We start from the raw sequence: 52,380 nt of genomic DNA, 5'->3' as shown, positions 1-52,380 counted from the left end.
ATCTGCTTAAGAATATTTGTCTCCATAAAATCAAAATACCATGAACACTGGGCTCATGGCATCAAAAATTATATACTTTCTTATCTTTTAAAAAAACCACTCAACTTATTGTTGAGCGGCTTGCTGCTTCCGAGCTTTGCGTCGTTCTTCACGCTTCGCAAGGTCAATTTCAGATTGTTTGTTGTACTTCGGTAACGCCAGAAGTTGAAATGCGTTGACCGCCAATATTGGGAATAACAATAATGTCACCCAGCTATCCACACCTTCAGCGCGTACCATGAGCACTGGCAACCATTCTAATGTAGAAATAACAATCATGAAGAACATCGCAGAAATCAATGCGTGTTTCTTTGTCAGACGTGCTTTGATCATGGCAACGGTCACACCAGTTCCAATCAGGACAAGAAGTAGTCCAAGATATAGTAGTAACTGTTCAGTGGATGCTGATCCTGGTCGGAATCGGAAGATGATTAAATCTCCGATGACAATGATGATAAGTAAAACCTGAACCCAGTTCCAAAGTGTAAGGCTCTTAAAAATATTGACGCCCATCTGATGAATTGTTAAATACGCAAAAAATCCCATCTGAGCAATAACACTTACAGTGAACCCCATAACAACCATAAAGACAAAAGCCGCTGTGAATTCTCCCCACTCACCCGCTTGGAAGTATTGGGCGAATGCATCGTCCCATCGTATAAATAAGCCGAGCACACCTGTGATAAGTCCACCGATGAGCATCGCGCGTACAAAAAATTTAAACCAATTTCGTATAGTCACGAAAAATCCTCCATCTCTTTCTAGTTCTTCTCGATTGTATCAAATTATTTAGATAAAAATCTATGAATCACGCCAGTTCTTGCATAATTCCCTATCAATTGTGAACACTAATTGAAAAAGAGGTGAGGATGATGCGCGTTTGGCTGCTACTACTATCGATTTTGATTCTAGGTGCCTGTTCTCCATTTGAGCAAAAGTCGACATACGATGAAACGAAAAAGATGGTAATTGATGTGCAGAAAACAGAGGATGGCAAAGCTTTTTGGGAACATTCGATGCAAGACCCGAAATTTATGGACTCGATGGCAAAGAGTATGACGGCTCAGCAGAAAGAATTGATGAAGCAATTGATGACAGACCCCGCGTATATGAAAGAGTGGGAAGAGTTTTGGAAACAACCGACACAGCAGCAAGAACTGGAGAAGCTGTTGAAGTCGAGCAGTTTGTGAGAAGAGATGAAAAAAGTTGTAGAAGAAACGATTCAAAATCCTGTTTGGACAGCGTATTGGCAAGATCTTGTGATGAAAGCGGCGGAAGCTGGAAAAGGTACCGGTGGATCTGAAGGCGGTCCTTCTCGTGGAGGAGATCGTGCAGGTGGCTCGTCAGGCGATGGTGGCGCTGGTGGTGGCGGTTCTGGCGGTGGTCAAGCTGGTGGTGGGGGCCAGTAACAAGAAAAGGCAGTATTCTCGACTGATGAGAATACTGCCTTTTGATTATGCGCGTTCGATAACTTGTTGTGCGATTTCGTTGTAAAGTTTGCCCGTCGGATGTGACTCTTCATAAACAGAAGGCGCAAAATCTTCGTTGTTCCAATCCGGTTGGCCTAGTGGAATCTGACCCAATAACTCTGTGCGAAGTTCTTCCGCAAGTTTCGGTCCTCCACCTTTTCCGAACACCATCTCACGTTCACCCGTTGACTTCGATTCATACCATGCCATATTTTCGATGACGCCGATAACTTCGTGGTCGGTTTGTAGAGCCATTGCCCCAGCTCGTGCTGCTACGAAAGCGGCTGTTGGGTGTGGTGTTGTGACGACGATTTCTTTTGAAGCCGGAAGCATCTGATGAATATCTAAAGCGACATCACCTGTTCCGGGTGGTAAGTCTAATAGAAGGAAGTCGAGTTCTCCCCACTCCACATCTTTGAAGAATTGATCAAGAACTTTTCCAAGCATCGGTCCGCGCCAAACGACTGGTGCATTGTTCTCTACGAAGAAGCCCATAGAAATGACTTTGACACCTTTACGTTCCACTGGAATGATTCGGTCTTCTTTAATTTGTGGGTTCTCACGAATACCCATCATGTCTGGCACGCTGAATCCATAGATGTCTGCGTCGACAAGGCCTACTTTTTTTCCTAGGCGTGCAAGTGCAACTGCTAAGTTTACAGAAACAGTTGATTTCCCTACGCCACCTTTACCAGAAGCGATTGAAATGATCTTCACGCTTGTTGCAGGAGATGTGAGGCTTTCTGCTGCTGCGCCAAGTTGGCCACGGAATTGCTCAAGTGCTTCTTGTGGAAGTTCTTCGAAACGGATTCCGACTGTAGCCACACCCGCACTCTTTAGTGTATCGACAACTTTTGTTTGAAGTTGCATTTGTTCTGCTGTATTTGTTTTTGCGATTGCGACTTTGACGCTTACGTAATTCTTTTCTTCTTTGATTTTAACGGACAGAATTCCGTTTGTTTCTTCAAGTATTTTATGTAGAAACGGATCTTCGAGTTTTCCAAGAAGAGCCCGTACCTCTTGTTCGGTTAGCATGCTCAAAACCCCTTTTTTTCCTAGTCGTCTATTAGTATAGCATACCCTTGTGGAGTAGGGGTTGCTTGTGCTTGCGACTGAAAAAATTGTTCGAGGCCAGTGACAATGCCGTGTGCTATTTTTTGCTGATATTCTGATGTTTGCAAGAGTGCGCGTTCTTCTTCATTGCTGATAAACCCTGTTTCAATTAACGCGGAAGGGGCATTGGCTTTTTTGAGGAGATAAATTTGACGAATTCCCATCGCTTCCCGCTCTGTATTTTGCAAGGTTTCGCGAAGAGTCGCTTGAATGGCTTTTGCGAGGGGCTCCCCGTTCACTTCCCCTTCTTCATGGAAGAATACTTGTGCCCCGACTCCTTTTTGATGCAGTGTATGCGGGGAGGGTTTTGGGTATGACGTGGGATGGCAGAATCCGAGAGGTTCGGTTATTGTGTCGGGAGTTTCACCAATTGTGTCCGAGAGATTCGAGGTCTAACGGCTGAGATTCGACGTCTAAATCTTCCTGTTCACCACTTCCTTATATTATGGAAACTAATCTCCTCCCTCAATTTTCTTTCTATAAACTCTTGCATTAGTATTTCCTTCAGCAGCATAACCAGCTTGTAATAATACTTTGCGTATAGCATCCGCCCCTATCTCTGGTAGCTGCTTACGAATTTCAGAAATACTTAAAACCGGCCCATGAATTGCAAATTGACTGAGAATATTTAGCGCAATCAGTTCATGCGCTTTCACATTGCAGACTTTGCATACCCAGGTTCTAACGAATCTTTTTAGAGCAGAATGACATGTTGGACAGAATAATCCTTCAAGTAGTTCAGCTCGCTCAATCCTATACCTTTTAGAGAATGGTACTTCTTGAAAAAATTGAGTTTTAGTTATTATTTTTTGTAGTAACTTTTGGACTTCATTATCAGGTAGAACTAGTGGAAGTTGCTCGAGCTGTTGAACGAATAGAGGTAACCTCTTAAGTGTTATAAAAGTGTGAGGAGGTTGGGATGAAAAATCAAATGTAGCAGAAGCGTTTGCCCAAACAAGAGCAGTATAAATAGGTAATTGTAAATCTGGAAAAAGTGTAGAGAAGCCATTTAAATTTCGATCTAGCTGAGTGAATGGACAATCAAAAGCTTGCGGAGGTGTTTCTGGTAATGTACGAATTAGTTGAGCAGGTACTGAATTGAACTTAATATGCCCTGCAATATTTTTCACTTCAATTAAAAGAATGTATCTTCGCGTGATGATCACTAAGTCGATCTGAATCACTCGTCGCGTATGAACCTGTGTTATAAAATTACGAAGAATTATCGGGGGCTCTTTAAAACTCACTTCTTCCAAATAACGAAAAACTTTAGATTCGCCTCTCTCACCCGTTTTAATATTTTTTAGTTGAGATTCTATATAACTTTTTTGAGGGTGATAGTGCGGGAGTTGAGCGTAGAAGATTTCAAGAGCAGAGATGAACGAGGTAGTGTGGTGAATGTAAATAGCAATCACTCCTTTTTAGTAGAATATCACCTTATGAAATAGGTGTACATTCATTTCTTCCTTTAATTGGTTTAAGAAACTGAGACTATGTCTGATGGTTCGGTTATTGTGTCGGGAGTTTCACCAATTGTGTCCGAGATGTTCGAGGTCTAAGGGGCGAGATTCGCCGTCTAAATCATCCTGTTCACCACTTCCTCATATTATGGAAACTAATCCAGCGAATCCCCCAAAATGTTTAAGCCCTTTCTAGTAAGCCCTTAGCTACTTAAGCCCTTTCTAGCAAGATCTTAAGCATCAAAAGCCCTTTCTAGTAAGCCCTTAGCTACTCAAAGCCCTTTCTAACAAAACAAAAAACCCACCCTCGCGATAAGCGAAGATGGGTTTGAATCGGCTCCAACAATTAACGTTTTGAGAACTGAGGTGCACGACGAGCGCCTTTAAGACCTGGCTTTTTACGCTCTTTCATACGTGGGTCACGTGTTAAGAATCCAGCAGATTTTAATTTACCGCGGAAGTCTGGGTCTACAGTTAGTAGAGCACGTGCGATACCGTGACGGATAGCACCAGCTTGACCAGTGAATCCTCCACCGTTTACGTTTACGTGTACATCGTAGCTACCTAGAGTTTCAGTAGTTACTAGTGGTTGTTTGATGATTTGCTCAAGCGTTTCGTATGGAACGTAGTCCGCTACTTCACGTTTGTTGATGATGATTTTTCCTTCGCCTGGTACTAAACGTACGCGAGCGACTGAGCTTTTACGACGGCCTGTGCCGATATATTGAACTTGTGCCAAGGGTATGTCCTCCTCTTAATGATTATCCGCGAAGCTCGTATGCTTCTGGTGTTTGTGCTGCATGTGGGTGTTCTGCTCCAGCGTAAACGTGAAGCTTACGGAACATTTGACGACCTAAAGAGTTTTTAGGAAGCATGCCTTTGATTGCTAGTTCTAACATTTGAGTTGGGTACTTCGTACGCATCTCAAGTGCAGTACGTTGCTTAAGACCACCAGTGAATTGTGTGTGGCGGTAGTAAATTTTGTCTTGCAATTTGTTACCAGTTAATTCGATTTTGTCAGCGTTGATGATGATCACGTTGTCACCAGTGTCAACGTTTGGTGTGAATGTTGGTTTGTTTTTCCCACGTAAGATTGAAGCTACTTCTGAAGCTAGACGACCAAGAGTTTGGCCTTCCGCGTCAACAACTAACCACTTACGCTCTACTTCGTGACCTTTAGCCATGAATGTTGTACGCATGTATATTGTCCTCCTAATAACGATCTTATTCGTTCTTGAATTTTCTATTTAACCTAACAATTAAGTTTCGGGGCTTATTTGTGGGGTTTTGAAAATACCATACATCATCGTATAACAGATACGACATTCTGTCAAGCGATTTTCAAAAAACACCTGGAAAAGTTGCTACAGCTCTTCGTAACCTACTTTTTCTAAATATAAGCCCTGTGGTGGCGCGGTTTTTCCGGCCTTGCCCCTGTCTTTTGCAGCGATGATTCCTGCCAAGTCTTCTGGCTGCTTCTTGCCGATTCCGATTTCCCACAAAGTGCCCGCTAAAATCCGGACCATATTGTATAAAAAGCCGTTGCCGGTCACAACAAGATGCAACTGATTGCCATGGGACTCCAGACGCACATCATAAATCTTCCGTACGAAATCTTGAATGCTTGTGTTCGCTGCACTAAAGCTTCGGAAGTCATGTTCTCCTAGTAGAGCCTGGGCAGCCTGTTGCATGCGTGAGACGTCCGGCTGCTTTCCAGGAACGTGAGAGAGCATATGACGCTCGAATGGCATAGGGATGGCCTCTAACGTCCACTTGTAGCGATAGGTCTTCCAACAGACATGGTAGCGAGCATGAAAATCGTCCGCGACCTGCTCGACCGCAAGTACACGGATATCTGCAGGGAGTTGAGCATTTAAGCCTTTCACCCACCCTGGAGGCGGAATTGTGAGAGGACTGTCAAAATGGATGACCTGACCGGTTGCGTGAACGCCCGTGTCCGTTCGTCCACTCGCCGTGATACGTGTAAATGTTCCTTGATGCATCTTGGTCAGCACTTTCTCTACTTCTTCTTGCACGGTCCGTCCATTCGGTTGAACTTGATAGCCAGAGAAGCCACTGCCATCGTAACTAATTGTTGCACGTAATCGCATGTCGCTCCTCCTAACTACGCAACAAGACAAGAGCGACCGCTAGACCTAGCAACACAATAATTGCTCCTGTGTCGCGCATCTTCCAGTCAAGCTGGCGGAACCGTGTTCGGCCTTCCCCGCCCTTGTAACCGCGTACTTCCATCGCAGTCGCCAAGTCTTCTGCTCGTTTAAACGCACTGACAAACAACGGAATCAGTAAGGGAACGACGGCCTTTAAACGTTCTTTGAAAGGTCCGGTCGTCATATCCGATCCACGTGCCATTTGCGCTTTCATGATCTTGTCCGTCTCATCCATCAATGTCGGAATAAAGCGTAATGAAATCGACATCATCAATGCCAGCTCATGGACGGGCATTTTGATTTTCTTCAATGGGTTCATTAACAGTTCTAATGCATCCGTGATCGAAATCGGCGTTGTCGTCAGCGTCAAAATCGTTGTCATCACGACGAGGACAAAGAAACGAATGGCGATGAAAACCCCTTGGATAACTCCACCTGTGTAGATTTCTGTAAACCCAAGGTCAAGTAGCACGGTTCCTTCTTTTGTGAAGAATGTATGCAATAAGAACGTGAAAATGAGCAGGAAGAGGACCGGCTTGAGCCCCATCACAATGAAGTAAAAACGGATGCCCGAAAGACGCACAATGAATAACGTAAACAGAATCAACAAACCATACGTGATCCAGCTATTGGCTAAAAATACGATGGCGATGAACAGGAACACAAAAATCAATTTTGCACGTGCATCAATGCGATGCACAATCGAGTCGCCAGGGATGTAGCGACCAAAAATCATTTTTTCTAACATCAGCGCGTTCCCTCACTTTCTTGCTCAAAATGCGAGGCAATCGCTTCAGCCAGGGTCTCTTCTGTCAAATAAAGCACCGGAAATGCCTGACCTGTAATCGTTTCAAATTCACGTTGGAGTTTTACAGACTGAGGAAGCTCCAAGCGGAAGTCGCGCAACAACTCGTCTTGCGCAAACACCTCTTGCGGCGTCCCCTCCACTACGCATCGCCCACTGTGCATGATGGCCACACGGTCCGCGTAGCGTGCAGCATCTTCCATACTGTGTGTCACGAGAATCGTCGTCAAGTTCTTCTCTTCGTGTAGACGGGCGAACAGGTTCATGATTTCTTTCCGACCGCGTGGATCAAGTCCAGCTGTCGGTTCATCGAGTACAAGGACGTCTGGATCCATCGCAAGAACGCCAGCAATCGCTACTCGGCGCATCTGGCCACCAGATAGGTCAAACGGCGACTTCTGTAATGTTCCCTCTGGCAAACCCAGTAGCCCGACTAATTCGTGGGCACGTCGACGCGCTTCTTCTTCTGGCACGCCAAAGTTCATCGGACCAAACATGATGTCTTTTTCTACTGTCTCTTCGAACAATTGATGCTCTGGAAACTGGAATACAATGCCGACACGACTGCGCACAGACTTTAATTCTTTCGGTTTGACCCCTGCCTCGAGCACTTTCTCACCAATCGTCACAGTTCCGGCAGTCGGTTTTAAAATGGCATTCAAATGCTGTAAGACAGTCGACTTCCCGGAGCCTGTGTGACCAATGATGGCTTGGTAACTGCCCGTTGGAATGGTAAGATCCACCTCATGAAGTGCACGTTTTTCAAAAGGTGTCCCCGCCGCATAGGCATAGCTTACTTGTCGGAGTGTAATGTCCATAATGCTTCCACCAATTCTTTCTCTGACATGATTGTAGCTGGCACATCGACTCCGCGTGCACGAAGAAGATTCGCAACGTTTGCTGCAAATGGTAAATCAAGGCCGAGCTTCGTAATTTGTTCCCGATTCGCAAATACTTCTTCAGGACGACCTTCAAGGAACTTTTCGCCGCCGTTCATGACAATGACCCGGTCCGCAAGCATCGCTTCTTCTAGGTCATGTGTAATCGATAATACGGTCACTTCAGACGACTCACGCAGCATTTGAAGTGTTTGAATCACTTCTCGGCGCCCTTGTGGATCGAGCATCGACGTCGCTTCGTCTAAAATGAGTAATTTAGGTCGCATGGCAATAGCTCCGGCGATGGCCACTCGTTGCTTCTGTCCACCTGATAAGTGATGGGGCTCTTGATTTAAAAAGTCCGCCATCTGCACTTGTTGCAAAGCAGAGTGCACACGCTCCACCATATCTTCATAGACAATGCCGTTATTTTCTAATGCGAAGGCTACGTCATCTTGAACAGTAGCTCCGACAAATTGGTTATCCGGGTTCTGGAACACCATTCCAAGTTGCGAACGGCTCTCCCATAACGTGTCCTCATTCAAAGGCTGGCCAAATAACTCGACGACCCCTTCACTCGGAAACAATAATCCGTTGATCAATTTTGCCATTGTTGATTTACCCGACCCGTTATGGCCGACAATCGCAATCCATTCTCCTTGCTCAACCGAATAGGAGACGTGGGAAACAGCTGGTTTCACGACTTCATCTGAAGGATACGTATATGATACGTCTTGAAGTTTTACAACGGTTGTCATGTCCTATTCCTCCTCTACTCAACTAATCTCGACTTTTTGTAATAAGTCCGAAGCAATGCACCGGGAATGCATTCCTTCCGAACTACTACCATTATTTTTAGGTAATAAAAAAGCGCGCACCTCATCAGTGCGCTCTTCAGGGTTTAACAGGCCGCTTGCTCAAGGCAGTCTGCTCGATGAGGTGCGTAGAGCTAGACGAGACGCCGCCCCGGAGGACCCGCTCATCGTAACGCTCAGCCTTTTTAATTGTCGTATAAATCTTTTGAAAAAGAGAGAGTCTGGGTGAACCCTAAACCCTCTCTCATTGTCTTACACTAATTCGATCACTACTACTGGTGCGCCGTCTCCACGACGTGGACCAACTTTCATGATACGTGTGTAACCACCTTGACGATCTGCGTAGCGTGGTGCTACATCATCAAATAGTTTAGATAAAGCGTATACTGATGTTTCATTGCCTTCTTCATCTGTTTTCACAGCTGTTTCGTTGCGAATGTAAGCAGCAGCTTGACGGCGAGCATGAAGATCGCCACGCTTTCCTAATGTGATCATTTTTTCAACTACAGAACGTAATTCCTTCGCACGTGCTTCAGTTGTCTGAATACGCTCGTTGATGATTAGGTCCGTAGTTAAGTCACGTAACATCGCTTTACGCTGAGAACTTGTACGTCCAAGTTTGCGGTAACCCATGGATGTTTCCCTCCTTTAGTTCAATAATTATCTAGCTGAATCAAATTTAGCGCTTAGTCTTCTTTACGTAATCCTAAGCCAAGCTCATCTAACTTCGCTTTTACTTCTTCAAGTGACTTACGTCCAAGGTTACGTACTTTCATCATGTCGTCTTCTGACTTGTTCGCAAGTTCTAGAACCGTGTTGATTCCAGCGCGCTTCAAGCAGTTGTAAGAACGTACAGAAAGATCAAGCTCTTCAATTGTCATTTCCAAGACTTTTTCTTTTTGATCTTCTTCTTTTTCGACCATGATTTCAGCAGTTTTTGCCTCATCTGTCATGCCAACAAAGATGTTCAAGTGCTCCGTTAAGATTTTAGCTCCAAGCGAAATCGCCTCTTTTGGACCGGTGCTACCATCTGTCCACACATCAAGCGATAACTTATCGTAGTTCGTCGATTGACCAACACGAGTATTTTCTACTTGAAAATTAACGCGTGAAACTGGAGTGTAAATAGAGTCGATCGGGATTACGCCGATAGGAAGATCCTCACGTTTGTTTTGATCAGCAGGAGTATAGCCACGGCCTCGGTTTGCATAAAGACGCATACGAAGGTGTCCGTTTTTGCCGATTGTTGCGATATAGAGTTCAGGGTTCAAAATTTCAACATCACTGTCATGCGTAATATCCGCAGCAGTTACTGACCCTTCACCTTTGACATCAATTTCGATGACTTTTTCTTCATCGGAATAGATTTTAAGTGCAAGTTTTTTCACGTTCATAATGATAGATGCAACATCTTCTACAACGCCCTCAATAGTTGAGAACTCGTGAAGTACACCATCAATTTGAATAGAAGTCACTGCAGCTCCTGGTAAAGAAGACAGAAGAATGCGGCGTAGTGAATTCCCCAAAGTATTTCCATACCCACGTTCTAGCGGCTCAACAACAAATTTGCCATATTTCGCATCTTCGCTGATTTCTATCGTTTCAATCTTTGGTTTTTCGATTTCCAGCATACTACTTTACCCTCCCTCAAAACATCGAATGTATAGGACTTGCCATCATGAATTCGATCGTTGCTGATTTTCATCAGTCCAATAAATGATGCAGTTTCACCTATTACACGCGACGGCGTTTTGGTGGACGGCAACCGTTATGTGGAACTGGAGTTACGTCTTTAATAGCAGTTACGTCTAGACCAGCAGCTTGAAGTGCACGAATTGCAGCTTCACGACCAGCACCAGGACCTTTTACTGTTACTTCTAACGTTTTCAAACCGTGTTCCATAGAACCCTTTGCAGCTGTTTCAGCAGCCATTTGTGCAGCGAATGGAGTAGATTTACGTGAACCACGGAATCCTAGTGCTCCAGCGCTTGACCATGAAAGGGCATTTCCTTGCATGTCAGTAATCGTAACGATTGTATTGTTAAATGTAGAACGGATGTGAGCAATACCAGACTCGATATTCTTTTTCACACGACGTTTACGAGTTTGTTGTTTACGTGCCATGTTGAGAAGAAACCTCCTTTACCGATTATTTTTTCTTGTTCGCTACAGTTTTACGAGGACCTTTACGCGTACGCGCATTGTTCTTCGTATTTTGTCCACGAACTGGTAGACCACGACGGTGACGGATACCACGGAATGAACCGATTTCCATTAGACGTTTGATGTTTAGAGAGATTTCACGACGAAGATCTCCTTCTACTTTAAACGCACCGACTGATTCACGAATTTTGTTTAGCTCATCTTCAGTTAGATCGCGTACACGAGTATCTTGAGATACGCCAGCAGCTTCTAAAACTTTCTGAGCTGTGTTTTTACCAATACCATAAATGTATGTTAATGAAATTACAACGCGCTTATCGCGAGGAATATCAACACCAGCAATACGTGCCATGAGTGCACCTCCTTCAAATTAACCTTGTCTTTGTTTGTGTTTAGGGTTTTCACAGATTACCATTACTTTACCGCGTCGGCGAATAATCTTACATTTTTCGCAGATCGGTTTTACAGATGGTCTCACTTTCATCTAACCTAACCTCCTTAATAGTCCGGAGTGCAAAAGATTATTTAAAACGGTACGTAATACGACCGCGAGTTAAATCATAAGGAGATAGTTCAATTGTGACTTTGTCTCCAGGAAGAATTCGAATAAAGTGCATCCGGATCTTTCCAGAAACGTGTGCCAAAATTGTGTGGCCATTTTCAAGTTCTACCTTGAACATAGCATTTGGCAAAGTCTCAATTACTGTTCCTTCGACTTCAATTACATCATCTTTCGCCATCAACCCAGTCTCCCTTCTTATACAAATCAAGCCGAAGCCCCATTCGATGTTGTCGTTGCTTCATACAGGTACGATCGTCTGCTGAGAGCATATGTCTGGAAAGCATGAGAGATGATCGAAAGACACTCGTAAGGCTTCGCATAAAGCAATCGATGCTTCCACGAAACCCATTATACCCCTTCCGATGGGCAGTTGTACACTTTCCCACCATCCGTTCGTATACCGGGCGCAATATGCTTTTGCAGCTCTCGAGAAAAACAATTTCTTGTTGCATACCACCCGGGCGTCCGAAGACTAGAACCGGGGTTACTTGCGGTGGTTTGTTAATAGAGCATCGATATCAGCAAACACCTTTGTAATATGCTGCTGACCATCAATATTTGTCAACACGCCTTTGTCGCTATAAAAATCGAGCAATGGCTGTGTTTGCTTCATATTTACTTCCAGACGGTTGGTGACCGTTTCTGGATTATCATCCGCACGTTGATACAATTCGCCACCATCTTTATCACATTTGCCTTCCTCTTGTGGAGGATTAAAGACTAAGTGATAAGCAGTGCCACACTCTTTACAAATGCGACGACCAGTTAAACGTTTAATCAACTCTTCTTGCTCCACTTGAATGTTGATGACATGTTCCACTGATTTGTTCAAATCAGCAAGTGTCGCATCCAAAGCTTCTGCTTGAGGAACTGTGCGTGGGAAACCATCTAACAAGAATCCTTTTTCACAATCCGGTTGGCTTAAGCGTTCACGAACGATACCAATCGTTACTTCATCAGGTACCAAAGCACCTTGATCCATAAACGATTTTGCTTCAAGACCTAATGCCGTTTGGTTTTTAATAGCCGCACGGAACATATCGCCTGTAGAAATATGAGGGATTTCGTACTTCTCAACAATTTTATCTGCTTGCGTACCTTTACCGGCACCTGGCAAACCCATTAAAACGATATTCATACGTTTTTTCCTCCCTCTCATCAATAGGTCGAAAGAGGAACACATTGTCCCCATTTCAACCTCTTACTTCATAAACCCTTTATAGTGACGCTTCACAAGTTGTGACTCTAGCTGTTTCATTGTCTCTAGTGCAACCCCTACAACGATGATCAAGCTTGTTCCACCGATTTGCGCTGCTTGTGGCAGACCTGCAAATTCAATGAATAACAAAGGCATGATTGAAATCACTGCTAAGAAAATTGCCCCAACAAATGTTAAGCGGTAAAGCACACTTGTTAAATAATCTTGCGTTTGGCTCCCTGGACGAATCCCCGGAATGTACGCTCCTTGCTTTTTCAAGTTGTCTGCCACGTTCTCTGGATTCACCTGAATGAATGCATAGAAGTATGTGAAGGCAACAATCAAACCAACGAACAATACCATACCGATCGGCTGTGTGTAATCAAGTACACGTGTCATCGTTTCAGTGAACGAGTTCGTTCCGAAGAACAGTGTAAGTGATTGCGGCGCCATTAAGAAAGCAGATGCGAAGATTACCGGGATAACTCCCGCCGCGTTAACTTTTAATGGTAAGTGTGTTTGCTGACCGCCAGTGGATGACGAGCCGGCTACACGTTTTGCATATTGAATTGGAATCTTACGAAGTGCTTGTTGGATGTAGATAACACCAACAGTTACAGCGATGATTGCCAATAAAATTAATGCGAGAATTGCAAGATTGATGAATAAGGCATCGCCCGCTCCTTCAATTTGCGTAGCGTAGATTTGGTTTACTGCTGTTGGGATGGCAGCTACGATACCCGCGAAGATGATAATAGAAATTCCATTACCCACTCCATGAGCTGTAATTTGCTCACCTAACCATAGCAAGAATGCTGTTCCAGCAGTCAATACGATTGCGATAACAACATATGTCATTACGCCGTCGTCTTGAATCAATTGGCCACTATACATTTGGTTGAACCCGTATGACATAGCGATTGCTTGAATAAACGCAAGTACGATTGTGAAATAACGAGTGAATTGTGCAAGTTTCCGTCTTCCGACTTCTCCTTGTTTTGCCCACTCTGTAAATTTCGGGACAACATCCATCTGTAGCAATTGCACAATGATAGATGCGGTGATGTATGGCATAATTCCCATCGCTAGGATAGAGAAGTTGACCAACGCGCCCCCACCGAAAATGTTTAGGAATCCAATAATCCCTAACTCATCAGAAGCACGCAGCACGTCTGCATCAACGTTTGGTACTGGTACGAACGTTCCCAAACGGAAGATGACGAGCATTGCTAACGTGAAAAGAATTTTATTTCGAATATCTCGCACACGCATAAAGTTAGAGATTGTTTGAAACATTAAATCACCTCGACGGATCCGCCTGCGTTCTCGATTGCTTCTTTAGCGGAAGCAGAGAACTTGTGAGCTTGAACAGAAAGCTTTTTATCAAGAGTTCCGTTACCAAGGATCTTGATTCCAGATCTTTCTTTGCTCACTACACCTGTTTCAATAAGAAGAGCAGGTGTAACTTCTGTGCCCTCTTCGAAACGGTTAAGCGCATCTAGGTTGACTACAGCATATTCTTTACGGTTAATGTTTGTAAATCCACGTTTTGGTAAACGACGGAACAATGGGTTTTGTCCACCCTCGAATCCTGGGCGTACTCCACCGCCAGAACGAGCGTTTTGCCCTTTGTGACCTTTACCTGATGTCTTACCGTTACCAGAACCTGTACCACGACCTACGCGGTTGCGTTCTTTACGTGAACCTTCAGCTGGTTTTAACTCATGTAGTTTCAACTGGTGGCACCTCCTTAATTGTAAAATCAGAGAATTACTTCTCGTTAACTGTGACTAGGTGAGCTACTTTCGTGATCATTCCACGAATTGCAGCATTGTCTTGATGTTCAACTGTTTGGTGCATCTTACGAAGACCAAGTGCCTCAGCAACTTTACGTTGGTTAGGCTTTGAACCAATCAAACTTTTAGTTAGGGTGATTTCTAATTTGTTTGTCATTGTCAATTCCCCCCTTATCCTAATAGTTCTTCCACTGATTTACCACGAAGCTTAGCAACATCTTCAGCACGCTTCAGTTGTGTTAAACCTTCAACAGTAGCGCGAACCATGTTGATTGGTGTGTTAGAACCTAGTGATTTAGAAAGAATGTCAGTGATACCAGCTAGCTCAAGTACAGCACGAACCGGTCCACCAGCGATAACTCCTGTACCAGGTGCAGCAGGTTTGATTAGGATCGAACCAGCGCCAAAGTGGCCAAGCACTTGGTGAGGTGTAGTTCCATCTACCATTGGTACTTCGATTAAGTTTTTCTTCGCGTCTTCAACAGCCTTGCGGATTGCGTCTGGCACTTCTTGTGCTTTACCAGTACCGAATCCAACATGTCCGTTTTTGTCACCAACAACGACTAATGCTGTAAAGCGGAAACGACGTCCACCTTTTACAACTTTAGCAACACGGTTGATTGTTACTACGCGTTCTTCGAATTCAAATTTGTTTGGGTCAATAGCACGCATGATGTATTTCCCTCCTTCTTCTTAAAATTCTAAGCCATTTTCACGTGCAGCATCAGCTAATGCTTTCACGCGTCCATGATATAAGTAACCTCCACGGTCAAATACAACAGAAGTAACGTTCTTTTCTACTGCGCGTTTAGCGATTGCTTCGCCAACTTTCGCTGCAGCTTCTACATTACCTGTAGCACCGTCAAAGTCTTTTTCCATTGTTGAAGCGCTAGCTAGTGTTACACCAGAAGCATCATCAATCAATTGTGCATAAATGTGTTGATTAGAACGGTATACGTTTAAGCGTGGACGCTCAGCAGTTCCCGTGATTTTTGTACGAACACGTGCATGACGTTTCTTACGAACTTGATTCTTATCTTGTTTCGTAATCACAGTGGTCACTCCTTTCTAATGCTTACGAGCATTATTTACCTGTTTTACCTTCTTTACGACGAACGGCTTCGCCTTCATAACGAATTCCTTTACCTTTATACGGCTCTGGAGGACGTACTTGACGGATGTTAGAAGCTAATGCTCCAACGCGTTCTTTGTTGATCCCTTTAACGATTACCTTCGTGTTAGAAGGAACTTCGATTTCAAGACCATCTTCAGGTGTGAATTCAACTGGGTGAGAGTAACCTACGTTAAGTACAAGTTTCTTACCTTGTAATTGTGCACGGTAACCTACCCCAACTAATTCAAGACTGCGTGTAAATCCTTCAGAAACACCAGTGACCATGTTAGCTAGTAACGCACGTGTTGTTCCGTGGACTGTACGATGTTCTTTCGACTCAGACGGACGCACTACTGAAAGTGTGTTGCCTTCTTGTTCGATTTTCATATCTTGGTTGAACGTACGAGTTAACTCACCTTTAGGACCTTTTACAGTGACAGTGTTGTCATCTGCAATTGTCAGGGTAACGTTAGCTGGTACTTCAATAACTTTTTTACCTACGCGAGACATGCTGTTGCACCTCCATTCATTTGTTACGGATTACCAAACGTAAGCGACGACTTCTCCGCCAACTTGTTTAGCACGAGCTTCTTTATCAGTTACAAGACCTTGTGAAGTTGAAATTAATGCGATCCCAAGACCGTTAAGTACTTTAGGAACATCGCTAGTTTTCGCGTAAACGCGAAGACCTGGTTTAGAAATACGTTTTAAGCCAGTGATAACACGTTCGTTATTTTGACCGTATTTCAAGAAGATACGGATGATACCTTGTTTGCTATCTTCTACATACTCTACATCACGGACGAAACCTTCACGCTTTAGGATTTCGGCGATTTCCTTCTTCAAGTTTGAAGCAGGCACTTCTAGTTTCTCGTGACGAACCATATTCGCATTACGAATGCGAGTCAGCATATCTGCAATTGGATCTGACATTGTCATTACATTTACCTCCTTCCCAGTTTAGGGGATTACCAGCTTGCTTTTTTAACGCCTGGAATTTGTCCTTTGTAAGCTAACTCACGGAAACAAATACGGCAAAGCTTGAATTTACGATATACAGAGTGCGGACGTCCACAACGCTCACAGCGTGTGTAGGCTTGCACTGGATGTTTTGGCGTACGTTTTTGTTTAGCGATCATTGATTTTTTAGCCACGATTTCGCCTCCCTATTATTTACTTTTGGAATGGCATACCGAATTGTGTCAATAACTCGCGAGCTTCTTCATCAGAGTTCGCAGTTGTTACAATTACGATGTCCATACCGCGGACTTTAGATACTTTATCATAATCGATTTCAGGGAAGATTAATTGCTCTTTAACACCTAAAGTGTAGTTACCGCGACCGTCGAATGCTTTTTTAGAAACACCGCGGAAGTCACGTACACGTGGAAGTGAGATTGAGATTAATTTATCCAAGAAGTCATACATACGCTCACCGCGTAATGTAACTTTCGCACCGATTGGCATACCTTCACGAAGGCGGAAGCCGGCGATAGATTTTTTAGCTTTAGTGATAACTGGCTTTTGACCAGCGATTGTTTGCAACTCTTCAACAGCAGCATCAAGTGATTTAGTGTTTTGGACAGCGTCGCCCACACCCATGTTGATCACGATTTTATCTACTTTTGGTACTTGCATAACAGATGTATATTCGAACTTGCTCATAAGAGCAGGAGTAACTTCGTTAACAAACTTTTCTTTTAGGCGGTTCATGTGTGTACCTCCCTTCTTCATTTTGCTTATTTAAGAATTTCACCAGATTTTTTGGCAACACGAACTTTTTTACCGTCTTCCACTTTGTACCCTACGCGAGTTGGTTCCCCTGTTTTAGGGTCAATCAACATAACATTCGATACGTGAATGGCAGCTTCTTGTTCTACAATTCCACCTTGTGGATTTGCTTGGTTTGGCTTAGTGTGCTTTTTGACGATGTTTACACCTTCAACTAGCACGCGGTCTTTCTTAGGAAACGCTGAAAGGATAACACCTGTTTTCCCTTTATCTTTCCCTGAGATTACCATGACTTTATCGCCTTTTTTTACATGCATTCTGTCGCACCTCCTTGATTGGCACTATCTCGTAATTAAAGAACTTCTGGAGCTAAAGATACGATTTTCATGAAATTGCTGTCACGTAGTTCACGTGCAACTGGTCCGAAAATACGAGTTCCACGAGGTCCTTTGTCGTCTTTGATGATGACACAAGCGTTCTCATCAAATTTGATGTACGTACCGTCTTTACGGCGAACTCCGCTTTTCGTGCGAACGATTACCGCTCTAACTACGTCACCCTTCTTAACAACGCCACCTGGTGTTGCTTTCTTAACTGTACACACGACGATATCGCCGATGTTAGCAGTCTTACGTCCAGTACCACCTAGAACTTTAATAGTTAAAACTTCACGTGCTCCTGAGTTGTCAGCAACTTTCATACGACTCTCTTGTTGGATCATTTAGGTTACCTCCTTCCGGAAATAAATAGTTCCGAATTATGATTAGATAATAACCGCTTTTTCTACAACTTCCAGTAAACGGAAACGTTTTGTAGCTGACAGCGGGCGAGTTTCCATGATGCGTACGATATCTCCTACTTGAGCTTCGTTCATTTCATCATGTGCTTTAAATTTCTTAGAATATTTTACACGCTTGCCGTATAGTTTGTGTGTCTTGTAAGTTTCAACTAAAACAGTTACAGTTTTGTCCATTTTGTCTGAAACAACACGGCCTGTATATACTTTGCGTTGGTTACGCTCAGTCATGCTTGAAAACCTCCTTTATCAGTTGTTTGCACTGATTTCTCTTTCGCGAATCACAGTTTTCATACGTGCAATCGCTTTGCGGACTTCACGAATGCGAGCTGTGTTTTCTAATTGACCAGTCGCCAATTGGAAGCGAAGGTTGAAAAGCTCTTCTTTCAGTGATTTTACCTTTTGTTCGATCTCAGCTGTAGTAAGTTCACGGATGTCATTAGCTTTCATTAGATTCACCACCAATTTCTTGACGTTTAACTACTTTACATTTTACAGGCAACTTGTGAGATGCAAGACGAAGTGCTTCGCGTGCTACCTCTTCAGATACTCCTGCAATTTCAAACATGATTTTTCCTGGCTTAACGACAGCAACCCAGCCTTCAGGTGCTCCCTTACCAGAACCCATACGTACCTCAAGAGGCTTTTTCGTATATGGTTTGTGCGGGAAAATTTTAATCCAAACTTTACCGCCACGTTTCATGTAACGTGTCATTGCAATACGTGCAGACTCAATCTGACGGCTTGTGATCCAGCTTGCTTCAGTTGACTGAAGGCCAAATTCACCAAATGTTACTTCTGTACCGCCTTTTGCTTGTCCGCGCATTTTTCCACGGTGTTGACGACGGTATTTAACGCGTTTAGGCATTAACATATTAGTTGCCTCCTTCCTCAGAGTTCTTCTTAGTCGGAAGGACTTCTCCACGATAGATCCATACTTTAACGCCTAGCTTCCCGTAAGTTGTGTCAGCTTCAGCGTGTGCGTAGTCGATATCTGCACGAAGTGTATGAAGTGGAACAGTACCTTCGCTGTAATGTTCAGCACGTGCGATGTCAGCTCCACCAAGACGACCAGAAACTTGTGTTTTGATCCCTTTAGCGCCAGAACGCATTGTGCGTTGAATAGCTTGTTTTTGTGCACGACGGAAAGATACACGGCCTTCAAGTTGGCGTGCAATTCCTTCAGCTACTAATTTCGCATCCAGATCCGCGCGTTTGATTTCAACGATGTTGATGTGTACACGCTTGCCAGTTAAGTCGTTTAAAGATTTACGTACAGCTTCAACTTCTGTACCACCTTTACCGATTACCATACCTGGTTTCGCAGTGTGAATTGTAATGTTAACACGTTTTGCAGCACGCTCGATTTCTACTTTAGAAACTGACGCGTCTTTTAGACGTGTGTCGATGAATTGACGAATTTTTAAATCTTCGTGTAAGAGTGTAGCGTAATCCTTCTCTGCGAACCATTTTGATTCCCAGTCACGAATGATACCTACGCGTAACCCTATTGGATGTACTTTTTGACCCACGAATTATCCCTCCTTCTTCTCAGATACCACTAAAGTGATGTGGCTAGTACGTTTGTTAATCGCACTCGCACGACCTTGTGCACGTGGACGGAAACGTTTTAATGTTGGACCTTCATCAACGAAGACCTCAGATACTACTAAGCTGTTAATATCTAAATCATAGTTGTGCTCAGCGTTTGCGATAGCTGATTTCAATAGCTTTTCAACAACCGGTGAAGCAGAACGTGGTGTGTGGTTTAAAATTGCAACAGCTTCGCCAACTTGCTTGCCTCGGATCAAATCAACGACTAATCGTACTTTACGAGGAGCAATGCGCACTGTTCTAGCAATAGCTTTAGCTTGTGCCATGTGGTGTTACCTCCTCTCAATTAGCGTCTTGTTTTCTTATCGTCAGCACCGTGACCTTTATAAGCACGTGTTGGTGCGAACTCGCCTAATTTGTGTCCAACCATATCTTCAGTTACGTATACAGGCACGTGTTTACGACCATCGTAGACTGCAATCGTTTGACCGATAAATGTTGGGAAAATTGTAGAGCGACGAGACCAAGTTTTGATGACAGACTTTTTCTCATTGTCCTTTTGAGCTTCCACTTTTTTCATTAAGTGATCGTCTACAAAAGGTCCTTTTTTCAAGCTACGACCCATTTTGGAACCTCCCTTAGTGATTCCACTACGGCTCCTACGAACCGCAGTTTAACCACTTTATTTTTTACGACGACGAATGATCATTTTGTCGGATTTGTTTTTCTTCTTACGTGTCTTCGCTCCTAGAGTTGGTTTACCCCATGGAGACATTGGAGACTTACGTCCGATTGGTGTACGACCTTCACCACCACCGTGTGGGTGATCGTTCGGGTTCATTACAGATCCACGTACAGTTGGGCGTTTACCTAACCAGCGTGAACGACCTGCTTTACCGATGTTTACTAGTTCGTGTTGTTCGTTTCCTACTTCACCGATTGTTGCACGGCAAACACCTAGGATAAGGCGAACTTCACCAGATTGAAGACGTACGATTACGTACTTACCTTCACGACCTAAAACTTGTGCAGATGTACCAGCAGAACGTACTAGCTGTCCACCTTTACCAGGTTTCATTTCGATGTTGTGGATTGTAGAACCCATTGGGATGTTTTCAAGTGGTAACGCGTTACCTACTTTAATATCCGATTCTGGTCCAGATACGATTTCCATACCTACTACTAATCCTTTTGGTGCTAAGATGTAACGTTTTTCTCCATCAACATAGTTGATTAAAGCGATATTCGCTGAGCGGTTTGGATCATACTCGATTGTAGCAACGCGGCCTGGAATGCCATCTTTGTTGCGTTTGAAATCGATGATACGGTATTGACGCTTGTGACCGCCACCGTGATGACGAACAGTAATTTTACCTTGGTTGTTACGGCCGCCTTTACGCTTCACAGGAGCAAGCAATGATTTCTCAGGCTTGTTAGTTGTGATTTCAGCATAATCAAGACTAGTCATGTTACGACGTCCGTTTGTGGTCGGTTTATACTTTCTAATCGCCATGTTTTTCCCTCCTTCATGGTTTTAACTCTTCTATAAGATTAGATCTCGAATAATTCGATTTCTTTGCTATCGACTGTTAAAGTAACGATTGCTTTACGACGTTTGTTTGTGAATCCGCCGAAACGGCCAACGCGCTTGAATTTACCTTTGTAGTTCATGATGTTTACTTTCGCAACTTCAACACCAAAGATTTCTTCTACTGCGCTTTTCACGTTTGTTTTTGTAGCGCGAGTGTCCACTTCGAAAGTGTACTTTTTCTCGCCCATTAGTTCAGAAGAACGCTCGGTAATGACCGGACGTTTAATAATATCACGTGCTTCCATTATCCAAGCACCTCCTCCACTTTTTCTACAGCTGCTTTTGTCATGATTAACTGATCGTGACCCACTAGGTCAAGAACGTTAATTCCAGAAGCAGAAACAACTGTGATGCCTGCGATGTTACGTGCAGATAATGCAACGTTCTCATCTAGGTCAGCTGTTACAACAAGAGCTTTTTTCGCGATTGAAAGATCTTTCAATACTTGAACGAAGTCTTTTGTTTTTGGTGCATCAAATGATAATGCATCCACTACTAGCAAGCTTTCTTCGCGAACCTTAGAAGATAACGCTGAAAGAAGAGCTAAGCGACGAACTTTCTTCGGTAGTTTGTAGCTGTAGCTACGTGGAACTGGACCGAATACGATACCACCACCACGCCATTGTGGAGAGCGGATAGAACCTTGACGAGCACGGCCTGTACCTTTTTGGCGCCATGGCTTACGTCCACCACCTGCAACCTCAGAGCGACCTTTCACTTTGTGGTTACCTTGGCGTAGAGAAGCACGTTGTGCAATGATAGCTTCAAAAAGTACCGCTTCGTTTGGTTCGATTCCGAACACGCTATCGTTTAATTCGATCTCGCCTACTTCAGAACCTGTTACGTTTAAAACTTTAACTTTTGCCATTCCTGTTTCCTCCTTTCTTCAAAGATTATTTCGATTTAATAGCCGCTTTCACAACTACTAATGATTTACGAGAACCAGGAACATTACCTTTTACTAATAGTAGGTTACGCTCAGCATCAATCTTAACCACTTCTAGGTTTTGGATTGTTACTGTGTGTCCACCCATTTGACCAGGTAATTTCTTTTGTTTGAATACACGGTTCGGAGCAACTGGACCCATTGAACCCGGACGACGGTGGTAACGAGAACCGTGAGACATTGGGCCGCGAGATTGTCCGTGGCGTTTAATTACACCTTGGAAACCTTTACCTTTTGAAACACCTGTTACATCGATTACATCGCCTTCAGCGAAACTTTCTACATTGACTACTTGACCAATCTCGTAATCAGCAGTATTAAGTCCGCGGAATTCGCGGATGAAGCGCTTAGGAGCAGTGTCCGCTTTCGCTACGTGTCCTTTAGCTGGTTTGTTAGAAAGCTTTTCACGCTTATCTTCAAAACCTAACTGAATTGATTCGTAGCCATCCGTATCAACAGTTTTCTTTTGAAGCACTACGTTTGGTGTTGCTTCGATAACTGTTACTGGGATAAGATCACCGTTCTCAGCAAATACTTGCGTCATACCGATTTTTCTACCTAAGATTCCTTTGGTCATTCGTCACACCTCCTGTTAATTGTTTGTTAGTTTATTTTTTACCTATTAAAGTTTGATTTCGATATCAACGCCAGATGGTAAATCAAGCTTCATTAACGCGTCAACAGTTTGTGGTGTTGGGTTAACGATATCGATCAGACGTTTATGCGTACGCATTTCGAATTGCTCACGAGAATCTTTGTACTTGTGAACAGCACGCAAGATTGTGTACGTCGACTTCTCAGTTGGAAGTGGGATCGGACCTGATACACTAGCACCTGAACGTTTCGCAGTTTCTACGATTTTCTCAGCTGACTGATCTAGAATTCTGTGATCATACGCTTTTAAACGGATACGAATTTTTTGTTTTGCCATTACTTTCCCTCCTTTTCGCCTATTTACTAGACATTCTCCACGAAAATTTTCCAACGCACGCGCCATGGCAAAGCGGCCGGGTGTGTCGGTAACCTCTCGCTTCATCGCAGTCAAAGACCAACATTCAACATTATAACGAAAAAAAAAAGAATCCGCAAGTGTTTTAGCGAATTCTTTTTTAAATTCTTTTTGTTATAAAATCATTGCTGCAATCCACCCAAAAATTATGAGGGGAATGTTGTAGTGAATGAACGTCGGCACCGTCGTATCCCAGATATGATTGTGCTGACCGTCCGCATTCAAACCAGCAGTCGGGCCAAGTGTCGAATCAGATGCTGGCGAGCCGGCATCTCCAAGTGCACCCGCTGTTCCGATCAGTGCGATGATTGCCATCGGACTAAATCCAACTTGCATCGCAAACGGAACAAACAATGTGGCGATGATTGGGATCGTTGCAAACGATGAACCAATTCCAAGTGTCACTAGCAGACCAACGACAAGCATTAGTAAGGCAGCGAGTCCTTGATTGTTGCCAATGACGTTTGTTGTCCCTTCTACTAATGTTTCCACATCTCCTGTAGCTTTCATGACTTCCGCAAAGCCATTAGCTGCTAACATGACGAATCCGATGAACGCCATCATCTGCATTCCTTCTATTAGAACACGATCTGATTCAGACCAACGAACGGCACGTGTAGCAAACAGTACAGCAATACCTGCGAGCGCTCCGATAATCATGCTTTCTGTGAGTAGCTGACCTGCGAGTGCTGCAGCGAGCGCTAAAATTGTAAACACAATCGTAAGTGGCGTCACATTGGCACGTGCTACTTCAATCTCAGCAGACTGGTGATATGCCCGTTCTTTTCGGTACGTAACGAATACTGCGATGAACAATCCAACGATAAGTCCTGCTGTCGGGATCAACATCGCAGTCGGAATATCTGACTGATCAATTGCCATTCCAGCGAGCTCCATCTGTTCCGCAATGATTCCGTGGAAGATGGCTCCGAATCCGTATGGTAATAAGATATACGGTGCCGTTAAACCAAATGTCAAAATAGCTGCAACTAAACGACGATCCAAATTCATTTTGTTAAAAAGGGGGAGTAATGGTGGAATCAACAATGGAATAAACGCGATATGAATCGGGATGACGTTTTGCGAAGCGATGGACATGAGTAAAATCGCTGCAAGTAAAAACCATTTGATTGAAGCAAAGCTTCCTGACTTTGATTGTTTAGTTGACTCTATCAATTTGTCGACGAGCCAGAGTGGCAACCCCGTGCGCGAGATAGCAACTGCAAATCCTCCCAGTAACGCATAACTCAGTGCAATCGTCGCACCGTTTCCAAGACCTTCTGTAATTGCTGTTAGTGTAGCTTCTATAGAAAGACCTGTAATCAGGCCTCCAGACAATGCTCCTATTAATAAAGCGACGACTACATTCACGCGTAGTAAACTTAGTACTAGCATGATGAGTACCGCTATCAGTACTGCATTCATTCAAATTCCTCATTTCTAAATTCATTGTTTCTGCGTGAATACTTTACTCTGCTAAACAAGTAGAGCGTTAAAGTTAACAAATGTTATAATAGCATGCGCTTTTTGGAGTGTCAACATGTGTGATCAAGGCCAGAAGGTGTTTCATGATTGCTAGTGGGAGCGATTTAGTTTCCATAATATGAGGAACCGGTGAATCAGTGAAACTAGGCTTTGAAACTCCCGACACAATTGCCAAACAACCGCGAATAACCTTCGAATCTCCCGACACAATTGCCGAACTCGGCTATCTCCCCCACTTGAATTGAATAGAAAAACCGCCTGATTCGGCGGCTCATTCATTTTCTAGCTTTTTAATTTCCTTTTTCAAGCGTTTTAAATCTTCACCTGTATATGTTGGGTATTTCGGATCTAACTTTTCCATCAGTTCAATCATGATTTCTGTTACCAGACGGCGACTATGCCACTCGTCATCTGCTGGCAAGACGTACCATGGGCAATAACTCGTCGACGTATGATTTAACATTTCTTCAAACACCTTTTGGTAGTCATCCCAGTATTCTCGTTCTTCAATATCTGAGAACGAAAACTCCCAGTGCTTTTCCCGATTTTTCATGCGCTCAAGTAATCTGTCTTTTTGTTCATCTTTCGACATATGAAAGAAGAACTTCACAATGTGGATCCCATTTTCATAGAGATATTTTTCATAATCATTGATTTGGCGATAGCGCAGTTTCCAAATAGAACGTTTGTCTGCATGATCTGGAATATTCCCGTCTTCCAGCGTGTTATGAATCCGCGGTGCGATTACTTCCTCATAGTGTGAGCGATTTAGGATCCCGATTTGTCCCCGATCCGGCAGTCCCACTTGGATGCGTCTTAAATAATCTTGTTTCATCTCTTCATCTGTTGGTTTACTAAGTGTCGTCGTTTTCAGGCCTTGAGCACTCAAGTTAGAAAAGATATAGCTAATTGCTTCATCTTTCCCTGCTGCATCCATTGCTTGCAAAACAACCAAGATCCCGTGTTTCTCTTCGGCATGAAGTCTGTGATGCAGATCTTTCATTTGTGTTACCAGGTCTGGAATGATGTGCTCACGTATATGATCGTTCTCTTCTTTCTTCCCTTCAGAAGTTGGATAGTCTTTGAGGCGAATGGATTTTGTGCTCGGCACTTTATATGTACTAACTTTCATGGATGTGGCCTCCTCTTTATACATAGGAAACTTTACCCGCGGTTGAAATTGCGCAAACCTAATGAGGGGAAGGGCTTGCTAGGAAGGGCTTTTGATACTTAAGGGCTTACTAGTAAGAACTTGAGTAATTTAGAGGTTTTGATGAGAAGAGAGTTGAAGTTAGTTTCCATAATTCGAGGAACGTCAGAATAAACTCCGCTAACGTCAGAATGATACGACTTAATGTCTTAATTGCGAGCGCTAACGTCACAATCAGCCGAGTTAACGTAATAATCAACTTAATAGTGTGATAAAGTCAGCGGCGATTTTTGAATTTCACTAAAGTTGAGTGGAATGGAGGGGTTGACTCCAGTGGGATTACAGTCTGCCGTGAGATCCCGCAGGAGTATGCGACGAGGAAGCTCACGCAGCGCCCGCGGAAAGCAACCCCGCAGTGGAACTCAACGTCTTAAATGGTTTTTTGACTCCGGATGAAATCAAGTTGCGCCTCCTAGAAATCCCGCGAAAGTTGAAATCTAGTTTCGACTTCGAATCAAATCGGGTTCCAGAGGTTATTTTGAAGTGGATTTCGACTCTGAATTGAATCGAGTTGCGCCTCCTAGAAATCCCGCAAAAGCTGAAATCTAGTTTCGACTTCGAATCAAATCGGGTTCCATGCGTTAGAAATACATTCGAAAATCAATCGCACCCCTAGAGACAAAGAGAGTCTCTAGGGGCACGATTGATTCCCGAAGCATTTCTGGACGAACGCCTTCCACACCTACAAATAAAACCCTCCCCAGCGTCCCGGGGAGGGTTCAAAATCAGCAAAAGCTGAAATTATTTAGTGATAGTCGCAACTACACCAGCACCAACAGTACGTCCACCCTCACGGATAGAGAACTTAGTACCTTCTTCAAGCGCGATTGGAGCGATTAGAGAAACAGTCATTTCGATGTTGTCTCCAGGCATAACCATTTCAACGCCTTCTGGTAAGTTACATACGCCAGTTACGTCAGTTGTACGGAAGTAGAACTGTGGGCGGTAGTTTGAGAAGAATGGCGTGTGACGTCCACCCTCTTCTTTTGATAATACATAAACTTCAGCTTTGAACTCAGTGTGTGGAGTGATTGAGCCTGGTTTAGCTAATACTTGTCCACGTTGGATATCTTCACGAGAAACCCCACGAAGAAGTGCACCGATGTTGTCTCCAGCTTCTGCATAGTCAAGAAGTTTACGGAACATTTCTACACCAGTTACAGTAGTAGATTTTGGCTCTTCAACGATACCGATGATGTCTACAACGTCACCGACTTTAACTTGTCCACGCTCAACACGGCCAGTAGCAACTGTTCCACGACCAGTGATTGAGAATACGTCCTCAACTGGCATCATGAAAGGCTTGTCAGTTTGGCGCTCAGGTGTTGGGATGTAAGAATCTACAGCGTCCATAAGTTCGATGATTTTTTCTTCCCACTCAGCTTCGCCTTCTAGAGCTTTAAGAGCAGAACCTTTGATTACTGGAATGTCATCGCCTGGGAAGTCGTATTCTGATAATAGATCACGAATTTCCATTTCAACTAATTCTAGTAACTCTTCGTCATCAACCATGTCACATTTGTTCATGAATACAACTAGGTAAGGAACACCTACTTGACGTGAAAGAAGAATGTGCTCACGAGTTTGTGGCATTGGGCCATCAGCAGCAGATACTACTAAGATACCGCCGTCCATTTGTGCAGCACCAGTGATCATGTTTTTAACATAGTCAGCGTGACCTGGGCAGTCAACGTGTGCATAGTGGCGAGCTTCAGTTTCGTACTCAACGTGAGATGTGTTGATTGTGATACCGCGCTCTTTTTCTTCTGGAGCGTTGTCGATTTGATCGTATGAACGAGCCTCACCGCCAAGACGCTTAGAAAGAACTGTAGCGATAGCAGCTGTTAAAGTAGTTTTACCGTGGTCAACGTGACCGATAGTACCGATGTTAGCATGTGTTTTGGAACGATCGAATTTTTCTTTAGCCATTAGAGTAAATCCTCCTCAGTAATTGTTTGTTTTATGATAAAAGCAGAAGGGGCAAGCCCCTTTGCTTTCATACACTACAAGATAGTTATACTTGAAACGAAGGTGAATTTCAATTATTCACCTTTATTTTTTTTGATGATTTCTTCAGCGATTGACTTAGGAACTTCTTCATAGTGATCAAATGTCATTGAGAATGTTCCGCGTCCCTGTGTATTAGAACGTAGTGATGTTGCATATCCAAACATTTCAGCAAGTGGAACCATTGCACGAACTACTTGTGCGTTTCCGCGAGCTTCCATACCTTCAACGCGTCCACGACGTGACGTGATGTCACCCATGATATCGCCTAGGTATTCTTCTGGAATTACAACTTCTACTTTCATAACAGGCTCTAGAAGAGCTGGGTTAACTTTAGATACTGCGTTTTTAAGAGCCATTGAAGCAGCAATTTTGAACGCCATCTCATTCGAGTCAACATCGTGGTATGAACCATCGAATAATTTTGCTTTTAAGTCGATGATTGGGTAACCCGCTAACATACCATTGTCTAGAGAGTCACGTAGACCCGCTTCGATTGCTGGAATGTATTCACGTGGTACAACACCACCAACGATAGCGTTAACGAATTCAAAGCCTTTACCTTCTTCATTTGGAGAGAACTCGATCCAAACGTGACCGAATTGACCACGACCACCAGATTGGCGGACGAATTTACCTTCTACTTCAGCAGTAGCACGGATTGTCTCACGGTAAGATACTTGAGGAGCACCTACGTTAGCTTCAACTTTGAATTCACGTTTCATACGGTCAACTAGGATATCAAGGTGAAGTTCACCCATACCTGAGATGATCGTTTGGCCAGTTTCCTGGTCCGTGTGTGCACGGAACGTTGGATCCTCATCTTGAAGTTTTTGTAGAGCTTGACCCATTTTATCTTGGTCAGCTTTTGATTTTGGTTCTACAGATAATGAGATAACTGGCTCTGGGAAGTCCATAGACTCAAGGATAACTAGGCTCTTTTCATCACATAGTGTATCTCCAGTTGTTGTATCTTTAAGACCAACAGCCGCAGCGATATCTCCTGCATATACTTTTGAAATCTCTTCACGAGAGTTGGCGTGCATTTGTAGGATACGACCTACGCGCTCACGCTTCCCTTTAGTAGAGTTCTGAACGTATGATCCAGAATCTAATGTACCTGAGTACACACGGAAGAATGTTAATTTACCAACGTAAGGATCTGTCATAACTTTGAATGCAAGTGCTGAGAACGGAGCTTCATCAGAAGGTTCACGTACTAGCTCTTCTTCAGAGTCTGGGTCGATTCCTTTCATTGGCGCTACATCAAGTGGTGATGGTAGGTATGCGATAACCGCATCCAACATCTTTTGAACACCTTTGTTTTTGAACGCAGTACCACAAACTACTGGGTAGAATTCTACGTTTACAGTACCTTTACGGATACCTTCAACTAATTCTTCGTTTGTGATTTCTTCGCCGCCAAGGTATTTTTCCATTAGCTCTTCGTCAAGCTCAGCTACTGCTTCGATTAACTTTTCGCGGTACTCTTCAGCTTGCGCTTTGTACTCTTCTGGAATTTCCACTTCTTGAATATCCGTACCAAGGTCGTTTCCGTACATTGTAGCAGTCATTGTCACTAGGTCAATGATGCCAGTGAAGTCGTCTTCTGCACCGATTGGTAATTGGATTGGGTGAGCGTTTGCTTCCAAACGATCGTGTAATGTTTTAACAGAGTACAAGAAATCTGCACCTGTTTTGTCCATTTTGTTGATGAAAACGATACGTGGTACGCCGTAAGTTGTAGCTTGACGCCATACTGTTTCCGTTTGTGGTTCTACACCTGATTGTGCATCAAGTACAGTTACCGCACCATCAAGTACACGTAATGAACGTTCAACTTCAACAGTGAAGTCTACGTGTCCTGGTGTATCGATGATGTTTACGCGGTGCTCTTTCCATGCAGCTGTTGTAGCAGCTGATGTAATTGTAATTCCGCGCTCTTGCTCTTGCTCCATCCAGTCCATCTGTGAAGCACCTTCGTGCGTTTCACCAATTTTGTGGATACGGCCAGTGTAATAAAGGATACGCTCAGTCGTTGTTGTTTTACCAGCATCGATGTGCGCCATGATTCCGATATTACGAGTTTTCTGTAATGAAAATTCGCGAGCCATTTAAGTTGTCTCCTTCCACTTCGGATTAGAGTGTATAGATTCGGGTGAATCCTACCAGCGATAGTGAGCGAATGCTTTGTTCGCTTCCGCCATTTTGTGCATATCTTCGCGCTTCTTAACTGAAGCACCAGTGTTGTTAGATGCATCTAGGATTTCATTCGCTAAACGCTCTTCCATAGTTTTCTCTCCACGTAGGCGAGAGTAGTTTACAAGGTAACGAAGACCAAGAGTAGAACGACGGTCTGGGCGAACCTCAACCGGTACTTGGTAGTTCGCTCCACCAACACGGCGTGCGCGTACTTCTAGTACTGGCATTACGTTGTTAAGTGCAGCTTCGAATACTTCTAGTGGATCTTTACCAGAACGCTCTTTTACTAATTCGAACGCTCCATAAAGGATCTTTTGAGAAGTACCTCTTTTACCATCAATCATCATTTTGTTAATTAAGCGTGTTACTAGCTTTGAATTGTAAATTGGATCTGGTAACACGTCACGTTTGGAAACAGGACCTTTACGAGGCATGTGTTTTCCTCCTTTCAAAGATTGGTACGATTTGAATTAAATTATTTTTTTTCTTTTGGACGCTTAGTACCGTAAAGTGAACGGCTTTGCATACGACCATTAACACCAGCAGTATCAAGTGCACCACGAACGATGTGGTAGCGTACCCCTGGTAAATCTTTTACTCGTCCGCCACGGATAAGTACAACACTGTGCTCTTGAAGGTTGTGACCTTCACCTGGAATGTAAGCAGTTACTTCCAGTGTGTTTGTTAAACGCACACGAGCATATTTACGAAGAGCCGAGTTCGGTTTCTTCGGTGTCATCGTACCAACACGCGTACAAACTCCACGCTTTTGAGGCGAGTTTAAGTTTGTCGTTGATTTTTTAAAGCTGTTGTAGCCTTTTCCTAGTGCTGGTGATTTTGACTTAGTGACGTTGGATTTACGAGGCTTACGGACCAATTGGTTAATTGTAGGCATCGATTTGTCCTCCCTTCATTTCTAGTTAATTTAAGACCACACATCCAGGTGGTTCATTTTTAGGTAAAAAACAAAGGCTTTGTGAATTTCACAAAAACCGTGAGTCAGCAATTGCTACGACAGAAGCGTGAACCCGAAGGTCAGCCACTTTACCAAGCTGTTGTTTTGACGGAACATTCGTTACCGGAATGTTGAACTCTCGCGCAACTTCCAGAACGGGTGCAATCACATGGTGATCAACATCCATCGCGACAATAATTTCGGACAAGTGTCCATTTCGCGCAGCTTTTACTGCTTGCTTTGTACCGATGATCGTTTTCTGTGCTTGCTTCACTTTTTCATAAGACATTTGCATATCCTCCAAAGCGGTCAAGTCATGGAACTATCAACCTTAAACATATTATCATCTCTACAGATTCATGTCAACACGAATCCATAAAAATATCACGGACTCTCTCCACTTCGGAGGAGCCCGCGATTTATCGACTAGAACTTATTCAGCGCCAATCGTTTCTAAATCTTCTTCAAGTTCGTCTTTAGCTAAGCGCAATTGACGGTAACGTTGCATACCTGTACCAGCTGGGACAAGCTTCCCGATAATAACGTTCTCTTTAAGACCCAGCAACTCGTCACGTTTCCCTTTGATTGCTGCATCTGTAAGGACACGAGTTGTCTCCTGGAACGATGCTGCAGATAAGAAGGATTCTGTTTCAAGTGATGCTTTTGTGATCCCCAGGATGACTGGACGGCAAGTAGCCGGAAGTTTTCCTTCAAGAACAGCGTCACGGTTTGCTTCAGCGAATTGGTGAACGTCCAGAAGTGATCCTGGAAGTAGTTCCGTTTCACCAGCCTCGATGACACGCACTTTACGAAGCATTTGGCGAACCATTACTTCGATGTGTTTGTCGCCGATTTCTACCCCTTGCATACGGTAAACCTTCTGAACTTCTTTCAGCAAGTAAAGTTGAACTGTGTTGACATCTTTGACGCGAAGAAGTTCTTTCGGATCGATTGAACCTTCTGTCATAACTTGTCCACGCTCAACCGTGTCGCCTTCAGACACTTTCAGACGGGCATTGTATGGTGCCAAGTACTTACGTGTTTCCACGTCGCCTTTGACTGTAATTTCTTTCTGGCCTTCACGAATCTCATCGACCTTCTCGATTGTACCGTTGACTTCTGAGATGACCGCTTGTCCTTTTGGATTACGGGCTTCAAAGATTTCTTGGATACGTGGAAGACCTTGTGTGATATCGTCTCCTGCTACCCCACCTGTGTGGAATGTACGCATTGTTAACTGAGTACCTGGCTCTCCAATTGACTGGGCAGCGATGATACCAACTGCTTCTCCCACTTCAACTGTGTCGCCTGTTGCAAGGTTAAGACCATAACATTTCTTACATACACCATGTTTTGTATTACATGTGAAAGCAGAACGGATTGTTAACTTCTCTAGTCCAGCGTCTAAGATTTCGCGTGCGATATCCGTTGTAATTAATCCGTCTTTTTCTAAGATGACAGCGCCCGTTTCTGGGTGGAATACTGTTTTCTTCGTGTGACGGCCAACGATACGTTCGCTGAAGTCCTCGATAACCTCTGAACCTTCCATTAATGATCCAATTTCAAGACCACGATCTGTTCCACAATCGTCTTCACGAACGATGACGTCTTGTGCTACGTCTACTAGACGACGCGTCAAGTAACCTGAGTCAGCTGTCTTCAGGGCTGTATCGGCAAGACCTTTACGAGCACCGTGAGTAGAGATGAAGTATTCAAGTACCGTTAAACCTTCACGGAAGGAAGATTTGATCGGTAACTCGATGATACGACCAGCCGGGTTGGCCATCAGACCGCGCATACCTGCAAGCTGCGTGAAGTTGGACGCGTTACCACGTGCTCCAGAGTCTTGCATCATGAAGATTGGGTTTAAGTGATCAAGAGACTGCATTAACTTGTCTTGCATAACTTCTTTTGCTTTACTCCACTGGCTGATGACACTTGCATAACGCTCATCTTCCGTAATAAGACCACGACGGAATTGCTTCGTTACTTTGTCCACTTTGCCTTGTGCTTCCTCAAGGATTTCTCCTTTGTCTGGAAGTACCACGATATCTGAAATACCGATTGTGATACCAGCACGCGTTGAGTATTTAAAGCCTAATGCTTTCATGCGATCCAACATTTTTGATGTTTCTGTAATGTGGAATTGCTTGAACACTTCAGCAATAACATTTCCAAGGATTTTCTTCTTGAACGGAGAAACAATTTCCATGTCCTCTAGATGTTTTTTCACATCTGTGTTCGTTGGAACGAAGTATTTTCCTGGTGTTTCAACTTGTAGGTTAAAGTCAGTTGGTTCGTTGATGTATGGGAATTCCTCAGGAAGGATCTCATTGAAAATCACTTTACCGACTGTCGTTAATAACAACATTTTGTTTTGCTCTTCAGTAAACGTTTGGTTGTTTAGAGAAGAAGCTGCAATCGCGATACGAGAGTGCAAATGCACGTGACCGTTCGTGTATGCAAGTAAAACTTCATCTGGTCCGTAGAAGATAGAACCTTCACCTGTTGCACCTTTACGCTCAAGAGTTAAGTAGTAGTTTCCTAGTACCATATCCTGAGATGGTGTAACAACTGGTTTTCCGTCTTTCGGGTTCAAGATGTTTTGAGCGGCAAGCATAAGAAGACGCGCTTCTGCTTGTGCTTCTGCAGAAAGTGGAACGTGAACCGCCATTTGGTCACCATCGAAGTCAGCGTTGTAAGCTGTACATACAAGTGGGTGTAGACGGATGGCACGGCCTTCAACTAGTGTTGGCTCGAATGCCTGGATTCCTAATCGGTGAAGCGTAGGTGCTCGGTTAAGAAGGACCGGATGCTCACGGATAACGTCTTCTAATACATCCCAAACTTCAGAATGTAGACGCTCGATTTTGCGTTTCGCAGATTTAATATTATGGGCAAGACCGCGTTCTACCAATTCTTTCATAACGAACGGTTTGAACAACTCGATCGCCATTTCTTTTGGTAGACCACATTGGTACATTTTTAAGTTAGGACCTACAACGATAACCGAACGACCAGAATAGTCAACACGTTTACCAAGTAAGTTTTGACGGAAACGTCCTTGCTTCCCTTTTAGCATGTGTGATAGTGACTTCAATGGACGGTTACCTGGTCCAGTAACTGGACGGCCACGACGACCATTATCAATCAATGCATCCACTGCTTCTTGGAGCATGCGCTTCTCATTTTGAACGATGATGCTTGGAGCACCAAGGTCAAGAAGACGCTTTAGACGGTTGTTCCGGTTGATGACACGGCGGTACAAATCATTCAAGTCAGACGTCGCAAAACGTCCACCATCTAATTGAACCATCGGACGTAATTCTGGTGGAATGACCGGAAGAACATCAAGAATCATCCAATCTGGTTTGTTTCCAGAGTTACGGAATGACTCAACTACTTCAAGACGTTTAATCGCACGTGTGCGACGTTGTCCTTGTGCAGTTTTCAATTCTTCTTTTAGCGTATCCGTTTCTTTTTCAAGATCGATTTCTTCGAGCAAGCGCTTGATAGCTTCTGCACCCATCGCTGCTAAGAATTTCGTTCCATATTTTTCACGGTATGCGCGGTATTCCTTCTCAGAAAGAAGTTGTTTCTTTTCAAGCGGTGTATCCGCAGGATCTACCACGACATAAGAAGCAAAGTAAATGACTTCTTCTAAAGAGCGTGGAGACATATCAAGAATCAAGCCCATACGACTTGGAATTCCTTTAAAGTACCAAATATGTGAAACAGGAGCAGCTAGCTCGATGTGACCCATACGCTCACGACGTACTTTTGCACGTGTGACTTCTACTCCACAGCGGTCACAGACGACGCCTTTATAACGGACGCGCTTGTATTTTCCACAGTGACACTCCCAATCCTTTGTAGGACCGAAGATACGTTCACAGAATAACCCGTCTTTCTCAGGTTTTAGTGTACGGTAGTTGATTGTTTCTGGTTTTTTAACTTCTCCATAAGACCATGAACGAATCTTGTCTGGTGAAGCTAATCCAATTTTCATATATTCGAAGTTATTAACGTCTATCAAGGAGCCTACCTCCCTCTAGTGTTGTCTTTAAAAGACTTCAAGCAGCTCTGCTTTAAGATAGGCGGGAAGGACGAACCTTCCCGCAGTATAGAAATTACTTATTCAACTGTCTCAGCAGTTTCCTCTGAAACTGGTGGTAAGATGCCTAATGACTCAGCTGATGGCAGGTCTTCGTCTTCTTCAAGATCGCGAAGCTCTACTTCTTCATCATTGATTGTCATCATTTTAACGTCCATACCTAGTGACTGAAGCTCTTTAATTAATACTTTGAATGATTCTGGAACACCTGGTTCTGGAACGCTTTCGCCTTTAACGATGGCTTCGTATGTTTTCACACGACCTACAACGTCATCGGATTTCACTGTCAAGATTTCTTGAAGTGTATAAGCAGCACCATAAGCTTCAAGTGCCCAAACCTCCATCTCCCCGAAACGCTGACCACCGAACTGGGCTTTACCGCCAAGTGGTTGTTGCGTAACAAGTGAGTAAGGTCCTGTAGAACGTGCGTGAAGCTTGTCATCAACCATGTGCGCAAGTTTGATCATGTACATGATTCCGACAGATACACGGTTGTCGAATGGTTCCCCTGAGCGACCATCGTAAAGGACAGTTTTCCCGTCACGATTCATCCCAGCTTCTTCCATCGTTTCCCATACATCTTCTTCATTCGCTCCATCAAATACAGGAGATGCCATGTGAACACCTAACGTACGAGCAGCCATACCTAAGTGAAGCTCAAGTACCTGACCGATGTTCATACGAGATGGTACACCAAGTGGGTTCAACATGATATCAACTGGCGTTCCGTCTGGAAGGAAAGGCATATCTTCTTCCGGCAAGATGCGCGAGATAACACCCTTGTTTCCGTGACGTCCAGCCATTTTATCCCCTACAGAGATTTTACGTTTTTGTACGATGTACGCACGAACGAGTTGGTTTACACCCGGTGGAAGCTCATCTCCGTCTTCACGGTTGAACACTTTCACGTCTAGGATGATACCGCCAGCGCCGTGTGGTACACGTAGAGACGTGTCACGAACTTCACGTGCTTTTTCACCGAAGATTGCGTGTAGTAGACGCTCTTCTGCAGTAAGTTCTGTAACCCCTTTAGGTGTTACTTTTCCTACTAAGATATCGCCATCACGAACTTCAGCACCGATACGGATGATTCCACGATCGTCTAGGTTACGAAGTGCTTCTTCCCCGACGTTTGGAATATCACGTGTAATTTCTTCCGGCCCAAGCTTTGTATCACGAGACTCTGACTCATACTCTTCAATATGGACAGATGTGTAAACGTCGTCTTTCACAAGACGCTCGCTCATGATTACAGCATCCTCATAGTTGTAGCCGTCCCATGTCATGAAGGCAACAAGAACGTTACGCCCAAGCGCTAACTCTCCAGCTTCCATTGATGGTCCGTCTGCAAGGATATCATTTGGATTCACTACATCGCCAACACGTACGATTGGGCGTTGGTTGTAGCTTGTCCCTTGGTTTGAACGGATGAATTTTTGTAGCTTGTATACTGTTAAATCGCCTTTTACTTCTTTGCCATCGACTTCTTCGATGCGGCGAACGCGAATTTCTTTTGCTTCGACGTGCTCAACGATTCCGTGATACTTGGCAACAACTGCTGCGCCTGAATCACGTGCGTTGACGTGCTCCATACCTGTTCCGACAAACGGTGCTTCTGGGTTTAATAGAGGCACGGCTTGACGTTGCATGTTTGCTCCCATTAGGGCACGGTTGGAGTCATCGTTTTCTAAGAATGGGATACATGCTGTCGCAGCCGATACAACTTGCTTTGGAGATACGTCCATGTAGTCGATTTGCTCGCGGCGGAATACCGTGTTATCTCCACGGAAACGTCCTACGACTTCTTCGTTTGCAAAGCTACCGTCTTCAGTTAGAATCGAGTTGGCTTGTGCCACTACATAGTTGTCTTCTTCATCTGCTGTTAAGTAATCGATGCGGCTAGTCACTTGACCCGTCTCAGGATCTACACGACGATATGGTGTTTCAATAAACCCAAACTTGTTCACTTTCGCGAAACTTGAAAGAGAGTTGATTAGACCGATGTTTGGCCCCTCAGGTGTTTCAATCGGACACATACGACCATAGTGAGAGTAGTGAACGTCACGTACTTCAAATCCAGCACGCTCACGTGTTAAACCACCAGGTCCAAGTGCAGATAGACGACGCTTATGCGTTAGCTCTGCAAGTGGGTTTGTTTGGTCCATGAACTGAGATAATTGCGAGCTACCGAAGAACTCTTTAATCGACGCGATAACAGGACGGATGTTGATCAGCTGTTGCGGCACGATAGACTGTGTATCATTGATTGACATACGCTCACGTACAACACGCTCCATACGAGAAAGACCGATACGGAACTGATTCTGAAGAAGCTCTCCGACTGAACGCAGACGACGATTTCCTAGGTGATCGATATCATCTGTGTTTCCAACGTTGTATAAAAGGTTAAAGAAGTAACTGATAGAAGAAATAATATCAGCAGGTGTGATATTTTTGATTTCTTCTTCTACGTACGCGTTGCTGATTACCGTAATTTCTTTTTGGTTCTCATCGTTTGGAGCGTAGATTTTCACAGCTTGGATTACGATGTCATCTTCAAGTACGCCACCCACTTGTGAAAGTGTTTTGAAGCCAATCCCACTTTCAAGGTTTGGAATCAAACGGTCTAGTACTCGACGGTCGATCATTGTTCCCTCTTCTACAAGGATTTCTCCTGTTTCTGGGTCAACAAGTGTTTCAGCAATCGTTTGGTTGAAGAGACGGTTTTTGATGTGAAGCTTTTTATTCATCTTGTAGCGACCTACATTTGCAAGATCATAACGCTTCGCATCGAAGAAACGAGAATATAAAAGGCTCTTCGCGCTATCTACTGTTGGCGGCTCGCCTGGACGAAGACGCTCGTAAATTTCTAGAAGTGCTTTTTCTGTTGTTTCTGTGTTATCTTTTTCGAGTGTATTGCGTAAGTATTCGTTGTCACCAAGAAGCTCAATGATCTCTTGGTCTGTACCGAAACCTAATGCACGCAGTAACACGGTAACTGGTAATTTACGTGTACGGTCGATACGGACATATACAACGTCTTTTGCATCGATTTCATACTCAAGCCATGCACCACGGTTTGGAATTACTGTAGCACCAAAGCCTTTTTTACCGTTTTTATCTGTTTTATCGTGGAAATATACACTTGGGGAACGAACTAACTGAGAAACGATTACACGTTCAGCACCATTGATGATGAATGTGCCTGTTTCTGTCATAAGTGGGAAGTCACCCATAAATACATCTTGTTCTTTTACTTCGTCTGTCTCTCTGTTGTGGAGACGTACTTTTACACGAAGTGGTGCTGCATATGTTGCATCACGCTCTTTTGATTCGTCTACTGAGTACTTAGGTTCACCAAGCTTGTAGTCGACGAATTCAAGGGATAAGTTCCCTGTAAAATCTTCGATCGGTGAAATATCTTTAAACATTTCACGCAATCCTTCTTCTAAAAACCACTCATAAGATGCCGTCTGAATCTCAATCAGATTCGGAAGATCGAGCACCTCACTGATACGCGCAAAACTTCTACGCTGGCGGTGTTGTCCGTACTGAACTAGTTGACCTGTCAACTTATTCACCCCTCAAGAAACGATTTTCTTTCTATGCTACCTAGGCAGCGATAAAGACAAAAAGAAAACGAGTTCTAAGTTAGAGCTCATTTTCGATTACATAAAAATTGACGGAGCGTGCTGTAAAAATGGGCATACTCCTACAAAATAATATTTTTGCATTTTATTATAATATCACAGCGAATTTGTCAAGTCAATATTTCTTGGCCTTTAAAATCCAATATCCCTTGACTTTTTCCACAACTTCTACTTCTGAGTAGAGCTGTTCGAGAAATTCTTTTGTCGATGGGGCACCTTGTTTCTTTTGAATCACGATCCAAAGTTCGCCACCGTCTAAAAGACGTTCATACGCTTGTTGATAGAATCGGAAAATAGTTTCTTTCCCTGCACGAATCGGAGGATTGGTAATGACCGCAGCTAGTCCTGTCGGTACATTCTCCATTCCGTCACTTACGGCAATTCGCACATTTTGAACCCCGTTGCGGTCTGCATTTTTTCCAGCAAGCTCCACAGCTCGCTCATTGACATCCACCATATGGACGATCCGTTCTGGAAACGCTTTGGCGAGCGTCAACCCGATCGGGCCGTATCCACACCCTACGTCTGCAAAGTCTCCGTCGATCTGAGGTGCCTGAAATGCCTCCATGAGAACACGGGAGCCAAAATCTACTCCACTTTTGCTGAATACTCCACGATCCGTCTCTAGTGTGAACGTGTGGCCACGCCCTACATGCTGGATCTTTGATGGATTACTTTCAACGTCTGGACGATTCGAATAATAGTGGTTGCTCATGACATTCCCCTCCTTCGTAAAACGTAAAAAGAAGAAAAGCCCGTCACTAATTGACGGGCTTTTCACTGTAGGAAGAAAGTGATTACTTAACTTCTACGTTAGCGCCTACTTCTTCAAGTTGAGCTTTGATTGCTTCAGCATCTTCTTTAGATACGCCTTCTTTAAGTGCTTTTGGTGCGTTGTCTACTACTTCTTTCGCTTCTTTCAAGCCAAGACCAGTGATTTCACGTACCACTTTGATTACTTTGATTTTTTGATCGCCAGCAGAAGCTAGGATTACATCAAATTCAGTTTGCTCTTCAGCAGCAGCAGCGCCACCAGCAGCAGCAGCAGCTACAGGAGCAGCAGCAGTTACACCAAATTCTTCTTCGATTGCTTTTACTAGGTCGTTAAGTTCAAGAACTGTCATTTCTTTGATTGCTTCTAAGATTTGCTCGTTTTTCATTTTAATTTCCTCCTATTTGGATATAAGTTTATGAAGCTACGAGGCTGCTAATTAAGCGCCTTGCTCTTCTTTTTGTTCTGCAACAGCTTTTGTTGCAAGCGCGAAGTTGCGCATTGGAGCTTGAAGTACAGAAAGTAGCATAGAAAGTAGGCCTTCGCGTGATGGAAGTTCTGCAAGAGCTTTAACGTCTGCTGCAGATGCAACCGTACCTTCGATAATACCCGCTTTGATTTCAAGCGCTTCGTTCGTTTTTGCGAAATCATTGATGATTTTCGCAGGAGCTACTACATCTTCAGTTGAAAATGCAACAGCGTTTGGACCTGTTAAGTGCTCGTTGATTGCTTCGAATCCAACAGATTCAGTAGCACGACGTGTTAAAGAGTTTTTGAATACTTTGAACTCAACGCCAGCTTCACGAAGTTGTTTACGAAGTTCAGTTACTTGCGCAACGTTCAAACCACGGTAGTCAACAACTACTACTGATGCAGCAGATTGGAACTTCTCAGCGATCTCTTGAACTTGCACTTTTTTTGTTTCGATTGCTTTGCTCATAGTGGCACCTCCTATTAGAATTGCCATTTATACCGACAAAAGAAAAGCCCCCGGGTCTAAAAAGACACGAAGGCAGGAAAAGTCATCATCAAAAAGAATCTGAATTTTGCTTGTCCTCGGCAGGAACATTAAGCGCATGACACGCACCTGCTGTCTTCGGTACAAATGATTAAGTTACAACAAGAGACATCTTAACAGATGCCTCTCAGAGTTGTCAATACTTATTTTGCTGCAGCAGCAGCGTCGATTTTTACAGCAGGACCCATAGTTGTTGTTACAACTACAGACTTCATGTAAACACCTTTCGCAGCTGAAGGTTTAGCTTTTTGAATTACATCAAATACAGTTTTGAAGTTTTCTGCTAACTTGTCGTTGTCGAAAGAAGCTTTACCGATTGGAGCGTGGATGATTCCAGCTTTGTCTGCACGGTATTCTACTTTACCAGCTTTGATTTCGTTAACAGCTTTTGTTACGTCAAATGTAACTGTACCTGTTTTCGGGTTCGGCATTAAACCTTTTGGTCCTAATACACGTCCGATTTTACCAACTTCACCCATCATGTCAGGAGTCGCTACGATTACATCGAAGTCAAACCATCCTTGTTGGATTTTGTTGATGTAGTCAGCATCGCCTACGAAGTCAGCGCCAGCAGCTTCTGCTTCTTTTGCTTTTTCGCCTTTAGCGAATACTAATACACGTTGAGTTTTACCAGTTCCGTTTGGAAGCACTACTGCTCCACGGATTTGCTGGTCGTTTTTACGAGTGTCGATTCCAAGGCGGAATGCCACTTCAACTGTTGCATCGAAGTTTACAGTGCTTGTTTCTTTCGCAAGCGCGATCGCCTCGTCAACAGAATATAATTTCGTACGGTCGACTAATTTCGCCGCATCTTGTAGTTTTTTACCTTGTTTAGCCATTTTAAAATGTCCTCCTTATAGTGGTCTTAGCGGAATAAACCTCCCACAATTAAGGGCTGTAGCTATTCATGTTATGAACAACTACAACCCCCAAAACAAACGCGTCATAAAAACGTAAGCACAGTATTAGTCTTCGATCGTAATACCCATGCTACGTGCAGTACCTTCAACCATCAACATAGCTGCTTCAACAGATGCTGCATTTAAATCTGGCATTTTTTGTTCTGCGATTTCGCGAACTTTATCACGTTTCACCACTGCCACTTTTACGCGGTTTGGTTCACCTGATCCAGATTGAATACCAGCTGCTACTTTAAGTAGAACTGCTGCCGGTGGAGTTTTTGTAATGAATGTAAATGAACGGTCTTCAAATACAGAAATTTCAACCGGAATGATTAGTCCTGCTTGATCAGCAGTACGTGCGTTGAACTCCTTACAGAATCCCATGATGTTCACACCTGCTTGACCTAGTGCTGGTCCAACTGGTGGAGCTGGATTAGCTTTACCTGCAGGGATTTGTAGTTTAACAACTTTAATCACTTTTTTAGCCACGAGACACACCTCCTTAAGTCCGTGATGTGGTAATAGGGTTGCCCCTCCCACTCAATATCTGTCTCTCAGCGATTTCGCTGCTTACAGTAATAAAATTTGTTAGGCAGACTTTTTCAGCCTGACCTTTGAAATGATACTATAATTTCCAACGTTCTGCAAGTAGCAATCGGAATTATATTTTTTGAACTTGCTCGTAATCAAGTTCCATATTCGTTTCACGACCGAACATGTCGACGGAAACTGTGATCTTGCCTTTCGCGCCATCGATTGCTTCCACTTTGCCTTGGAAGTGTGCAAACGGCCCTTCAAGCACTTCAACTAGCTCGCCGATATCAAAGTCCATTTCGACTTTGCGCTCGGACATGCCCATTTGTTTCAGGATGAAATCAACTTCTTCTGGAAGAAGTGGTGTTGGTTTTGTTCCTCCACCTGATGACCCAATAAACCCTGTTACACCTGGTGTGTTACGTACCACATACCAAGCGTCATCCGTCATGATCAATTCGACCAAAACGTAGCCTGGGAATGTTTTACGCATCACTGTGCGCTTTTTACCATCTTTATAATCTGTCTCTTGCTCTTCTGGAATGATGACGCGGAAAATCTTGTCTTGCATTCCCATCGTCTCAACGCGTTTTTCAAGGTTTGCTTTTACTTTGTTCTCATACCCAGAATACGTGTGGACGACATACCAATTCTTCTCCATCGGTGTGGAATCCTCCTTTTTTCTCTCCAAATGAAAAAACCCGTTTTAGGACGGGCTATTCGTTCACATATCAATTTGCTGTGATTTACAGGTCAAGATACCAACGGAACAACTCAGTAATTCCTAAATCGATAACAGCAAAAAATAAAGCTACAACTACAACCGTGGACAATACAATAATTGTGTAACGTGTAAGTTCCTTGCGGCGTGGCCAGCTGACCTTACGCATCTCAGAAACGACGTTTTTAAAGAAATTACCTACATTAGCCATTCGAGCTAAAACCTCCATGCGTGGGATCTTGCGATGTATGTTTACAGTGTTTGCTTATGAAGTGTATGTGCATTGCAATGCGCACAAAATTTCTTGCGTTCAACACGCGTTGATGTGGTTTTGGCAGGCACCGTATAATTACGACTGCCACACTGTGTACAACTTAAACTCATTTTTTGCGACATAACCATCACCTCTCGGCGTGTAAAGTCTTTTACAAGCGTACCACCTGATATTTCCTCTGTCAACAGCGCGTCAAGTACTCAACTCATAACACTTACTTCTGCATAACGTTCCAATTTTCTTTTGACACGCTGCAAAGCATTATCAATCGATTTGACATGCCGGTTTAACTGTTCCGAGATTTCCTGGTACGACTGACCCTCGATGTAGAGCATGAGCACTTGCTGCTCCAAATCACTCAACATCTCCCCCATCTTCTCTTCAATGAAATCAAAACTCTCTTGGCTAATCACCAATTGTTCCGGGTCATCGATCACCGTGCTGGCAATGGTATCAAGCAGTGTCCGTTCAGAATCTTCGTCAAAATAAACGGGTTTATCAAGGGAGACGTACGAGTTCAACGGGATGTGCTTTTGACGCGTCGCCGTCTTGATCGCCGTAATAATTTGACGTGTGATACAAAGTTCCGCAAAGGCTCGGAAAGACGTTAATTTTTCCTCACGAAAGTCACGAATGGCTTTATAAAGGCCAATCATGCCCTCTTGCAAAATATCCTCCCGGTCCGCTCCTATCAAAAAATAGGATTTGGCTTTCATACGGACGAGTGGCTTGTATTTGGTGATCAGAAAATCCAGTGCTTCGGTATTGCCGGCATGGATGAGCTCGAGAACGGCGTCATCTGCCAGTTGTGAGAAGGGGGCATGCCCATGTGCTGTCTTATCCATGAAGTCACCTCGGATGCGCTTGTTACCTTTAGTATACAGAAGATGGTAAGCGCCTTCAATGCATCATTTCAATCCTCGGCGCCATTTTTCGAAAATTTCTGCAACTTCTGACGTCAAAGGAATCTTTGAATGGGCATTGGAAGACTGAATAGACCGAACTTCTTTTGTGATTTGTTTCTCCACAAGTTCCATTTCGATTTCAAGCTCCCGCGCGGACTTGCGGAGCGCTCCTTGCGCAAAGATGACCCATTGTTCGATAGAGTCCGACGTAGCTACGACCACTTCTGTCCGTCGGTTGATGAGTTGGGCAGCAAGCTTCTCTATCCGCTCATCCGCAGTTTCATTCTCACGTGTATAAATAATTTGTAATTTGTATTTGTTTTCCTTCGACTCGATCCCTGGGACGAGGTGGGCATCGAATACAATGATGACCTCACATCCCATAAAGGCTTGATATTCTGCCATGTGTTCAATCAACCGGTCCCTGGCATCTAAGAGCTTGCTATCTTTTAACACGCGCAGCTCTTGCCAAGCACCGATGATATTATAGCCGTCTACAAGAAGGATCTGCTTCATGTTAATTACCTAGTGGCTGACGGTTTCGATACACTTCGTACATCAAGAGAGAAGCTGCTACGGACGCGTTTAAACTTGTCACGTGGCCAATCATCGGCAAATGGTACAGGAAGTCACACTTGTCACGTAACAAGCGGCCCATCCCTTTCCCTTCGCCTCCAATGATGACAGCTAGTGGAAGTGTTGCATCCATACGACGGTAATCTGTCGAGCCTTTTGCATCAGTTCCTGCGATCCAAACACCCTTCTTCTTTAACTCATCAATGGTTTGCGCTAAGTTTGTAGCGCGATGAACAGGTACGTGTTCAATTGCGCCAGTTGACGCTTTTGCAACGACCGCTGTCAATCCAACTGCACGGCGCTTTGGAATGATGATTCCGTGAACACCCACTGCATCCGCTGTTCGTAAAATCGACCCCAGATTATGAGGATCTTCTAGCTCGTCTAAAATTAAGATGAATGGGTCTTCTTTGCGACTTTCTGCTAGGGCCAAAATATCATCAAGCTCTGCGTATGTGTATGCAGCAACTGATGCGACGACTCCTTGGTGGACCGAATCTGTCAGTTGGTCGAGTTTTTTCTTCGGAACGAACTGGACGACGATGCCCGATTCCTTTGCGAGTTTGATAATTTCCGTGACGCCGGTTTTTTGCGTTCCTTCGCCAATCCAAATTTTGTTCATTTCTCGTCCGGCCTTTAATGATTCGAGGACGGGGTTTTTCCCGGCAATAATCTCTCCGGTCTGTTCATGTTTTTCAGTCATTTTGCGGCCTCCTTTCGGCTATCAATTGCGGTGATCGCATAGGTTAAAAGTTGTTCGACACGGTCATGGTCTCCTCGCAGATAAAGGCTACCTAGTACCGCCTCAAACCCTGTACTTGCTCGGTATGTTTGGACGTCTGTGTTTTTCGGGACCGTTCCAGACTTCGCATTGCGGCCACGGCGATACGTCGCAAGTTCGTCTTCTGTCAGGAAGTTGTTTTCCATCATGTCATGCACAATAGCGCTCTGGGCTTTTGCAGATACATAGTTCGTAGCTTCTCGGTGTAAGGCATTTGGGCGAATCATCCCGTTCACAAGAAGGTGCTCACGAACCGCCCGTTCAAGAACAGCATCTCCCATATAGGCGAGCGCGAGGGCATTCAGTTGTTTCACATCAGCTGGACGTAACGACATGTCAGCCTCGCTTCCAACGAACACCTTGTGCTGTATCTTCGAGCAAGATGTTCATTTCTTTTAATTGGTCACGAATTTCATCCGCACGTGCAAAATTGCGGTCTTTTCGTGCTTGATTGCGTTCTTCAATCAACGCATCGATTTCTTCGTCTAACAGTTCTTTTTCTGAAGATACGTTCAATCCAAGAACGGCCATAAACTTCTCTAGCGTCGCCGCGTATGCCGTTAACACAGCAACCGATGTCTGGTTCTGCTTCAAATAGACGTTTGCTTGTTTCGCGATTTCAAATAATGTCGCAATCGCGTTTGCTGTATTGAAATCGTCATCCATCGCATCTTCATACGCTTTAATCTGCTCGTTCAACTGGAATGTCCACATGTCATCTTGATCTCCAAGGTCTGCCGAGTGTTCTAAGCGGTGAACGACATTTGCATAGGCCGTGCGGATGCGGTCAAGTCCCGCTTCTGCTTGTTCCACAAGTTCACCAGAATAATTGATTGGGTTGCGGTAGTGCACACTCAACATGAAGAAGCGAAGCACTTGTGGATCGATATGCTTACGAATATCGTTCACGAGCACAAAGTTCCCCAAAGACTTCGACATTTTTTCGTTGTCGATGTTGATATAGCCATTGTGCATCCAGTAGCGTGCGAACTCTTTGTCGTTGTGTGCTTCAGACTGAGCGATTTCATTTTCATGGTGCGGGAATGTCAGGTCTTGGCCACCTGCATGAATATCGATTGTGTCGCCAAGGATATCGCGTGCCATTACTGAACATTCAATGTGCCAACCAGGGCGTCCTGCTCCCCACGGACTTTCCCATGAGATTTCCCCTGGCTTTGCTGCTTTCCATAAAGCGAAATCAAGCGCATCTTCTTTCTTCTCGCCGACTTCAATTCGTGCCCCACTCTTCAAGTCGTTAATATCTTGGTGCGACAATTTGCCGTAACCATCAAATTTACGCGTTCGGTAGTAAACGTCTCCCTGTGATTCATAAGCATAGCCTTTGTCAATTAAGACCTTGATAAAGTCGATAATCTGATCCATATGCTCAGTTACGCGGGGATGATCGTCTGCCCGGTTGCACCCAAGCGCCTCAATATCAGCAAAGTAAGCTTCAATAAAGCGTTCCGTCAGGTCCGATACATCTTCTCCGAGTTCATTCGCTGCTTTGATGATTTTATCGTCGACATCCGTAAAGTTTGAAACGAAGTGCACATCATATCCGCGATAGCTCAAATAGTTTCGCACTGTATCGTAGACGATGACAGGACGAGCGTTTCCGATATGGATGTAGTTGTAAACCGTTGGCCCACAGACGTACATCTTGACCTTTCCTTCTTCTAACGGGACGAATGTTTCTTTTTCACGCGTTAGTGTATTAAAAATTCGAATGCTCATTGTCCTCTCTCCTCTCGTAATTGCGCACTTAGGCGATCTAACTCACGTTGTAATTTTCCGATACAGTCTTCCATCTGCTGACAGCGTTCGTCTACAGGGTCCGGAATGTTTTGGTGATTCAAGTTTTGCTTCACACGTACACCATCTAGCACGACGACTTTTCCTGGGATTCCAACGACCGTCGCGTTCGCAGGGACGTCTTTTAATACGACAGACCCTGCCCCGACTTTGCTATTGTCTCCAAGTGTGATGGAACCAAGTACTTTTGCGCCGGTTGCCACTAGGACGTTATTTCCAAGTGTCGGATGACGTTTGCCTTTTTCTTTACCGGTCCCGCCGAGCGTGACGCCTTGGAACAAAATGCAGTCGTCGCCAATTTCACATGTCTCACCGATGACGACACCCATGCCGTGATCGATGAAGAAACGGCGACCGATTTTTGCCCCCGGATGAATCTCGATTCCCGTGAAGAAGCGGCTAATTTGAGAAACAGCACGCGCCAAGAAAAATAGTTTATTTTTAAACAGAGTATGTGCGATTCGGTGCGCCCAGATCGCGTGAAGGCCGGAGTAGGTCAACACGACTTCAAAGACGCTGCGGGCTGCAGGATCTTGCTCGAAGACGGTGGCGATGTCTTCTTTTATATGCTTGAACATAGGAGTTCCTCCTTGAGTTAATGATGAATAATGAAGATTTTAAATACTGATGGACGTCTGTTGACTTTGTGCCCTGAAGTGGACGTTTTATGCCCTATATGCACAGTTTAATGCCCTGTGAAGATGGTTTTGTGCCCTGAACAAGACGTTTTGTGCCCTGGGTCATATTATGGAAACTAATTCCACCATTTAAGTAGCTTCTCAATTAAATACGCGTAAAAAACGCCCCCACCTAGTCAGGTCGACTAGACAGAGGCGCAGTATGCACGGTTCCACTCTGATGAGAAATCCCGAAAAAAGATTTCACTTCTCCTACCCGATAACGAGGGCGAATCGTCTGGCCTACTGATTGTTCAGCACAGCGCTCAGAGGTGCATTTCAAAGATGCATGGGCTCAGGTCACTTGCAGCCGGTGGTGACCCTCTCTACAGGAGCTTACGCCTTTTACTTCTCCTCATCAAAGCTTTCATATGTGGTTCTAATTTTACTCACCTAGTGCAGAAAGTCAATCTTATTGATTCGCGAATTTTTCCACGCGCTTAAGAACTTTCTCTTTACCAAGAAGGGCGATCGCATTCGGAAGATCCGGACCATGTGTTTGCCCTGTAGCAACTACACGAATCGGCATGAATAAGCCTTTTCCTTTAGCGCCCGTCTCTTTTTGTACAGCCTTAATTGCTGCTTTCATTGCATCTGCCTCTAGCGTGTCCATTGTCTCAAGTTGTGCTTTGAAGGCTGTCATAACAGCAGGCACTTGCTCTTCATTAAGAACGGCCATTGCCTCATCATCATAGTTTAACTCGTCGGCAAAGAACAACTCCGATAGTTCCACGATTTCAGCACCAAAGCTCATTTGTTCTTGATACAAGGCAATCAACTGGTTTGCCCAGTCCGCTTGCTCCGCTGACAATTCAGCAGGAAGCTTACCTGCTTGTTGCAAGTGCGGAATAGCCATTGCTGCTACTTCTTCTGCAGATAGTTTTTTCATATATTGATTGTTCATCCATGTCAGTTTATTCGTATCGAACATCGATGGTGACTTCGAAAGACGCTTTTCATCAAATAATTCGATGAGCTGATCTTTTGAGAAGATTTCTTCTTCCCCTTCAGGCGACCACCCAAGAAGTGCGAAGAAGTTGAACATCGCTTCAGGAAGGTAGCCCAAGTTTTTATATTGTGTGATGAATTGAATGATGGACTCATCACGTTTTGAAAGTTTTTTACGGCTCTCATTAATAATCAGCGTCATGTGGCCATATTTTGGCGCTTCCATACCAAGTGCATGGAATACCATGATTTGTTTTGGCGTGTTTGAAAGATGCTCTTCCCCACGAAGAACATGGCTGATCTTCATGAAGTGATCATCTAATACTACCGCATAGTTGTATGTTGGGATGCCGTTTGCTTTAACAAGTACCCAATCCCCCACATCTTTGGATTCGAACGTGACTGTACCACGGACCATATCTTCGATTGTGTAAGTTACATCCGCTGGTACACGCATGCGAATTGTATAAGCTTCTCCAGCCGCTTCTTTCGCAGCTACTTCTTCTGCAGAAAGGTTGCGACATTTCCCGCTATACATAGGAGCAGCAATTCCCGCTTCTTTTTGGCGCTCGCGCTCTGCTTCGAGCTCTTCTGATGAACAGAAGCATTTGTAAGCATGACCTTCTGCAAGCATCTTTTCAGCATGTTCTTTGTAGATATCTAAACGTTCCATTTGACGATACGGACCGTAGTCGCCGCCAATGTCTACAGACTCATCGTACTCGATTCCTAACCAGCGCAAGTTATCAAGCTGTGACAATTCGCCGCCTTCGATGTTGCGTTCGATGTCTGTGTCCTCAATTCGGACGATAAATTTCCCGCCGTGGTGGCGCGCAAATAAATAGTTAAAAAGTGCTGTACGGGCACCGCCGATATGCAATTGACCAGTCGGACTCGGTGCGTAACGTACGCGTACTTCGTTTGTCATGGGTGTTCCTCCTCTAAAATTCACTTGTACCATTCTATCATTCGAGCCGAGATAGAGAAAGTTTATTTTTGTACGAGTAAAATCGTTGCTAGTGCAGCGATCCCTTCTTCACGACCCGGGAATCCTAGCTTCTCTGTCGTCGTTGCTTTGACGTTGATTTGAGACTCATCTGCTTCTAATAGTTCTGCAATACGGGCACGCATCGCAGGAATGTGTGGAGCCATTTTCGGGCGCTGTGCAATGATCGTGCAGTCAATATTGCCGAGTACATAGCCCTTTTCTTTTACAATGTTCCAGCAGTGTGTGAGCAGTTTCGCTGAATCTGCGTCTTTAAATGCCGGGTCCGTATCTGGGAAGTGACGACCGATGTCTCCTTCTCCGATCGCTCCAAGTGCCGCATCTGTAATCGTATGTAGTAGAACATCTGCATCCGAATGGCCGACAAGACCTCTTTCGTGGGGAACTGTGATTCCTCCAATAATTAATGGGCGCCCTTCTTCAAAAGCATGTACATCAAATCCTTGTCCAATACGCATTACTTTGTCTCCTCTCTACGTCTTAAAATTCCTTCTCCAAGCACCAGGTCTTCTGGCGTCGTCATTTTTTGATTGTCATACGAACTCTCCACAACATAAACTGGAATGCCCGCTAGTTCTGCAAGCATCGCTTCATCGGTCCCTAAAAAACCCTGTTCATCTGCTTGACGCGCCGCTTTCATTAGCAATTCATACTGAAACGCTTGGGGCGTCTGAACAGACCACAAAGTTTCACGGTCAATCGTCTCTTGCACTTGGCCATCTACCACTCGTTTCATCGTATCTTTTGCTTTTACTGCGGCGATTGCACCGCCGCTCGCTGTTGCTTTTTCAACGAGTGCATGAATCGTCTCTTGCAAGATGAAGGGGCGTGCCGCGTCGTGGACGAGTACGATTTCTGCACCACTTGCTGCTTGAAGTGCTGCATAAACACTGTGTTGACGTTCATCTCCACCTTGTACGAGCTTTGTCACCTTTGTCAGTTGATACTGTGTAATCAAATTTTCAACATCTTGTTGTTCTTGTTCTTTAATCGCAAGAACAATTTCTTCACACCACGGATCTAGTTGAAATACTTCCAATGTGTGTGCAAGTATCGGTTTGCCATTCAACTTTAGAAATAATTTATTATACGCTGCTCCCATCCGCTTTCCACTTCCGGCAGCCGGCAGTACGACTGTATAGTTCATAGTGAAACACCTTTCTAAACAGACGGAATCCCGGTACACGAACGTGCCCGAGATCCTGAACTTATTTTTCAAGTGGCTTTGCAAAAATCATGCGTCCTGCAGATGTCTGAAGAACACTTGTCACTTCCACTTGGATCGCTTGATTGATATACGATTTTCCACCTTCAACAACAATCATCGTACCATCATCTAAGTAAGCCACGCCTTGATTTTGCTCTTTACCATCTTTAATGATGACGACTTGCATGACCTCACCTGGAATAACAACAGGTTTTACAGCATTGGCAAGATCGTTGATGTTGAGCACCGGTACATTATGTAACTCACATACCTTATTCAGGTTAAAATCATTGGTCATGACTATCCCTTTTTTCTTCTTCGCTAATCGCACCAGTTTCAAGTCTACTTCATGCACGTCCTCAAAATCGTCTTCCACGATTTCGATAGGTGTCGTCCGTTCAGCTTGCAGACGCTTTAATACATCGAGTCCTCGGCGACCGCGTGTCCGTTTTAATGTATCTGAAGAATCGGCAATATGTTGCAGCTCGGTTAACACGAACTGGGGCACGACGAGCGTCCCTTCCAAAAAGCCTGTGTCCGATATATCTGCAATGCGCCCGTCGATAATAACACTCGTATCGAGTAACTTATAATTCGGCGCATCTGCAACTGCCACTTCTTCTTCAGCTCGCTTTTTCACCGTCCCACGAGAACCAGAGAAAATCGACATCATCTCTTCACGCTTTTTAAATCCAACCTGAAAACCTAGGTACCCTAGAACCAGGGACAATACGACTGGAACGACGGATCCAATGGCAGGTAACTCGAGTGTGTCGATGGCAGTTCCTAATAAAAATGCCACTACAAGACCGAGCACAAGACCAATTGTTCCAAATACCAAGTCCCACACCGGAGTGTTCAAGAGTCGTTCTTCCATGAATCGGATAAATGTTACGAGATAATCTGTAATGAACAATGCGGCCACATATAATAAAATGGCTCCTACTAAAATGGATACGTACGGATTGGCAATCCACGGGTTGTCGGATAAATTCATTGCTTCGTATAAGTGCGGTAAGAAAAATAACCCGAGTGTACCACCAATCAACACAAATGCGATTTGAATGATCCATTTAAGCATACTTCCACCTCCTCATCAGTTGTCTTTTCATTATACGCTTTCCTTGAAACGGACGTCCATGCAGAGCCTTAAAAAGTATTTAATCCTGGGAAGTGAAGTAAGTTTCCACTATATTGTCGTCATTTTCAATCGACAAGAGGAGGTAGTGAGTTCCTTGGGAATCAGAGTATAGCGGAGACCCCGCAGTGGAGGCGAGAAGTGCAAGCTTCTCGTATGCCAAGAGGAGGCTCCGGTACAATGTCATCAAGCTAACAAGTAAAATACTTACAATTAATGATTCGCGTAACTAATTTGAAAATTGGCTTCACTAATACTTGTCGGAAGTAGTAA

General features: G+C 44.1%; 68 protein-coding genes and 1 other annotated feature. Of the genes, 2 read left to right on the top strand and 66 right to left on the bottom strand.

From position 1 onward, the window contains the following. Positions 1 to 105: 105 nt before the first annotated feature. On the bottom strand, positions 106 to 780 hold the full coding sequence (locus tag JOD03_RS12325; protein WP_204591555.1) for a KinB-signaling pathway activation protein: 675 nt from the start codon (positions 778 to 780) through the stop codon (positions 106 to 108). Between the two features lie 131 nt (positions 781 to 911). Here JOD03_RS12325 and JOD03_RS12320 point away from each other — a divergent pair, with 131 nt between their 5' ends. After that, positions 912 to 1,229 (top strand): GerD family protein, encoded by a 318-nt coding sequence (locus JOD03_RS12320; RefSeq protein ID WP_204591553.1) that lies wholly within the window; start codon positions 912 to 914, stop codon positions 1,227 to 1,229. A 6-nt stretch (positions 1,230 to 1,235) separates the two neighbouring features. Further along, positions 1,236 to 1,448, top strand: a complete 213-nt coding sequence (locus JOD03_RS12315; RefSeq protein WP_204591551.1) for a hypothetical protein — start codon at positions 1,236 to 1,238, stop codon at positions 1,446 to 1,448. 45 nt (positions 1,449 to 1,493) lie between these two features. Here JOD03_RS12315 and JOD03_RS12310 read toward each other — a convergent pair whose 3' ends face one another. The 65 genes from JOD03_RS12310 to JOD03_RS11990 all read right to left on the bottom strand — a co-directional run bounded on the left by JOD03_RS12310 (position 1,494) and on the right by JOD03_RS11990 (position 52,050). Next, complete coding sequence (locus JOD03_RS12310; RefSeq protein ID WP_204591549.1) at positions 1,494 to 2,543, bottom strand: Mrp/NBP35 family ATP-binding protein; 1,050 nt, start codon at positions 2,541 to 2,543, stop codon at positions 1,494 to 1,496. A 20-nt stretch (positions 2,544 to 2,563) separates the two neighbouring features. Continuing rightward, complete coding sequence (locus JOD03_RS12305) at positions 2,564 to 2,911, bottom strand: N-acetylmuramoyl-L-alanine amidase family protein (protein WP_239584977.1); 348 nt, start codon at positions 2,909 to 2,911, stop codon at positions 2,564 to 2,566. Positions 2,912 to 3,073: 162 nt separating this feature from the next. Beyond that, on the bottom strand, positions 3,074 to 4,036 hold the full coding sequence (locus tag JOD03_RS12300; RefSeq protein WP_204591545.1) for an NERD domain-containing protein: 963 nt from the start codon (positions 4,034 to 4,036) through the stop codon (positions 3,074 to 3,076). A gap of 391 nt (positions 4,037 to 4,427) precedes the next feature. After that, positions 4,428 to 4,820: a 30S ribosomal protein S9 gene (gene rpsI / locus JOD03_RS12295; RefSeq protein WP_094942181.1), complete on the bottom strand. Its 393-nt coding sequence runs from the start codon at positions 4,818 to 4,820 to the stop codon at positions 4,428 to 4,430. A gap of 22 nt (positions 4,821 to 4,842) precedes the next feature. Then, positions 4,843 to 5,280 carry a 50S ribosomal protein L13 gene (gene rplM / locus JOD03_RS12290; RefSeq protein ID WP_204591543.1) on the bottom strand — a complete coding sequence of 146 codons (438 nt, stop codon included), beginning with the start codon at positions 5,278 to 5,280 and terminating at the stop codon, positions 4,843 to 4,845. Between the two features lie 165 nt (positions 5,281 to 5,445). Then, positions 5,446 to 6,192 (bottom strand): tRNA pseudouridine(38-40) synthase TruA, encoded by a 747-nt coding sequence (gene truA / locus JOD03_RS12285; protein ID WP_204591541.1) that lies wholly within the window; start codon positions 6,190 to 6,192, stop codon positions 5,446 to 5,448. 10 nt (positions 6,193 to 6,202) lie between these two features. Then, positions 6,203 to 7,000: an energy-coupling factor transporter transmembrane component T family protein gene (locus JOD03_RS12280; protein WP_204591538.1), complete on the bottom strand. Its 798-nt coding sequence runs from the start codon at positions 6,998 to 7,000 to the stop codon at positions 6,203 to 6,205. After that, positions 7,000 to 7,875, bottom strand: a complete 876-nt coding sequence (locus JOD03_RS12275; RefSeq protein WP_204591536.1) for an energy-coupling factor ABC transporter ATP-binding protein — start codon at positions 7,873 to 7,875, stop codon at positions 7,000 to 7,002. Before JOD03_RS12275 ends, JOD03_RS12280 begins: the two co-directional genes overlap by 1 nt. Further along, entirely contained in the window at positions 7,851 to 8,693 is an 843-nt protein-coding gene (locus JOD03_RS12270; RefSeq protein ID WP_204591534.1) for an energy-coupling factor ABC transporter ATP-binding protein, read from the bottom strand. Before JOD03_RS12270 ends, JOD03_RS12275 begins: the two co-directional genes overlap by 25 nt. Before the next feature lie 309 nt (positions 8,694 to 9,002). Beyond that, on the bottom strand, positions 9,003 to 9,383 hold the full coding sequence (gene rplQ, locus JOD03_RS12265; RefSeq protein ID WP_094942187.1) for a 50S ribosomal protein L17: 381 nt from the start codon (positions 9,381 to 9,383) through the stop codon (positions 9,003 to 9,005). A 53-nt stretch (positions 9,384 to 9,436) separates the two neighbouring features. Beyond that, complete coding sequence (locus JOD03_RS12260; RefSeq protein ID WP_204591532.1) at positions 9,437 to 10,381, bottom strand: DNA-directed RNA polymerase subunit alpha; 945 nt, start codon at positions 10,379 to 10,381, stop codon at positions 9,437 to 9,439. Positions 10,382 to 10,484: 103 nt separating this feature from the next. After that, complete coding sequence (gene rpsK / locus JOD03_RS12255) at positions 10,485 to 10,874, bottom strand: 30S ribosomal protein S11 (RefSeq protein WP_094942188.1); 390 nt, start codon at positions 10,872 to 10,874, stop codon at positions 10,485 to 10,487. A gap of 25 nt (positions 10,875 to 10,899) precedes the next feature. Continuing rightward, complete coding sequence (gene rpsM / locus JOD03_RS12250; RefSeq protein WP_204591530.1) at positions 10,900 to 11,265, bottom strand: 30S ribosomal protein S13; 366 nt, start codon at positions 11,263 to 11,265, stop codon at positions 10,900 to 10,902. Between the two features lie 18 nt (positions 11,266 to 11,283). Then, positions 11,284 to 11,397 carry a 50S ribosomal protein L36 gene (rpmJ, locus tag JOD03_RS12245; protein WP_204591528.1) on the bottom strand — a complete coding sequence of 38 codons (114 nt, stop codon included), beginning with the start codon at positions 11,395 to 11,397 and terminating at the stop codon, positions 11,284 to 11,286. 37 nt (positions 11,398 to 11,434) lie between these two features. Next, positions 11,435 to 11,653 carry a translation initiation factor IF-1 gene (gene infA / locus JOD03_RS12240; RefSeq protein ID WP_094942190.1) on the bottom strand — a complete coding sequence of 73 codons (219 nt, stop codon included), beginning with the start codon at positions 11,651 to 11,653 and terminating at the stop codon, positions 11,435 to 11,437. A 306-nt stretch (positions 11,654 to 11,959) separates the two neighbouring features. Continuing rightward, a complete protein-coding gene (locus tag JOD03_RS12235) occupies positions 11,960 to 12,613 on the bottom strand; it encodes an adenylate kinase (protein ID WP_204591526.1) in 654 nt (217 codons plus the stop codon). 63 nt (positions 12,614 to 12,676) lie between these two features. Next, complete coding sequence (gene secY, locus JOD03_RS12230; protein ID WP_204591524.1) at positions 12,677 to 13,969, bottom strand: preprotein translocase subunit SecY; 1,293 nt, start codon at positions 13,967 to 13,969, stop codon at positions 12,677 to 12,679. Further along, positions 13,969 to 14,409, bottom strand: a complete 441-nt coding sequence (rplO, locus tag JOD03_RS12225; protein WP_100354151.1) for a 50S ribosomal protein L15 — start codon at positions 14,407 to 14,409, stop codon at positions 13,969 to 13,971. The genes secY and rplO overlap by 1 nt, the downstream gene beginning before the upstream one ends. 34 nt (positions 14,410 to 14,443) lie before the next feature. Further along, the gene (gene rpmD, locus JOD03_RS12220; protein WP_204591523.1) at positions 14,444 to 14,626 is read right to left on the bottom strand and encodes a 50S ribosomal protein L30; all 183 of its coding nucleotides are present in this window, start codon (positions 14,624 to 14,626) and stop codon (positions 14,444 to 14,446) included. Positions 14,627 to 14,640: 14 nt separating this feature from the next. Then, on the bottom strand, positions 14,641 to 15,141 hold the full coding sequence (rpsE, locus tag JOD03_RS12215; protein WP_204591521.1) for a 30S ribosomal protein S5: 501 nt from the start codon (positions 15,139 to 15,141) through the stop codon (positions 14,641 to 14,643). 21 nt (positions 15,142 to 15,162) lie between these two features. Then, positions 15,163 to 15,522, bottom strand: coding sequence for a 50S ribosomal protein L18 (gene rplR, locus JOD03_RS12210; RefSeq protein ID WP_204591518.1), 360 nt, complete (start codon positions 15,520 to 15,522; stop codon positions 15,163 to 15,165). A gap of 31 nt (positions 15,523 to 15,553) precedes the next feature. Continuing rightward, positions 15,554 to 16,093 (bottom strand): 50S ribosomal protein L6, encoded by a 540-nt coding sequence (gene rplF / locus JOD03_RS12205; protein ID WP_204591516.1) that lies wholly within the window; start codon positions 16,091 to 16,093, stop codon positions 15,554 to 15,556. 30 nt (positions 16,094 to 16,123) lie between these two features. Next, positions 16,124 to 16,522 (bottom strand): 30S ribosomal protein S8, encoded by a 399-nt coding sequence (gene rpsH, locus JOD03_RS12200; protein WP_204591514.1) that lies wholly within the window; start codon positions 16,520 to 16,522, stop codon positions 16,124 to 16,126. Positions 16,523 to 16,551: 29 nt separating this feature from the next. Continuing rightward, positions 16,552 to 16,737 (bottom strand): type Z 30S ribosomal protein S14, encoded by a 186-nt coding sequence (locus JOD03_RS12195; RefSeq protein ID WP_094942199.1) that lies wholly within the window; start codon positions 16,735 to 16,737, stop codon positions 16,552 to 16,554. Positions 16,738 to 16,756: 19 nt separating this feature from the next. Continuing rightward, a complete protein-coding gene (gene rplE, locus JOD03_RS12190; RefSeq protein ID WP_204591512.1) occupies positions 16,757 to 17,296 on the bottom strand; it encodes a 50S ribosomal protein L5 in 540 nt (179 codons plus the stop codon). 26 nt (positions 17,297 to 17,322) lie between these two features. Further along, complete coding sequence (gene rplX / locus JOD03_RS12185; RefSeq protein ID WP_204591510.1) at positions 17,323 to 17,631, bottom strand: 50S ribosomal protein L24; 309 nt, start codon at positions 17,629 to 17,631, stop codon at positions 17,323 to 17,325. A 35-nt stretch (positions 17,632 to 17,666) separates the two neighbouring features. After that, a complete protein-coding gene (gene rplN, locus JOD03_RS12180; protein WP_204591508.1) occupies positions 17,667 to 18,035 on the bottom strand; it encodes a 50S ribosomal protein L14 in 369 nt (122 codons plus the stop codon). 42 nt (positions 18,036 to 18,077) lie between these two features. Beyond that, entirely contained in the window at positions 18,078 to 18,341 is a 264-nt protein-coding gene (gene rpsQ / locus JOD03_RS12175) for a 30S ribosomal protein S17 (protein WP_204591506.1), read from the bottom strand. A gap of 18 nt (positions 18,342 to 18,359) precedes the next feature. Beyond that, positions 18,360 to 18,560 (bottom strand): 50S ribosomal protein L29, encoded by a 201-nt coding sequence (gene rpmC, locus JOD03_RS12170; RefSeq protein ID WP_053591325.1) that lies wholly within the window; start codon positions 18,558 to 18,560, stop codon positions 18,360 to 18,362. Then, positions 18,550 to 18,984 (bottom strand): 50S ribosomal protein L16, encoded by a 435-nt coding sequence (rplP, locus tag JOD03_RS12165; RefSeq protein ID WP_204591504.1) that lies wholly within the window; start codon positions 18,982 to 18,984, stop codon positions 18,550 to 18,552. The genes rpmC and rplP overlap by 11 nt, the downstream gene beginning before the upstream one ends. A 1-nt stretch (position 18,985) precedes the next feature. After that, the gene (gene rpsC, locus JOD03_RS12160; RefSeq protein ID WP_204591502.1) at positions 18,986 to 19,642 is read right to left on the bottom strand and encodes a 30S ribosomal protein S3; all 657 of its coding nucleotides are present in this window, start codon (positions 19,640 to 19,642) and stop codon (positions 18,986 to 18,988) included. Between the two features lie 3 nt (positions 19,643 to 19,645). Continuing rightward, positions 19,646 to 19,990, bottom strand: coding sequence for a 50S ribosomal protein L22 (gene rplV, locus JOD03_RS12155; RefSeq protein ID WP_204591500.1), 345 nt, complete (start codon positions 19,988 to 19,990; stop codon positions 19,646 to 19,648). Between the two features lie 20 nt (positions 19,991 to 20,010). Next, the gene (gene rpsS / locus JOD03_RS12150; protein ID WP_204591498.1) at positions 20,011 to 20,289 is read right to left on the bottom strand and encodes a 30S ribosomal protein S19; all 279 of its coding nucleotides are present in this window, start codon (positions 20,287 to 20,289) and stop codon (positions 20,011 to 20,013) included. A gap of 57 nt (positions 20,290 to 20,346) precedes the next feature. Next, positions 20,347 to 21,177: a 50S ribosomal protein L2 gene (rplB, locus tag JOD03_RS12145; RefSeq protein ID WP_204591495.1), complete on the bottom strand. Its 831-nt coding sequence runs from the start codon at positions 21,175 to 21,177 to the stop codon at positions 20,347 to 20,349. Positions 21,178 to 21,215: 38 nt separating this feature from the next. Continuing rightward, positions 21,216 to 21,500: a 50S ribosomal protein L23 gene (gene rplW, locus JOD03_RS12140; protein ID WP_204591494.1), complete on the bottom strand. Its 285-nt coding sequence runs from the start codon at positions 21,498 to 21,500 to the stop codon at positions 21,216 to 21,218. Continuing rightward, a complete protein-coding gene (rplD, locus tag JOD03_RS12135; RefSeq protein ID WP_204591492.1) occupies positions 21,500 to 22,123 on the bottom strand; it encodes a 50S ribosomal protein L4 in 624 nt (207 codons plus the stop codon). The genes rplW and rplD overlap by 1 nt, the downstream gene beginning before the upstream one ends. Positions 22,124 to 22,148: 25 nt before the next feature. Next, the gene (gene rplC / locus JOD03_RS12130) at positions 22,149 to 22,778 is read right to left on the bottom strand and encodes a 50S ribosomal protein L3 (RefSeq protein ID WP_204591490.1); all 630 of its coding nucleotides are present in this window, start codon (positions 22,776 to 22,778) and stop codon (positions 22,149 to 22,151) included. Between the two features lie 45 nt (positions 22,779 to 22,823). Then, positions 22,824 to 23,132, bottom strand: a complete 309-nt coding sequence (rpsJ, locus tag JOD03_RS12125; RefSeq protein ID WP_093274779.1) for a 30S ribosomal protein S10 — start codon at positions 23,130 to 23,132, stop codon at positions 22,824 to 22,826. A 192-nt stretch (positions 23,133 to 23,324) separates the two neighbouring features. Then, positions 23,325 to 24,635 (bottom strand): Na+/H+ antiporter family protein, encoded by a 1,311-nt coding sequence (locus JOD03_RS12120; RefSeq protein WP_204591487.1) that lies wholly within the window; start codon positions 24,633 to 24,635, stop codon positions 23,325 to 23,327. 331 nt (positions 24,636 to 24,966) lie between these two features. Beyond that, positions 24,967 to 25,827, bottom strand: a complete 861-nt coding sequence (locus JOD03_RS12115; RefSeq protein ID WP_204591486.1) for a PPK2 family polyphosphate kinase — start codon at positions 25,825 to 25,827, stop codon at positions 24,967 to 24,969. An 819-nt stretch (positions 25,828 to 26,646) separates the two neighbouring features. Continuing rightward, positions 26,647 to 27,834 (bottom strand): elongation factor Tu, encoded by a 1,188-nt coding sequence (gene tuf / locus JOD03_RS12110; RefSeq protein WP_204591485.1) that lies wholly within the window; start codon positions 27,832 to 27,834, stop codon positions 26,647 to 26,649. 113 nt (positions 27,835 to 27,947) lie between these two features. After that, positions 27,948 to 30,026: an elongation factor G gene (gene fusA / locus JOD03_RS12105; protein WP_204591484.1), complete on the bottom strand. Its 2,079-nt coding sequence runs from the start codon at positions 30,024 to 30,026 to the stop codon at positions 27,948 to 27,950. A 51-nt stretch (positions 30,027 to 30,077) separates the two neighbouring features. Continuing rightward, positions 30,078 to 30,548 (bottom strand): 30S ribosomal protein S7, encoded by a 471-nt coding sequence (gene rpsG / locus JOD03_RS12100; protein WP_094942216.1) that lies wholly within the window; start codon positions 30,546 to 30,548, stop codon positions 30,078 to 30,080. A gap of 41 nt (positions 30,549 to 30,589) precedes the next feature. Beyond that, positions 30,590 to 31,009 carry a 30S ribosomal protein S12 gene (gene rpsL / locus JOD03_RS12095; protein ID WP_094942217.1) on the bottom strand — a complete coding sequence of 140 codons (420 nt, stop codon included), beginning with the start codon at positions 31,007 to 31,009 and terminating at the stop codon, positions 30,590 to 30,592. An 88-nt stretch (positions 31,010 to 31,097) separates the two neighbouring features. Continuing rightward, complete coding sequence (locus JOD03_RS12090; protein WP_204591483.1) at positions 31,098 to 31,358, bottom strand: ribosomal L7Ae/L30e/S12e/Gadd45 family protein; 261 nt, start codon at positions 31,356 to 31,358, stop codon at positions 31,098 to 31,100. 144 nt (positions 31,359 to 31,502) lie between these two features. Then, a complete protein-coding gene (gene rpoC / locus JOD03_RS12085; protein WP_204591481.1) occupies positions 31,503 to 35,105 on the bottom strand; it encodes a DNA-directed RNA polymerase subunit beta' in 3,603 nt (1,200 codons plus the stop codon). Positions 35,106 to 35,203: 98 nt separating this feature from the next. Then, positions 35,204 to 38,755 carry a DNA-directed RNA polymerase subunit beta gene (rpoB, locus tag JOD03_RS12080; protein WP_204591479.1) on the bottom strand — a complete coding sequence of 1,184 codons (3,552 nt, stop codon included), beginning with the start codon at positions 38,753 to 38,755 and terminating at the stop codon, positions 35,204 to 35,206. Between the two features lie 193 nt (positions 38,756 to 38,948). Next, on the bottom strand, positions 38,949 to 39,548 hold the full coding sequence (locus JOD03_RS12075) for a class I SAM-dependent methyltransferase (RefSeq protein WP_204591477.1): 600 nt from the start codon (positions 39,546 to 39,548) through the stop codon (positions 38,949 to 38,951). A gap of 82 nt (positions 39,549 to 39,630) precedes the next feature. Further along, positions 39,631 to 39,993, bottom strand: a complete 363-nt coding sequence (gene rplL / locus JOD03_RS12070; protein WP_204591475.1) for a 50S ribosomal protein L7/L12 — start codon at positions 39,991 to 39,993, stop codon at positions 39,631 to 39,633. A 51-nt stretch (positions 39,994 to 40,044) separates the two neighbouring features. Further along, positions 40,045 to 40,545, bottom strand: a complete 501-nt coding sequence (rplJ, locus tag JOD03_RS12065; protein WP_204591473.1) for a 50S ribosomal protein L10 — start codon at positions 40,543 to 40,545, stop codon at positions 40,045 to 40,047. A gap of 31 nt (positions 40,546 to 40,576) precedes the next feature. Then, positions 40,577 to 40,723, bottom strand: a sequence feature (ribosomal protein L10 leader region). A 43-nt stretch (positions 40,724 to 40,766) separates the two neighbouring features. After that, entirely contained in the window at positions 40,767 to 41,462 is a 696-nt protein-coding gene (gene rplA, locus JOD03_RS12060; RefSeq protein ID WP_204591471.1) for a 50S ribosomal protein L1, read from the bottom strand. Positions 41,463 to 41,588: 126 nt separating this feature from the next. Next, entirely contained in the window at positions 41,589 to 42,014 is a 426-nt protein-coding gene (rplK, locus tag JOD03_RS12055) for a 50S ribosomal protein L11 (RefSeq protein WP_165767464.1), read from the bottom strand. Positions 42,015 to 42,186: 172 nt separating this feature from the next. Beyond that, positions 42,187 to 42,720, bottom strand: coding sequence for a transcription termination/antitermination protein NusG (gene nusG, locus JOD03_RS12050; protein ID WP_204591469.1), 534 nt, complete (start codon positions 42,718 to 42,720; stop codon positions 42,187 to 42,189). Positions 42,721 to 42,805: 85 nt separating this feature from the next. Beyond that, positions 42,806 to 42,991 carry a preprotein translocase subunit SecE gene (secE, locus tag JOD03_RS12045; protein ID WP_204591467.1) on the bottom strand — a complete coding sequence of 62 codons (186 nt, stop codon included), beginning with the start codon at positions 42,989 to 42,991 and terminating at the stop codon, positions 42,806 to 42,808. Positions 42,992 to 43,032: 41 nt separating this feature from the next. Beyond that, complete coding sequence (rpmG, locus tag JOD03_RS12040) at positions 43,033 to 43,176, bottom strand: 50S ribosomal protein L33 (protein WP_204591465.1); 144 nt, start codon at positions 43,174 to 43,176, stop codon at positions 43,033 to 43,035. 78 nt (positions 43,177 to 43,254) lie between these two features. Then, positions 43,255 to 43,899: an RNA polymerase sporulation sigma factor SigH gene (gene sigH / locus JOD03_RS12035; RefSeq protein ID WP_204591463.1), complete on the bottom strand. Its 645-nt coding sequence runs from the start codon at positions 43,897 to 43,899 to the stop codon at positions 43,255 to 43,257. Between the two features lie 63 nt (positions 43,900 to 43,962). Next, positions 43,963 to 44,475: an NYN domain-containing protein gene (locus JOD03_RS12030; protein WP_204591461.1), complete on the bottom strand. Its 513-nt coding sequence runs from the start codon at positions 44,473 to 44,475 to the stop codon at positions 43,963 to 43,965. Between the two features lies 1 nt (position 44,476). Further along, positions 44,477 to 45,238 carry a 23S rRNA (guanosine(2251)-2'-O)-methyltransferase RlmB gene (gene rlmB / locus JOD03_RS12025; protein ID WP_204591460.1) on the bottom strand — a complete coding sequence of 254 codons (762 nt, stop codon included), beginning with the start codon at positions 45,236 to 45,238 and terminating at the stop codon, positions 44,477 to 44,479. After that, positions 45,235 to 45,651, bottom strand: coding sequence for a Mini-ribonuclease 3 (locus JOD03_RS12020; RefSeq protein WP_204591458.1), 417 nt, complete (start codon positions 45,649 to 45,651; stop codon positions 45,235 to 45,237). The genes rlmB and JOD03_RS12020 overlap by 4 nt, the downstream gene beginning before the upstream one ends. Before the next feature lies 1 nt (position 45,652). Continuing rightward, positions 45,653 to 47,053 carry a cysteine--tRNA ligase gene (cysS, locus tag JOD03_RS12015; protein ID WP_204591456.1) on the bottom strand — a complete coding sequence of 467 codons (1,401 nt, stop codon included), beginning with the start codon at positions 47,051 to 47,053 and terminating at the stop codon, positions 45,653 to 45,655. Beyond that, complete coding sequence (gene cysE, locus JOD03_RS12010; RefSeq protein WP_204591453.1) at positions 47,050 to 47,709, bottom strand: serine O-acetyltransferase; 660 nt, start codon at positions 47,707 to 47,709, stop codon at positions 47,050 to 47,052. The genes cysS and cysE overlap by 4 nt, the downstream gene beginning before the upstream one ends. A gap of 511 nt (positions 47,710 to 48,220) precedes the next feature. Then, positions 48,221 to 49,684: a glutamate--tRNA ligase gene (gene gltX, locus JOD03_RS12005; protein WP_204591451.1), complete on the bottom strand. Its 1,464-nt coding sequence runs from the start codon at positions 49,682 to 49,684 to the stop codon at positions 48,221 to 48,223. 62 nt (positions 49,685 to 49,746) lie between these two features. After that, a complete protein-coding gene (gene ispF / locus JOD03_RS12000; protein ID WP_204591450.1) occupies positions 49,747 to 50,220 on the bottom strand; it encodes a 2-C-methyl-D-erythritol 2,4-cyclodiphosphate synthase in 474 nt (157 codons plus the stop codon). Further along, positions 50,220 to 50,909 (bottom strand): 2-C-methyl-D-erythritol 4-phosphate cytidylyltransferase, encoded by a 690-nt coding sequence (ispD, locus tag JOD03_RS11995; RefSeq protein ID WP_204591449.1) that lies wholly within the window; start codon positions 50,907 to 50,909, stop codon positions 50,220 to 50,222. The genes ispF and ispD overlap by 1 nt, the downstream gene beginning before the upstream one ends. Before the next feature lie 61 nt (positions 50,910 to 50,970). Further along, the gene (locus JOD03_RS11990) at positions 50,971 to 52,050 is read right to left on the bottom strand and encodes a PIN/TRAM domain-containing protein (RefSeq protein ID WP_204591448.1); all 1,080 of its coding nucleotides are present in this window, start codon (positions 52,048 to 52,050) and stop codon (positions 50,971 to 50,973) included. Between the last annotated feature and the right edge of the window lie 330 nt (positions 52,051 to 52,380).

It is taken from the genome of Chryseomicrobium aureum (assembly GCF_016909155.1).
Taxonomy (GTDB): domain Bacteria; phylum Bacillota; class Bacilli; order Bacillales_A; family Planococcaceae; genus Chryseomicrobium; species Chryseomicrobium aureum.
Note: the sequence above shows the minus strand (reverse complement) of the source record. Positions and strands in the feature narration are given on the sequence as shown.

Coding starts and splice junctions, on each gene's coding strand:
- JOD03_RS12320 (WP_204591553.1), top strand. CDS start 912: ATGCGCGTTTGGCTGCTACTACTATCGATTTTGATTCTAGGTGCCTGT.
- fusA (WP_204591484.1), bottom strand. CDS start 30,026: ATGGCTCGCGAATTTTCATTACAGAAAACTCGTAATATCGGAATCATG.
- JOD03_RS12115 (WP_204591486.1), bottom strand. CDS start 25,827: ATGAAAGTTAGTACATATAAAGTGCCGAGCACAAAATCCATTCGCCTC.
- gltX (WP_204591451.1), bottom strand. CDS start 49,684: ATGACAAACGAAGTACGCGTACGTTACGCACCGAGTCCGACTGGTCAA.
- secY (WP_204591524.1), bottom strand. CDS start 13,969: ATGTTTCAAACAATCTCTAACTTTATGCGTGTGCGAGATATTCGAAAT.
- JOD03_RS12310 (WP_204591549.1), bottom strand. CDS start 2,543: ATGCTAACCGAACAAGAGGTACGGGCTCTTCTTGGAAAACTCGAAGAT.
- rlmB (WP_204591460.1), bottom strand. CDS start 45,238: ATGACTGAAAAACATGAACAGACCGGAGAGATTATTGCCGGGAAAAAC.
- rplW (WP_204591494.1), bottom strand. CDS start 21,500: ATGGAAGCACGTGATATTATTAAACGTCCGGTCATTACCGAGCGTTCT.
- rpmJ (WP_204591528.1), bottom strand. CDS start 11,397: ATGAAAGTGAGACCATCTGTAAAACCGATCTGCGAAAAATGTAAGATT.
- rpsS (WP_204591498.1), bottom strand. CDS start 20,289: ATGGGTCGTAGCTTGAAAAAAGGACCTTTTGTAGACGATCACTTAATG.
- JOD03_RS12280 (WP_204591538.1), bottom strand. CDS start 7,000: ATGTTAGAAAAAATGATTTTTGGTCGCTACATCCCTGGCGACTCGATT.
- rpsE (WP_204591521.1), bottom strand. CDS start 15,141: ATGCGTGCTATTGACCCAAACAAATTTGAATTCGAAGAACGCGTAGTA.
- JOD03_RS12020 (WP_204591458.1), bottom strand. CDS start 45,651: ATGTCGTTACGTCCAGCTGATGTGAAACAACTGAATGCCCTCGCGCTC.
- ispD (WP_204591449.1), bottom strand. CDS start 50,909: ATGAACTATACAGTCGTACTGCCGGCTGCCGGAAGTGGAAAGCGGATG.
- JOD03_RS12270 (WP_204591534.1), bottom strand. CDS start 8,693: ATGACAACCGTTGTAAAACTTCAAGACGTATCATATACGTATCCTTCA.
- rplD (WP_204591492.1), bottom strand. CDS start 22,123: ATGGCAAAAGTTAAAGTTTTAAACGTAACAGGTTCTGAAGTAGGCGAG.
- rpsG (WP_094942216.1), bottom strand. CDS start 30,548: ATGCCTCGTAAAGGTCCTGTTTCCAAACGTGACGTGTTACCAGATCCA.
- truA (WP_204591541.1), bottom strand. CDS start 6,192: ATGCGATTACGTGCAACAATTAGTTACGATGGCAGTGGCTTCTCTGGC.
- JOD03_RS12315 (WP_204591551.1), top strand. CDS start 1,236: ATGAAAAAAGTTGTAGAAGAAACGATTCAAAATCCTGTTTGGACAGCG.
- rpsM (WP_204591530.1), bottom strand. CDS start 11,265: ATGGCACGTATTGCTGGTGTTGATATTCCTCGCGATAAGCGCGTTGTA.
- rpsH (WP_204591514.1), bottom strand. CDS start 16,522: ATGACAATGTCAGATCCAATTGCAGATATGCTGACTCGCATTCGTAAT.
- rplC (WP_204591490.1), bottom strand. CDS start 22,778: ATGACCAAAGGAATCTTAGGTAGAAAAATCGGTATGACGCAAGTATTT.
- cysS (WP_204591456.1), bottom strand. CDS start 47,053: ATGAGCATTCGAATTTTTAATACACTAACGCGTGAAAAAGAAACATTC.
- rpmC (WP_053591325.1), bottom strand. CDS start 18,560: ATGAAAGCTAATGACATCCGTGAACTTACTACAGCTGAGATCGAACAA.
- JOD03_RS12030 (WP_204591461.1), bottom strand. CDS start 44,475: ATGAAGCAGATCCTTCTTGTAGACGGCTATAATATCATCGGTGCTTGG.
- cysE (WP_204591453.1), bottom strand. CDS start 47,709: ATGTTCAAGCATATAAAAGAAGACATCGCCACCGTCTTCGAGCAAGAT.
- JOD03_RS12075 (WP_204591477.1), bottom strand. CDS start 39,548: ATGAGCAACCACTATTATTCGAATCGTCCAGACGTTGAAAGTAATCCA.
- nusG (WP_204591469.1), bottom strand. CDS start 42,720: ATGGAGAAGAATTGGTATGTCGTCCACACGTATTCTGGGTATGAGAAC.
- rplQ (WP_094942187.1), bottom strand. CDS start 9,383: ATGGGTTACCGCAAACTTGGACGTACAAGTTCTCAGCGTAAAGCGATG.
- rplX (WP_204591510.1), bottom strand. CDS start 17,631: ATGCATGTAAAAAAAGGCGATAAAGTCATGGTAATCTCAGGGAAAGAT.
- JOD03_RS12260 (WP_204591532.1), bottom strand. CDS start 10,381: ATGCTGGAAATCGAAAAACCAAAGATTGAAACGATAGAAATCAGCGAA.
- rpsJ (WP_093274779.1), bottom strand. CDS start 23,132: ATGGCAAAACAAAAAATTCGTATCCGTTTAAAAGCGTATGATCACAGA.
- rplN (WP_204591508.1), bottom strand. CDS start 18,035: ATGATCCAACAAGAGAGTCGTATGAAAGTTGCTGACAACTCAGGAGCA.
- rplA (WP_204591471.1), bottom strand. CDS start 41,462: ATGGCTAAACAAGGTAAAAAACTACAAGATGCGGCGAAATTAGTCGAC.
- JOD03_RS12090 (WP_204591483.1), bottom strand. CDS start 31,358: ATGTCTTATGAAAAAGTGAAGCAAGCACAGAAAACGATCATCGGTACA.
- rplL (WP_204591475.1), bottom strand. CDS start 39,993: ATGAAAAACGAGCAAATCTTAGAAGCAATCAAAGAAATGACAGTTCTT.
- rplB (WP_204591495.1), bottom strand. CDS start 21,177: ATGGCGATTAGAAAGTATAAACCGACCACAAACGGACGTCGTAACATG.
- JOD03_RS12235 (WP_204591526.1), bottom strand. CDS start 12,613: ATGAATATCGTTTTAATGGGTTTGCCAGGTGCCGGTAAAGGTACGCAA.
- rplV (WP_204591500.1), bottom strand. CDS start 19,990: ATGGCACAAGCTAAAGCTATTGCTAGAACAGTGCGCATTGCTCCTCGT.
- secE (WP_204591467.1), bottom strand. CDS start 42,991: ATGGCTAATGTAGGTAATTTCTTTAAAAACGTCGTTTCTGAGATGCGT.
- rplM (WP_204591543.1), bottom strand. CDS start 5,280: ATGCGTACAACATTCATGGCTAAAGGTCACGAAGTAGAGCGTAAGTGG.
- rpsL (WP_094942217.1), bottom strand. CDS start 31,009: ATGCCTACAATTAACCAATTGGTCCGTAAGCCTCGTAAATCCAACGTC.
- rplF (WP_204591516.1), bottom strand. CDS start 16,093: ATGTCTCGCGTAGGTAAAAAAGTTATTGAAGTACCAGCTAACGTTACC.
- rpmD (WP_204591523.1), bottom strand. CDS start 14,626: ATGACAAACAAATTAGAAATCACCCTAACTAAAAGTTTGATTGGTTCA.
- JOD03_RS12275 (WP_204591536.1), bottom strand. CDS start 7,875: ATGGACATTACACTCCGACAAGTAAGCTATGCCTATGCGGCGGGGACA.
- ispF (WP_204591450.1), bottom strand. CDS start 50,220: ATGCGTATTGGACAAGGATTTGATGTACATGCTTTTGAAGAAGGGCGC.
- infA (WP_094942190.1), bottom strand. CDS start 11,653: ATGGCGAAAGATGATGTAATTGAAGTCGAAGGAACAGTAATTGAGACT.
- rplP (WP_204591504.1), bottom strand. CDS start 18,984: ATGTTAATGCCTAAACGCGTTAAATACCGTCGTCAACACCGTGGAAAA.
- tuf (WP_204591485.1), bottom strand. CDS start 27,834: ATGGCTAAAGAAAAATTCGATCGTTCCAAAACACATGCTAACATCGGT.
- rpmG (WP_204591465.1), bottom strand. CDS start 43,176: ATGTCGCAAAAAATGAGTTTAAGTTGTACACAGTGTGGCAGTCGTAAT.
- rplE (WP_204591512.1), bottom strand. CDS start 17,296: ATGAACCGCCTAAAAGAAAAGTTTGTTAACGAAGTTACTCCTGCTCTT.
- rplJ (WP_204591473.1), bottom strand. CDS start 40,545: ATGAGCAAAGCAATCGAAACAAAAAAAGTGCAAGTTCAAGAGATCGCT.
- sigH (WP_204591463.1), bottom strand. CDS start 43,899: ATGGATAAGACAGCACATGGGCATGCCCCCTTCTCACAACTGGCAGAT.
- rpsK (WP_094942188.1), bottom strand. CDS start 10,874: ATGGCACGTAAACAACAAACTCGTAAACGTCGTGTGAAAAAGAATATC.
- JOD03_RS11990 (WP_204591448.1), bottom strand. CDS start 52,050: ATGCTTAAATGGATCATTCAAATCGCATTTGTGTTGATTGGTGGTACA.
- rpsQ (WP_204591506.1), bottom strand. CDS start 18,341: ATGACTGAGCGTAACCAACGCAAAGTATATACAGGCCGTGTTGTTTCA.
- JOD03_RS12120 (WP_204591487.1), bottom strand. CDS start 24,635: ATGAATGCAGTACTGATAGCGGTACTCATCATGCTAGTACTAAGTTTA.